The organism is Saccharibacillus alkalitolerans, assembly GCF_011090185.1.
Taxonomy (GTDB): Bacteria; Bacillota; Bacilli; order Paenibacillales; family Paenibacillaceae; genus Saccharibacillus; species Saccharibacillus alkalitolerans.
The window spans coordinates 1-57,671 of record NZ_JAAFGS010000008.1 but is presented as its reverse complement, the minus strand read 5'-3'; the positions used below and the strand labels follow the sequence as shown (position 1 = coordinate 57,671).

Genomic DNA, 57,671 nt, shown 5'->3' with positions numbered 1-57,671 from the left:
GAACCGTCTTCCTCCGTCAGGACGACCCCGACGCCGGGCCCTCCTTTCGATACCGTCGCCTTCCCGTCCTTCGTCACCGTCAGCTTCGCTCCGACCAAGCGGGAGATGTTCTTGTCATTGGCCGCGTCGGAGACGAGAACCAAGTAACCGCGCTGCGGCGTGATGAGCGCCTCCTGGACGCGCAGCAGCTGCCCGTCGACCGTCATCGTCTGCCCGGCGGCCAGTTCCTGCTCAAGCGAGCCGACTGCGCCTCCGTTCGCGGCCGGCTTGAGCGCGACATCCGCCGTCAGCACGGCCAGCTTCTCGCTGTCCTTGTCGTAACCGGGATTGGCCGTCCGGCTGTAGATCGGCGCTTCGAGCTTGAACGCCTTAAGCTCCTCTCCTTCCGCTCCGTTCAACGCGAACGTTGCGTATCCGTACAAACGACCGTCCACATAAAAGTCCCGGCGCTCTTCCTGCTTCCCGAGCTCCCGTCCCGATGCGTCCGTCAGCCGTCCCAGACTGACGGCGGTCGAACGCACCCCTTCTCCGCCGATCGCGTACAGCAGCGTAAGTTTTCGGCTGTCGCGCACCGTACCGAACAGCTCCAGCGTGTATCCGTCTCCTTCGGCCGTCACGTCCAGCGGCTGCACTTCCCCTTTGTCCAGCGCGGCTTTGAGAACCGGATCGGCCGACGCGCTGGCCCGGAATTGTTCGTACTCGCCCCAACTTCCGCCCTCATCCGCCGTCTGTTCGGGTGCGGGCGCCTGAACGACAGCCGCTCGGTTCCACAGTTCCGGCCCGTCGGCAGCCAAAAACAGGCCTGCGGCCAATGCCGCGCCCGCAGCCCCGGCTCCAACGTAACGATAGGTCCGTCTTCGGCTCTGAGCTCCGCCCCTTTTTACGCCGCTGCGGATGGCGCGCATCAGCTTTTCATCGTTGATGCCGGCCGTCTCCCTTGCTTCCCTCTCCGCTTCCTGCCGGAACAACTGCTCTTCGCGTTTGCTTTCCATGCCTTTTCCTCCTTTTCGCCTCGCTCCCGCCGTTAGAGCAGTTCCCGCATTTGCTTAAGCGCCTTATGCAGCCAGGTTTTGACCGTGCCTTCGGGCTTGTTCAAGACGCGGGCGACCTCAGTGAGCGTCATGTCGTGATAGTATTTCAAGATGATGACGTGCCGGTATTTGGGCTGCATCTGCGCCAGCGCCCGGTCCAGGTCGATCCGATGCGAGCTGATCATCTCCGCGGTGCGGTCCTCGCCCGCACGTTCCGACGGCGAAACCCGTTTGCGCCTTCTCAATTCGTCCATGCAGCAGTTGATCAGGATTCGGATCATCCACGGCAGAAAGGCCGCGCCGTCCTTCAGCGACCGGCGCTTGACCCAGGCTTTGCAGGACGCTTCCTGCAGCACTTCGAGCGCGTCCGCTTCGTTGTGCAGATAACTGAAGGCGATGCCGTACAGCTTCCGCCGATGCTCCGCGATTTTGCCGATAAACTTTTCTTCGTTTTCTTCCGCTGCGCGCGCGCTGCCTTGCTTCACTTCCAGCGGTGTATCCACCTGCAGGCCCCCTCTGCTTCAATCACGCGTGTTTCTTTTCTAATCGATTATGTATAGTAGACGGCGCGGAGACGGCGAACGGTTTTCGGATTCGGCAAAAAAGACAAGAAAAACCGGACGACAGCGTCGTCCGGTCCGGCACTTGCGTCTTTTGCCCTTATTTCAGCGTAATCTCCTGCTCGTCTTTCGTCCAGCCCGGCGCGCCGGCGACTTTGAAGGTCAGCGGCTGCGGATAATCGAGCTTTTCCAGATAGACGTAGGCGGAGGCGGTTCCGTCGGCATTGCTCATGCCTCCGCCGAACGATCCGTTCGCATCTTCCCGCAGCTTGTGCGTCTTCCCGTCTCCGTCCGTGAAAGTCAGGTCAAGCAGCAGGGAACGGTTCTCGGCCCAATCTTTGGACGAGATCGGGTAGGTCACCGTCAGTTGGGACAGGTCGGTCGACGCCGCTGCCGTCAAGCTTGCCGCGTAATCTTCTCCGGGCGCCCGCAGCACTTCGGACTTTTCCGTGTCCACGACGAAGACGCTGCCTGCTTCCGGAGCCTTCGCGATGCCTTCCGCGCGGAACGCGATCGAATCGGGACGTCCGGTTCCCGAGGTATTGGCATACACCAGCCGGTAGTTGATTTTTTCCGCGCGGTCCGGATAAGGCCACATTGATTCGCGCGCCAGCGTCTTTCTCTTACCGTCGTGCGTCACGACCAGACGCGGGTTGACCAAGCTGAAGAAGGTCTGCTCCGTTTCTTGGCTCACGGACAAGTAGATCCGCAGCGGCGTGACCAGCATGCGCTCGATTTCGACGGACTGGCCGCCTACCTTAAGCGTTTTGGGCTGCTCGAACACGGTATATTGTTCTTCATCCGCGTTCGAGGCGACAGTCAGCGGAACGTCGAACGTCTGCAGACGATTGCCGTCTGCGCCGACGCGTCCCGACACGGCGTAGGCTTTCAACGCAAACTGCTCCGAACCGCCGAATTCCGGGCGCAGCGGCATCGTGATCACGCCGTATTGAGCCCGTTCGAACACGTCGAACTGTTCGTTCGGAGGCGCGCCGTCTTCTTCCCAGGTCGCCGTTTTCCCGGTCGAAGCATCCACCAGCTTAGGCCGGTTCAGCGACAGTCGGTCCCCGCCGGGGCCTTTCAGCGTATAAAACAGCGTCACGCTGCGGCTGTCGCGTACCGTGCCCCGAATGTTCAGCGCAAAGCCGTCCCGCTCGGAGACGATATCCGTCGGCGTCGCCGCGCCGCGCTTCAGCGCGCTGGCGATCGTCGAATCATTGCGCATGACCAGCGGGTAAAAAGGCTCCAAAGACGGTTCCACCTTCTGCGGATCCGCCGCTTGGGACGAAGACGGTTCCGAAGGCGCCGTCCCTTCTCCCGCGAAGCCGCCGTATCCGATCAGCAGCGCTCCCGCCGCCAGCGCCGCCGCTCCCGCTCCTCCGTAGACGAAGCCCGCCCTCCGGCGCGTCCCGCCGTTCGCCCTCTCCATGCCTCTGCGAATGGCGGCGCTTCGCTGCGCGGCCGAAGGCATATGCCGCTCCCGGCGATCCTCCTCCGCGGCTTCCGCCAGCATCCGTTCTTCCGTACGGTATTTTTCCATGTTCGCTTTCCTCCCCGCTTCTTAGCGTTCCTGCTCAAGCCGGCTGCGCATCTGCTTCAAAGCCCGGTACAGCCTCGTCTTGACGGTGCTTTCCGGCTTGTTCAAAATTCGGGCGATTTCGCCCAGCGTCATGTCGTGATAAAACCTTAACGTCAGCACGTGGCGGTATTTCTCGGGCATATTCGCCATCGCCCGTTCCAGGTCGATCCGGCTGGAACTTCGCATCTCGGCCGCGCCACGTTCCTCGCCGACGCGTTCGACCGGCACCACCCTTTTACGCCGGCGCAGCTCGTCCATGCAGCAGTTGATCAAGATGCGGATCAGCCACGAATCGAACAGCGCTTCGTCTTTCAGCGACTTTTTTTTCGACCAGGCGCGGAACGAGGCTTCCTGCAGCATCTCCAGCGCATCCGCGTCGCTGCGCAGATAGCTGTAAGCGATGCTGTACAGCCTGCCGCTCTGCCTGTCGATCCGTTCGAAAAAGCGTTCTTCCTCATTTTCGATAGCCCGCTCTCCCGTTTGTTCCAATCTCAGCGTCTCGGCCACCCTCTCTCCCCCTCTTGTGAAACTGCACCGCTATGACGGCCGGGACTCCGCGAAAAGTTTCAACCTGCCCAAAAATAAAAAAACCGCGCGGTTCTCCCTTAAGGATACGCCGCGCGGCGAAATTTGCGATACTTATTCGGTTGTCTTACCGAGCATGGAAGTCCGTCAGCCTCTCAGTTCCCGCTTCGGAAATTCGCTCATCCACTCCCGCAGCAGCGCCGGATTCAGCTCCGCCGGCGACGAGACGTGATGATCGGCGTCCGGCAGCGTCTCTTCCGTGCCGATGCCGACGGCCTGCATGCCCGCGCGGTGAATGGCCACGACGCCCGCTTCGGCGTCTTCGATCCCGATGCAGCGCAGCGGATGTACGCCCAGGCCTTCGGCTGCGTTCAGGAAAATTTCCGCGTCCGGCTTCTGCAGCGCGACGGCGCCCGCATCGGCCACGAAATCGAACAGGTCGGTCACGCCGAGACGGTCGAGCACGGTCGCCGCATTGCGGCTGGCGGAAGCCAGAGCGATCCGGATACCGTCGCGGCGCAGCGCCTTCAGCAGCTTGCGCACGCCCGGCAGCAGCGCTTCCGGCGTCAGCGTGAGCAGCAGCTCCCTGTACCGCTCGTTTTTGCGGTCGGCGAGCCTCTGCATATCTTCCAGCGAAAATTTCCGGTCTCCGTTTTGCAGAATCAGCTTCAGCGAAGCCATCCGGTCCACGCCTTTCAGCTTCTCGTTGTATTCGCGGTCGAAGGGGATGCCCAGCTCGTCGGCAAGTTCTTTCCAGGCCTGGTAATGCAGCTCGGCCGTGTCGGTAATGACCCCGTCCAGGTCGAACAGCACGCCGCCCAGAACGCGGTTCGGCAGCGTCAATTCTTCCTCGAGTTCCGTGACGACGCCGAAGTGCTCGATCTTCACCGGATCGCCTTCGAGGATGCGATACGTCGTCGAATCCTGCACGATGCTCACATGCAGCCGGCGTCCCTGCCATTTCAAGGAAAAGGCGCATCGTTCCCACTGGCCGGGCAGTACCGGGCGGAAGCTGAGCCTGTCCGGGTCCTGCTTCATCCCGGCGAAGCCGTGGACGATCGCCAGACGGCTGCCGGCCATCGCGGCGGCGTGAATGCCGTCCTTGACGTTGCCGTGGGTGTCGTCGAGATCCAGGCGGGACGTTTCCATGAAAAATTCGTAAGCCTGATCCATATAGCCCAGCTCCGACGCGACCATCGAGTGCACGCAGGCCGACAGCGACGAGTCGTGCGTGGTCAATCCTTCATAATAGAGATAGCCGCGCGCCTTTTCCGCCCGGGTGAAGCGGTCCGGCTGCACGTGGAAAGCCAGTACGAGATCCGCCTGCTTCAACACCTGGTGACGGTAAATATCCATCGGGTGATAATGCAGCAGCAGCGGATACTTCTCCTTCGGCGTATTGGCGAAGTCCCACGGCGCTTTGTGCAGGAACGAATCGTCCTGGCCGATCATCCCGTGTTCGCGGTAAATAAACATCTCCTCCGCCATCTTGCGCCAGGAGCCGATCTCCGCGTCCGTCACGCTCATCCGGTCGCACAGCTCTTCGCAGCGGCCTTCGTGCAGATGCTTCATCTCCTCCAGCAGTTGAACGGTATATTCGAATTGATCCTGCACCATCACGTTCGTGTAGGCGTTATTGTTTACGAGCGCCGTGTACTCGTCCGGCCCCGTTACGCCGTTGATGCAGAATCCCCGGCCCGGAATGAAACTTCCGTAGGCGGCGAAGAAGCGGCTGGTCTCGATCAGAATCTCCAACCCGTCGCCGTATTTGTAATCGGGATCGTCGACGGCCTCGTTGTACAGCTTGATGGCATGCGCGATATCCGCGTTGATATGAATCTGGGCGGTGCCCGCCGGGAAATAAGCCGACGTCTCTTCGCCGCTGATCGTCCGCCACGGGAACAGCGCGCCTTTGAAATTCAGCTCTTCGGCGTGCTTGCGCGCTTCCGGCAAAATGTAATGCCGGTAATCCAGCAGCTTGCGCGCGATTTCCGGCTCGGTATACAGGAAGAACGGAAAGACGTACATCTCGGTATCCCAGAAGTAGTGGCCTTCGTATCCTTCGCCGGTCAGTCCTTTCGCGCCCATATTGGTCCGCCCGTCGCGGCCCACGGACTGGAAGACGTGATAAGCGCTGAACCGCAGGCCCTGCTGCAGCGCTTCGTCGCCTTCGACCACGATGTCGGCGGACATCCAGAATTCGTCGAGGATGCCTTCCTGGATGGCCGCGTAGCTGTCGTATCCCCGCTCCATCGCTTCGTCCAGTTGGCGGATGCCGTCTTTCCACAGATCGCCGGTGTTCGCTCCTTCCGAAGCATGGTAGACAATGTATTTTTCCAAGACGAATTCGTCGCCCGGCTGCGCGGATACCGTAAAACGCTTCTCCACTTTCCCGCTCGAAGCTTCCGTCGTCAGCTCGTATTCGCCGCCCGTCAGCTTGTGTTCGGCCGCGCAGGCCACGTGGAAGCCGGTCACCCGGGTACGCTGCATAATGCCGGCGTACGTTCCGTTTTCGCGCATCTCGAGCGTCATCAGGACAGGTCCCGAGAACGAAGAACCCGAACGCGGATCGCCCGAAGACGACTGATTGACGACATTGCCGTCGATTTCCGATTCGAAGCGGATTTTCCCTTCGAAATTGATCGGCTTGACCGTGCAGCGCAGCAGCAGCAGATGAGGGTCGTCGAGCGAGGCCATGCGTTCGAACGTAATCTCGACTTCGCGGCCTTCGAGCGAGCGCCACTGAATGGTGCGGGTCACGCAGCCTTTGCGCATGTCGAGCTGGCGCCAGTAGCCGAACAGCGTGCCCTGGAACATGTGCACCGGCTCGTCTTCCAGCCAGATCCGGATGATCTGGGCGTCGGCGACGTTCAGCATCGTTTCGCGGTCGGGCGCCGAACCGAAAGTCTCCTCGCCGTATACGATCGGAGCCGACTCGTAAAATCCGTTGATATACGTACCGCGCAGCGAAGTGCCCAGCGGACCGTAATAGCCTTCCTCGAAATTGCCGCGCATGCCCAAATATCCGTTGGCCACGGCAAAGATCGTCTCGTCGCGCAGATTTTGTTCGGTATCCAGCGTATGCTCGGTTACCGTCCAAGGCTCGTACGCGTAAATCGGTCCCCCGGATGAATGCTTCATATCATTTCCTCCCATTCCCATCGTTTCTCTGTCGCACAGACTCCCCCCTTATTACCCAACCGGCTTCGGGTAAGTAACTTTGTCCGCGCAAAAGGGCCGAATAAATTGCCGGGCATCGTCCAGGCCCGGTTTTTCTGTCCGATCGCCCTTCGAAAATCCCATAAAAAGAGAGCCTCCGCCGAGGCGAAGACTCCAAGTCAGGGTTGTATTGAAAGGGCTTACATCTGCATTATAAAGGCCCTTTGCCTTTTTGTGAATCCCTAATCTGCCAAAATGGGGAAGAAGTTTTTCGGATTCGCCGGCAGGCGAATCCGAAAAGCTTCGAATTTGCGCCGAATTCCCGTTTTTGCCTTCTTTATGTCGTCTTTTCGCGTCCAAAGACGCGTTCTTCCCTCATTCCGAATGACCCGGCTCGACCGATACGTTCACGGAGGACGCTTCTTCCAGAACCTTTTGCATCATCGGCACATAGACGTCCCAGTAAAAAGCTTCTTCGCTGCCGGGCGTATCGAACGTGAACCAGCTCTTGAACGTCGGCCAGCCCGCGTAGCGCCGCCAAAACGGGTATTCGTCGTGGTCGGCATAGTCGCCGGCGAAGTAATAGCTCACCTGCCCCGCGGCGGGAGACGCCGTCGCTCCGAAAGGAATCGCGCCGTCGAATCCTCCCGCCGGGGTTTCCCGCCGAATCACGGCGGGGAAATTTTCGCGGATCCCTCGTTCGGCCAGCAGCGCGCGGCCGTTATCGGTCAGCTGCAAATTGTATTCCGCGAGAACTTCGCTGCCCGCGGCCGCCGTCACTATGTCGAACCAGTAATTGTAGCGGTCGTTCGGGTTCATGCCGAAGCGCTCCTTCCCGGCGGAAGTGAACGAGATCCGGGCCCCGCCGCTCGTCTCTTCGCCTTCACGGAGCACGAACAGGTCCCCGTCGTTCTGCACGAACAAAAATCCCGCGCCCGTATAGGCCCAGTCGCTGCCGGTAATCTCCCGGTAACGGCCCGGTACCCAGGACGGAATCTCGACGCCTTCGGACAAGTCCCGGAAATAACGCGCGGTCCAGCCGGTCCAATTCATGCCGAACAGGGCGCTTGCCCTTTCCCTGACCGCGCCGGTCGTAGGCGTCGCGACGGAATTGAACTCGGCGACCAGCATCGTTCCCCGCGCGGAAGCCGACTCCATGGCATTAACGTCGGCGATCTTCATGCCGCCCTCCTGCCGCTGCGGCGCCTTCCCGCCGGCATTGACCGGTACGCCGGCTTCCGCGTCCCCGCTCTCGAGCGCCTCCGCTTCGGCAAGGCCGTACGTATCGGCCGCGTAGATCAGCTGTACGTCTTCCGGCATATCGGCCAGCGTCCGTTCCCCTTGCCGCACGCCGTTTTCGCCGGGGAAATTGCCGTAATAATCGCGATCGTACAAGTACTTGCCGCCGCCCGGCATCCGGTATTTCTGCTGGTTCAAGATCCAGAACAATCCTTTGTGCTCCCGGTAGCTGTCGTCGACCACCGTCTTGTCCAATACGGCAACCGAGAGGCTTTTCGCCGGGCGGGCCTCCCAAACGATCCAGGGCAGCAGCAGAAGCAGCATCAGTGCGGCGAGTCCGACCCAAAAGCGGGGAAAAGGCTTCTTATTTTTCAACTGCGGCTCACTCCTTTTTCTCCGGCGGAACCGGATTCGCTGCCGGATTCGTGCCCGGAATCGCGTTCGGTTTCTTGTTGGCGCCCAGCACGTTGACCCGCGTCATTTCGCCCCAGCCGTGCTTTTTGCCCCGGATCGCCTGGAACAGCCCCTGGGTCCGCCACCAGGTCATGACCGGACGGTACCAAAACGACTCGGAGAGCGCATAGAAGAACAGCCGGAACGTATCCGAAATCCGATTGTAATTGTGGAATCTCCATTCCTCGAACAGCACGCTCATCGTCGACATCAGCGAACCGAACAGCAGCATGACGAGCGCCAGCAGCAGCGAAATTTCGATGTTGATCCGCCCCAGGAAGAAACCGAATACGACGGTGAAATAGCCCAGAAGCTCGACAAGGGGGCCCAGAAGCTCGATGAACAGAAAGAACGGCATCGACAGCATCCCTACCCGCCCGTACTTGGGATTGAGAATCATCTTTTTGTGCGAGTTGAGGCTTTCGTACAGTCCCCGGTGCCATCTTGTCCGCTGCCGCTTCAAAATGGTAAAGCTTTCCGGGGCTTCCGTCCAGCAGACCGGCTCGGGCACGTACACGATGCGCGCTTTGCTTTTTTTCCGGCGAATCAATTCGTGCAGGCGAACGGTCAGTTCCATGTCTTCCCCGATCGTGCCGGTCTCGTAGCCGCCGACTTCGACGACCCAGCTTTTTTTGAACACGCCGAACGCGCCCGAGACGAGCAGGAGCATGTTATAGCGGCTGAGACCGATTCTTCCCATCAGGAAAGCTCGCAGATATTCCACGACCTGCATGACGACAAGCGGCTTATTCGACAGCCGGACGCTCTCGCTGCTTAGATAACCGCTGTCGACCGTACTGCCGTTCGCGATGCCGACGCTGCCGCCGGTTGCCACGATTTCTTCGCCCGGACGGGCATCCATGATCGGCTTGACCACCTTGATGAACGCGTCCGTGTCGAGCACGGTATCTCCGTCGAGAGAGACGAAGTAAGGATAACGGCATACGTTGATCCCGACGTTCAGCGCATCGGCCTTGCCGCCGTTTTCCTTGTCGACCAGCACCAGATTGGGATGCCGGAGCGAACGGTATACGGCGCGCAGCGGCTTCGTTTCCTTTTTCAAGCCCGAAAACGGCACCCGCCCCTTCACTTCCGTCATATCGAACTCTTCGAGCATCATCTGTACGGTCTTGTCCTTCGAGCCGTCGTTGACGACCACGATTTCGAACTGCTTGTAATTGATGCTCAGCAGGGAGCGCACGCTGCCGACGATGTTGACTTCTTCGTTGTAGGCCGGCACGATAATGCTCAGCGGCGGGACGAGTTCCGTCTCCAGCACGGTGCTGTATTGAATTTCGCTCAAGTCCCGGTCGCGCCACAAGCTGAACGCGGCCGCGGCGGTCAAAAACAAATAAACGGCGGCCGACATCGCCACATAGATGATGATCAGAATGCCGATTATCCGGTGCGCTTCCATAAAGACGTCAACCCACGTTCCGCTCATAAGCCCTCCTTTCCAGCGTCTCCACGGCCATATCCCGGGCAAAGCGGTCCGGGTGCTCCTCCGCGATCTTCCCGATCCGCTCGAGCCCGTTCCGGTATTGCGACAGCGAAGAAGCGGCCTCGCGGCGTACCTCGTAAGACGGGTCCGCCATCATGCGTTCCAAATACGGCACGAAGCGCTCTTCGCGAATGGCGCCGGCCAAACGGGCGTGCATCAGCCGTTCGGGCCACAGGACCGCTTCTCCCTCGGCCATGCGGGCTTCGAGATTATCCGCGGCTTCCGGAGTCATATAACCGAAGTTGGCCAGCGCTTTCAGTGCCCGGATGCGCGTCTCCCTGTCTTCCGAACGCATGGAACGTTCAAGCAGTTCCAGCACTTCGGTCGTACGCGCATTGCCCAGTCTCAGCGTATCCAGCAGGCAGCGCCGAATCCGAAGCGGAAGTTCGTCAAAGCCGCGAATCAGCCGATCCAGCAGCTCGCCGCGCAGCGGACGCAGAACCTGCATCAGCTGCAGTTCCGAAAAACGTTCCGCCGCGACGTCCAAGTAATCGAGCGCTTCCTCGGCCTGAAGGGAAGCCAGCGTGCGAACCAGCAAAAATCGCTCGTCGTCATGCTTGGGCCGCATGTCCAGCCGTTCGATCCGGTCGAGAACGGCTTTTTTCAGACGGCCCATCTTGAACCTTTCGATATGCAGCAGGACGTTCATTCGGTCGCTCCAACGTCTTCTTCCCAGCAGGTACTCGTACTCCTCGCCGAAATGCTGCGCCGCGAAATCATAGATTCGCTCCCGTTCGGTCTGCGAAGCGCTGACCGCCAATCGGCTCAACAGCGCTTCTTCCAGCGCTTCGCGCCGCAGCCCTTCCCCGGAAGCGGACAGCCGGCGGGATCTTTCCCCGCTGCCGAGATACTCGGCGAGCGGAGAATCCGGCGCGGCAAATCTGTCGACCGCTTCCGCCACCTGCTGCCGGTAGCGGGTCCTTCTGATCTTGCGCTCGACCAGATAAAACAGGGTGAGTCCGATCAGCGCGATCAGCAGGGCGACGGCCATCCAGAGCATGCGCAGGATGCTGGCGTCGCTCATAATCCGGTCCCCACCTTTCCGAGCAGGCGGCGGATACGCGCTTCAAGCTCGACCATGCTGAAAGGCTTGGTCATGTAATCGTCCGTTCCCGCCCGGATCGCTTCCGCGATGCCCCGTTCGTCGCCGACGCCGGTCAGCATCAGCACGGTATAGACCGGGTCGTATCCGCCGCCGCGCAGCCGACTCAGCACTTCCATTCCGTTCATCCTCGGCATCATCCGATCAAGAATGAGCAGATAGCGGGACCCGCCGACGTGCCACGGGTCGCTCAGAAATTCTTCGCCGTCGGCGAAACCGCGAATTTCCAGCTCGTATTCTTCTTCGAGGCTTTGAAGCTGCCGCTCCAAAATGGTACGGATCAGCGAATCGTCGTCGATGATGGCAAGCCGGAGCTGCCGGGAGAGCGAACCGGCCGAATCCGATTCCGAGTCTTCCGCCTCCGCGCGGGGCGCCGCGTCGAGCGCGCGCACCGCTCCGGCCAGCGCCTGCTGGCGGGACATTCCCGCGCCGACCTCGGCGATCCCGTAAACGGCGCTCACTTCGTCGGCCCCGAGCAGCTCGGGCAAATTCTCTTTCAGCAACACGTCCTGCAAAAAAGCGGCGCTCTGCGCTTCGCTCAAGCCGGGCTGGAGCAGGAAAAAGCGACTGGCCCGATCCCGCGCCCAGACGTCATGCGGACGCAGGCGCCGCCGAACGGCATCCGAGAAGGCCCGAAGCAGCCGATCGCCTTCGCGGTAGCCCGTCCGTTCGTTAAGGCGGCGCAGCCCTTCCAACTGCACGGCCGTAACGGCAAGCCGCTCCTGCGGATCTTCGAGCAGACCGATCTGACGCGTCAGCTCCCGCTCCAGGAACGGCATGCCGTAAGCGCCGGTCGTCTGATCGAGCAGCAGTTGACCGGTCAGGCGCCGGCGCCGGCGAATCAGACGCCGGATCCGAACGACAAACTCCTCGAGATTCAGCGGCTTGGTCAGGAAGTCGTCGGCCCCGTCTTCGTAAGCTCGAATCCGGGTCGCGTCGTCGGTCTTCGCCGTCATCAGCACGACCGGAATCATGTAACGGTCGCACAGTTCCCGCAGCCGCTCCATCAGGTCGAAACCGCTCTGCTCCGGCATCAGCACGTTAAGCACGGCGCAATCCGGCCGCATCTCGTAAAACCATTCCACGGCCTTATCGAAACGGGGCGTCGCGAACACCGTGAACCCCCGGGCTTCCAATTCGTCCTTCAGCAGCGTCAGCAGTCCCAGATCGTCGTCGAGCAGCAGGACCGTGCCTTCGGCCGCCTCCGCTTCGGACGCGCCGCCTTCGAGCTCCCGCAGCCGGCGCTCTTCGCTTTCTTCCCGCTCCCGCGCGGTCGTGCCCTCCGACGCGGTTCCCGCTTCGACGGCTCCTCCGCCCCGCTTCGTCACCGCGTCCCGCAGGCTTCGCGGCGCAGCCGATTCGGGGACTGAGCCGGCGGCATCCGCGCCTTTGCCGTCAGGTTCCGCGGAAGTCTCGCCTCCGCCGGACTCTTGAAGCAGCCGCCGGAGTTCCGCCAGCCGATGGTTCAATTCTTCGCCCGCGAAAATACGGTCGCCTTCCTCCTGAAATTCTTCGAGCAGGCGAAGGGCCGCTTCGTACCACTCCTGCAGCCCGATGGTGCCGGAGGTGCCTTTGATCGAATGCAGCATCCGGTACACGGTGCGTTCGTCCGTCCGGGCGCCGGGTTCCAGCATCCGGCCCAAATTTTCAGCCGCCTGGTTGGTAAACAGCTTTTGATACTTGTTCATACAGGACCTCCTTCATCTTCGGGCCCGATTTCCGCGATCGCGAATTCCGAGTTCGCTTCGACCTGACGGATATCCAAACCGTGCGTTTCGAGCGAAGCCCGGGCCAGGGAGCCGTCCGGCACCGCAAGAGCCAGCGCCGTTCGGGCAGGCGGACGCTCGATCAGGCGCCGTCCGAGCTCGAGCAGCTCTTTGACGGTGAACGGCTTGCGCAAATACTTCTCCTGTTCGGCTTCCGCGTATCCCGCGGGCGGATCGAGCGCCGAGGAGATGACGATCGGCAGGCGGCTCCGTTCGCCTTCTTCGGTCAATTTCCGGATAAAGTCCCATCCGCTCAACTCCCCGGCCAGGGACAGATCCACGACGCAGAGCACCGGGGGCTTATCCGCCGGAGCCCGGCTCAGCGCGAGAAGCGCCGCTTCCGCTTCCGGGAACAGCGCCGTCCGGAGGCCGTCTTCGCGGAACGCTTCGGTGATCAGGCGGCCCAGGCTGGCGTCGTCCTCCAGCACCAGCACGGCTTCGTCGACGGCCGGAAGATCCAGAGCGGGCAGGGCGAAACGGAAGGTGCTGCCTTCCCCGAGAACGGAATCGAACGAAATTTCGCCGCCCAGATCCTCGATCATTTCTTTCACGATCGCCAGGCCCAAGCCCGTCCCGCCGATCTGGCGGCGATCCGAGTTGTCCACCCGGTAAAACTTGCCGAACATTTTCGGCTTCGCGTCCTCGGGAATGCCGAGCCCGTAATCCCGGACCTCCACGACCCAGCGCCCGTCTTCCGGACGCAGGACGCAGTCGACGACGTCTTTGCCGGGCGAGTACTTCACCGCGTTGCTCAGCAGATTATGCAGCACCTGCTTCAGCCGGTCGCCGTCGCTGCGCACCGCGCAGACGCCTTCCGGCAGGGTCAGGCGCACGGCGTGCCCCGCACGCCCGTCCCATTGGGCGGCTACGTCCTCCGTCAGCGGCTTCAAATCGAGCGGAAGCATCCGATAACTCTGCTTCCCCGCTTCGATCCGCTGCAGATCGAGAAAGTCTCCGATCAGGCCGGACAGCCGGGTCGCTTCCCCGTGAATGGTACTGATATATTTTTGCGCCTTCTCGGGCTTCACGCTGCGGTTCAGCATAATTTCCGAAAAACCGAGAATGCTGGCCAGCGGCGTCCGCAGTTCGTGCGAAACGACGCTGACGAATTCGTCCCGCAGCCGGTTCGTCTCCTCTTCTTTCGTGCGATCGCGGAAAACGAACAACTTGACGCTGCCCCACACGACGTCTTCGATCCGCTGCACATACACTTCGAAATACCGGGCCGGGCGGCCCGGAGGCTCGAAAGCGTATCGGGCGCGCAAATCCCCCGCTTCCGCGTTCAGGGCGTCGCGAAGGCGTTCTCCCGCATCGTCCGGCAGGCCGAGCGTCCCGCGCAGTTCCTCCATCATCCCGATAAAGTTCGTTCCCGGACGCAGGGCCGGATCGAGCAGTTCGGCCGTGATTCGGTTGCACAGCAGAATCTCGCCGTCCGGCGAGCAGACGACCAGCGCCTCGTGAATGGAGTCGATAACCTTCTGCGTGGCGTCGCGCTGATTGCGCAGATTCTGTTTCTCCTGCTCCAGCTCGCGGCTCTTCTGCTCCAATTCCCTGCGCTGACGCTGACGTTCCGCCTGCGTCAATTGCGCAAACAGAGCGCCGATAAACTGCCGGACCATCCCCTCGGCCAGTTCCTCCTCGCCTTCCGCCGCGGAAAGGCCGCCGTACGTCGTCAGCATCAGGAAGCCCGCCGGGCGTTCTTCCCCGTCTCCGTCGTATACCGGATAATACGTATCGACGGCCGTTTCGTAAGCGCCGTGGGCGCCGGCTTCGGCGCCCGACACCGGACGCCGGCGCGTGACGGAGCGATTGATCCGGATCGCCTGCAGCGCCGGACCCGACGGTTCGCCGCCGAAGGACGCGGCCGAAGACGCCGGATAGCCGCTGCTGTACAGCATGTCATAGCGTTCTTCGCCGAAGCGTGCGCGGAAAGCCGCAGCGGCGCTTTCCTCGGCGCCGCTCTCCCGCAGATCGTCCGCGCTCCATCCCGTCGTCGGCGTTTGCGTCAGCCGGTCGCTCCGCATAACCAGCATCGCCGCGTCGCATCCCGTCACGACGATCAGCTGTTCGATCGCCTGATGCAAAAAGTCGTTCAATTCCGTCGAGCCGACCAGCGAACGCTGGTAAGCATTGATCGCTTCCAGCTGAGCTTCCCGGCGCGTCAGCCGGCCCAGCGCCCCTTCAAGCTGGCTTCTCTGCTGGAGAATCTGCTCGTTCTGCGCTTCCAGCTCGTCATTTTGCGCTTCCAGCTCTTCCCGCTGCTCCTCCATCTGGAGCAAATTGTTCTCCAATTCGAGCTGACGATTTCGGATGCCGTCGGCCATACGGCCGATTCCTCCCAAAAGACGGCCGATTTCGTCGCCGCGGGACGATCCGTCGAGCGTGACGATCTCTCCGCGCTCGATGCCCGCCACCGCCTGCTCGGCCTGCATCACCGGTTGGATGAAGGCCTTTCTCAAGTAGCGAATCAGCAAAAGCGCCGCAGCCAGTGCCGCGGCCAGTATGAGCGCCGGCACAATCAGGACGATCCGCGCCAACTCGCGGCTGCGCTCGCTCTGTTCCACGATCCGGCTGCGCTGCATGTCGACGAGCGCCGCGAACTCCGTCTCCATTTGGCCGACGAGCGCACTGCCCTTGGAGCGCGCCAATTCGTTCACGGCCGGATCGTTACCGGCCGCGATCAATTCCAACGCGCGGGTGGAATACGTGTTGAAATTCCCGTTAAGCTCCGTCAAGCCGTCGACGGCGGAAGCGCTGCCCGACTCTTCGTCGTAAGCCCCCCTCAGGTTCGCGAACAGCCGGTCGTAATCCTCATGCGCCGCAACCGTCCGCTCCCGCAAATCCTCCCGGCCGTAAGCGGCGTAGCCTCTCAAATAGGAGACCGATTCCTGAAAGCTTCGCTCCGTATCCTGCAGCAGATTCAACCGGGCAATGGCGTCGTCCATTTCGTTTGAAACGTCCGCATACTGCCTGTGCAGGGCGAATTCGGCCGCGGCAAGCAGCACGCCGAGTACCAGAAAAAGCGCCATCGTGCCGTAAGCGATTCGGCGCGGCAGGCTTCCCGAAGCCGCCCTTTTCATGGCTGCCCGCCTGCGGCCAGCCTGCGTACGGACTCCGCAAGCTCTACCGGACTGAACGGCTTGGAGATGAACATCGACACGCCGGCCTGCATGGCGCGCTGACGATCTTTTTCCTCCGCCTTGGCCGTCAGCAAAATGACGGGCTTTTGCGAGTTCGCTCCCGCTTCGGCGCGCAGCCACTCGCAGACTTCGATCCCCGTGGCCTCCGGCATCATATAGTCGAGGATGATCAGGTCGTATTCGTTATAACGCAGGTTATCCATCGCCAGCTTCCCGTCTTCGGCTTCGTCGATGTCGAACCCTTCCTCTTCAAGCGTTTCCGAAATCAAAAAACGCAGCACCATTTCGTCTTCCGCAATCAATATTTTCCCGCTGCTCATTGGAGTCCCCCGTTCGGCCTCGGCCTCCCGAAAAGGAAGCCTTGGGTATTTGCTGTCTCTCCTATAACTTTACCCTAAAATTGCGTCTCCGCGTTGGCGGCGGTAAAAACCTCCTTATCGGTATGATATAATGGGACTGCGTCTTTTCGGGCGCGCGTTTCGATTCCATCAAGAGAAGAGGCCTATAAATGATAGATTGGATCAACTCCATCTTCGATAAGTTTTTCTCGCTGAATCCGATCCTGCTCAGCGTGCTGTTTACCCTGTTCTTCGCGGGCATGGCGTTTATGGCGCTGTTCATGCGGATGAAGGCCAGCAAGCGTCCGCTCTCGGTCAAAAAAATTATGATGCCTCCGATCGGCATGGCTACCGGTTTCTTCATGTTCGTCATTCGCGATATCCAGATCCCTTGGATGGGCGCGCTGGCGGCGTTTCTCGTCGGCTGGTTCCTGTTCGCGTATCCGCTTATTCTGGGCACCAAATTCGAGCAAATCGGCAGCGATCTGTTCGTGAAGCGTTCCAAGGCGTTCCTGATCATTCTCGTCGTGCTGATCGTAATTCGCCTGGCGCTGCACGGCTACGTCGAGCGGTTCGTGACCCTGCCGCAGACCGGAGGCGTGTTCTTCATCCTCGCGTTCGGCATGATCCTGCACTGGCGCCTGAATATGCTGCTGCGCTTCAAGCGCATGACGGGCGGTTCCGAGGGCGGAACGTCGGCGGGAGCGGCGAAAGCCTGAGGGCCCGCAGGAGCGGCCTCAGCCGGGCGAACGGCGGTGACGCGGAGGAGCCCGAGGGGACCGCGAAAGCCGAAGGGCCTGCTGGGACGGCTTCAGCCCGGGCGAGCGACGGTGACGCGGAGGAGCCCGAGGGGACCGCGAAAGCCGAAGGGCCTGCTGGGGCGGCTTCAGCCCGGGCGAACGGCAGTGACGCGGAGGGGCCCGCGAAGCCGTTAAGACACGGGGCAGGGCGTAAGCGTCGCGGCGGCGAAGCGGGACGGAAGAGCAGCGAAAAGTCGCACCCGGAGCGGATCCGGGCACGAACGGCCCCCGGCTATCGCCGACATTCGTTTTCGAACTTCCGCGAACCGCCCGCCGTCCGAAATAGAGGCTTTTCCGAAATAGCTGCGCTAGAGCACTTATTTCGCTCCAAAATGGCTTTTCCTTAAAAATAACTGCTGGAGAGCAGTTATTTTTCTATTTCGCGCTGTTTTTTTGTCCTTTTTCGTAAAATAGCTGCTCTGGCGCAGTTATTTTGCAAAAAGAGGCGCTTATCTTGCAAATAACTGCTTATATGCAGTTATTTTTCGAGCCATGCCATTTGGATGAGGCGCGGGTCGATCTCCCTTTGCTCCTCAACCCCCTCGAATCTCCCAGGTTTCCGCGCTTATTCAGGTCTGCTCGTTTCCCAGGGTTTCCAGGCTTCTCCGGGCCCGCTCGTTTCCTCAGGTTTCCACGCTTCCCCAGGTCTGCGCGTCTCTCCGGTCTCCCGAATCGCCGTCCCCTCCCACTTCGGGCACAACTTTCTCCCGCAGGCGATGTATTCATAAGCAGAAGCAGACGGGCGTTCCGAACGGCAAGCACACTCGGGCACGCTTAAGGAGGAAAAACATGCAGACTTTGTCTCAGACCGAAAAACAGCTGGGCCTTTTACGCGAAATCGGCGATTTGTTCGACGAGATCGGCGAACCGTTCTGGCTGAGGGGAGGCTGGGCGATCGACTTTCGGGTCGGCCGCGTTTTGCGCGAACACGACGATCTCGATCTGGTCGCCATGCTGAGTGCCGAGCGGCCGATCGCCGGCAGGCTGGAAGCCGCCGGTTTCGAGAGCATTGTCATAAACGACAAACAAATCGATTACCGGAAAAACGGCGTCGACGTGCAAATCCTGTATTTGACGCACGCCGAAGACGGTTCCCTCGTTCCCGACGGCATCCCCGAGTGGATCTGGATGCCGGACTGTCTCGATCCGCGGGTTCGCCGTTTGAACGGAACCTCCGCCCGCTCGCTCACCCCGCGGCAGCTGCTGGCCGAAAAGCTCGATTACGAACGCATCGGCCGCCCGAAAAGGGAAAAAGACGCCGCGAGCAAAGAACTGCTGCGGCGGCTGATCGACGAAGAACGGTAGCGGGATTCGCCGATGCGCAAAAAAGGGCGCCTCCTTCGGGAGGCGCCCTTTTTCTGTCCGCTGCCGGGTCGGACCCGGCAGCGTTCCCTTATCGCTTCAGACTTCTGCCGTTCGTCGCGATCACTTCTTTGTACCAACCGAACGATTTCTTTTTGTAACGTTCCAGCGTGCCGCTGCCGTCGTCGTGACGGTCGACGTAGATGAAGCCGTAACGCTTCTTCAGCTGCGCCGTCGACGCGCTGACCAGGTCGATGCAGCCCCAAGTCGTGTAGCCCATCACTTCGACGCCGTCTTCGATCGCTTCGCCGACCTGCACGAGGTGATCGTTCAGGTAGTTGATGCGGTAATCGTCTTCGACCGTCTTTTCTCCCTTGTCGTTCGTGATCAGCTCGTCGACCGCGCCCAGTCCGTTTTCCACGATGAACAGAGGCTTCTGATATCTGTCCCAGAAAGAGTTCAGCACGTAGCGCAGCCCTTTCGGATCGATCTGCCAGCCCCACTCGCTCGCCTGAAGATGAGGGTTCGGCACGCCGCCGAGCAGGTTGCCTTCGCCTTTGAGCTTTTTCTCCGGGTCGGCCGTCTCGCAGATGCTCATGTAATAGCTGAACGAGATAAAGTCGACCGTATGCTTCAGCGCTTCCTCGTCGCCTTCCTCGAATTTGATCTCGATGCCGTTTTCCCGCAGGTAGCGCTTCATGTAGCCCGGGTATTGACCGCGCACGTGGATGTCGGCAAAGGCCATATTTTTGTGATCGGATTCCATCGCTTGGATCACGTCGTCCGGGTTCGGCGTCAGCGGATAGATCGGCATGCTGAGAACCATGCAGCCGATTTGGAAGTCCGGATTGATCTCGTGGCCGGCTTTGACCGTTTTGGCGCTCGCGACCAGTTCGTGGTGGATCGCCTGGTACAGGTCTTGGTTGCTCAGCTGCTTCTTCGGCGTCGAGATGCCTCCGCTCATGAACGGCGCTTCGAGGATCGAGTTGATCTCGTTGAACGTCAGCCAGTACTTGACTTTGTCCTTGTAGCGTTTGAACACGGTCGTCGCATAGTGCACGTAGAAGTCGACCAGCTTGCGGTTGACCCAGCCGTCGTATTCGCGGGACAGGTGCAGCGGCGTCTCGTAGTGGGAAATGGTGACGAGCGGCTCGATGCCGTATTTGCGGCATTCGTCGAACAGGTCGTCGTAGAACCGCAGGCCCGCTTCGTTCGGCTCGGTCTCGTCGCCTTTCGGGAAAATGCGGGACCAGGCGATCGACGTGCGGAATACTTTGAAGCCCATTTCGGCGAACAGCTTCACGTCTTCCTTGTAGCGGTTGTAGAAGTCGATGCCGATCAGCTTCATATTGTCTTCCGTCGGCGCTTCCGTGATCAGCGGGTCGCCCCCATGACCGGCGAATCCGCCTTTCGGGGTTACGTCTTGGATGGACCAGCCTTTGCCGTCCGTCTCGTATGCGCCTTCAAGCTGGTTCGCCGCTACCGCGCCGCCCCACAAAAAGTTTTCCGGGAACTGCGTGCTCATCTACAATCACTCCTATATGTTAGAATGGAAAGGAAGTTCTTGCGTTCAGCATAAATCGTGAAACGCGTTCCACGTCAACCCCAAGGAGCCGACTTTATGCCCAATCTTGAAGAAATCGCGAAACTTTCGGGCTTTTCCAAGGCGACGGTCTCGCGCGTGCTCAACAAATCCCGCCATGTCAGCCCGGAGACGAGAGAGAAAATTTTGCGGGTCATCCGAGAAATGGACTACGTGCCGAACCGCAATGCCGTCTCCCTGTCGAAAGGCCGGACCATGCAGATCGGCATGATCACGGCCGGCATCACGGAAGTGATCCTGCCCTTTATGACCAGCTTCGTCGAAGCCGCGGCCGAACACGGCTTCCAGACGATCATCTATACGTCGGACTCGGACCGGCAGAGAGAACTGCAGGCATTCGAGGATCTGAAGCAAAAAAGGGTCGACGGCCTGCTGATCATTACCTGCGTCAACGATCTGTCCGTCGTCAGCTCGTACGGCAAGTACGGACCGATCGTGTCGTGGCAGCGGATGGATCGCCCGGACATTCCGTCCGTGGCGATGGACCAGTACGACGGATACAAACTTGCCGTCGAGCATCTGCTGTCGCTCGGCGTGACGAAGATCGCCAATGCGTTCGGCCGTCCGAGCAGCCTGAATACGCAGCGGCGGATTCAGGCATACGAGGACCTGATGGAGGAGCGCGGCCTGGAAATCCGCCGCGATTGGTATTTCAAGTCCGTCTATCATCTGGAAGACGGGCAGGCGGTCGTGCGCCGGCTGCTCGGCGCGCCCGAGGAGAATTCCGGGGCTTCGCGCCCCCGGCGCGAAGCTGCCGCGGGCGAACCGGGGCTGCTGGAGGCGGCCGGGCGGGCGGACGGCGAAGAAGCGAGAGAAGGCGGCGCACGATCCGCGGACGAGCGGGCATTCAGGCCGCGTCTGGACCGGGCGGCCTCTCCGCCTTCGGCGGAGCGCGCCCGCGTCAGCGCAGCCTCCGGCGGCGGCCCCGGCGATGCAGCCTACGGCGGCGGAGACTCGGCCCGGCTCCGTGAGGCGGCGGCCGACGCCGGCGATAGGCGAAGCGAATTCTCCGAACCGCCCCAGGCCATCGTATGCGCCAACGACTACGTCGCGGCGGGCGTGCTCAGCGAAGCCCGGCGGCTCCGCTGGAGCGTGCCCGAACGGCTGCGCATCGTCAGTTTCGACAATATGCAGATCGCCGGCACGCTGGGTCTGACCAGCGTGCAGAATCCGATCCGCGATCAAGCTTACAACGCTTTCGCGCTGCTCTCGCCGAGACTGCTCGGCCGGCAGATTCCGCTGAAGCCGCTGGCGTTCGGTCTGAACGTTCGCGAGACGACCTGATCCTCCCGAATATAAGCAACGTCACAGAAAGGAGCTTATCCGTCCATGCCCCGTAAGACCCGGAGCTCCGCTCCTTTATGGAAATTGATTTCCGCCGTGCTGCTGATGCTGGCCATCGCGGGCGGCGGCATGCTGCTGCTCAGAGAGCAGGACGATTCCCCGCGGCAGACCGCCGCTCAGACTCCCGCTCGCGATGCCGCCGGACCGACAGGCGGCACTGAAGAAAGCGGCGCTCAGGCAGATCCCTCCGCCGGCTCCGAAGCTGCCGGACTCATCGCCGAACTCGTCTCCTTGGCGAGAGAAGGCCGCATCCCGGACGCGAATTTCGTCGTCGGCAAAACCAGCTCGGAAGAAGTGGAAGCCGCCTGGCAGGCGCCGGAACGGATTTCGCAGAGCGGACAGGCGGTCTACGCCGATTATCCCGATCGCTTCGCGACCGTCGGCTACCGGGACGGCATCGTGACCGACCTTCGTTCGGACGATGCGGGCCTCCGCGGGATTCGCTATCTCGACATCCTGTCCGAGCTCGGACAAGCCGACAGCGTCAAAATGTACAAGGACGAAAAAGTCGATCAGATAATTCTCGGATACGGCCTGCCAGGCGGTTATACGCTTCGCTGGGTGCTGCCCAAGCCATGGAGCGCCGAAGCCTCCCAGGCGGACGGCTCGGGCGGCGAAGACGCCGAAAATCCCGCGCTCGATCATATTTCGCTGATCGGACCGGCACGGGCCGGGAATGACGGAGCGAAAAAGGCCGCGGCGGACGAAAAGGCCGCAGCACCGGCGGAACTGCCGGCGGCGGCCGTGCCGGACGGCGCCGCTCCTTCCCCCGAAGAAGCGGCGGACTCTCCGCTTGCCGATATGACGCTGGACGAAAAAATCGGCCAGATGATCGTCGCGGGCGTCGAAGGCCGGTCGCTGCGCCAAACGGATAAGGCTCTTATTCGGGAACGCCGTATAGGCGGCGTGATCTTCTATGCGGACAACATAGAGTCCGCGCCGCAGACCAAGGCGTTTGCGGAAAGCATCCAGGCCGCCAACCCGAACGACAAGCTCCCCCTTTTCGTCAGCGTCGATCAGGAAGGCGGCCGCGTCGCCAGGTTGAAGGGCGTCGACAAGGTACCGACGGCCGCGGCGATCGGCAGACAGGGCGATGCCGCTTATGCGCGCTCCGTCGGAGAACTGCTGGGCGAGCAGCTTCTGTCCCAGGGGTTCAACTTGGACTACGCGCCGGTTCTCGACGTCAACAGCAACCCGGACAACCCTGTGATCGGCGACCGGTCCTTCGGCGCAAGCGCAGCGCTCGTATCCAAACTGGGCATTCCGGTCATGCAGGGGCTCGAATCCAAAAAGGTCATTCCGGTCGTCAAACACTTCCCCGGGCACGGCGACACCTCCGTCGACTCGCATGTCTCGCTTCCCGTCGTGAACAAGAGCACGGCCCAGTTGGACAAACTGGAGCTGGTTCCGTTCAAAAAAGCGATCGCCGAAGGCGCCGATGTCGTCATGATCGCCCATATTCTGCTCCCCAAGCTGGACAAGCAGTATCCTTCGTCCATGTCGAAAGCCGTCATCACCGACCTGCTGCGCGAGAAGCTCGGCTTCGAAGGCGTCGTGATGACCGACGATATGACGATGGGGGCCATCGCGGAAAATTACGGTCTGGGCGAGGCTGCCGTGCAGTCGGTGCTGGCCGGCAGCGATATCATTCTCGTCGCGCACGAAGCGGAAAACGCGGTCCAAGCCATCGACGCGATCAAGAAGGCCGTACGTTCCGGCAAAATTTCCGAAGAGCGAATCGACGAGAGCGTCGCCAGAATCATCGAATTGAAGCAGAAGTATCTGCAGTGACGTCAAATCCGGATTCCGTTCGGCGGCCTGCTCGTTCCCCGAATGCACCGGCCCAGAACGAAGGTCGGGAAGCGGAAATCCATGCAAAAAAACCGGCGTTCCGTAACGGAACGCCGGTTTGCCAGGCACGTTATGGCCCGGGAATTTCTCCCGGGCTTTTCTTCGCGTTCATTCGTTCCGCCAGGTTTCGGCATGCGGGAAGTCCGCGGCGGCTTTTTCGTCCCGTCGCCGCCCGGACGCCGCCTTCGGCCTTTTTCGACGGCAAACTCTTTTTTAGACTTTCACCAACTGCTTGCCCAGGTTTTCTCCGGTAAACAGTCCGAAAAAGGCTTCCGGCGCATTATCGAATCCTTCGATGATGTTCTCCCGGTATTTGAGCTTGCCTTCCCGCATCCAGCCGGCCATCTCGGGGATTGCTTCGCCGAAGCGCTGCTGATACTGCCCGACCAGGAAGCCTTTGACGAGCGCCGTCCGGGTCAGCAGAAGCGGAAGGAAACGCGGTCCCGGCTCGGGATCGCTCACGTTGTACTGCGAAATCTGCCCGCACAGCGGAATCCGCGCATTGCTGTTCAGCAGCAGGAACACGGCATCGCTCACTTCGCCGCCCACATTGTCGAAATACACGTCCACGCCGTCCGGGCATGCCCGTTCCAGCGCCTCGCCCAGCGATTCCGTCTTGTAGTTGACGACCGCGTCGAAGCCCAGTTCTTCGGACAAATAGCGGTTTTTCTCTTCCGAACCGGAAATGCCGACAACCCGTGCGCCTTTGATCTTCGCGATCTGACCGACGATCATGCCGACCGCCCCGCCCGCGCCGGAGACGACCACCGTCTCACCCTCTTTCGGCTGACCGATATCCAGCAGACCGAAATAAGCGGTCAGTCCGGGCATCCCCAGCGCGCCGATCGAAGACTGAACAGGCGCCAGGTCGGGATCGACCGGAACGACGTGATCGCCGTTCACGGCCGCATGCGTCTGCCAGCCCCATCCGCCCTGTACGATATCGCCTTCTTTGTGGGAAGCATGCCGGCTCTCGATCACGCGTCCGACCGCTCCGCCTCCGAACGTGCCGCCGATTTCATAAGGTTTGGCATAAGACTTGGTGTCGTTCATCCGGCCTCTCATATAAGGATCGACCGACAAGTACAGCGTCTCGACCGTAATCTCGCCGTCTTTCGGCGCTTCCAGCTCTTCCGTCTTCAATTCGAAATTCTCCCTTGTCGGCATACCGTCGGGACGGCTTGCCAGCACAAAGCGCTTTTTCTCGGACACGATTTGCTCACCTCCGTTTGTATTGGCCTTCCCCGCTTTTTCCGATTTTCCGAAAAGGCAAGCGGCAGCAAGGCAACATTAGGTATATACCCTTTTGCGCCCCAGGCCGTCCCTTTCGTCTCTTCATCCCCGTTCCCGTCTCCTTTTCTTCCATTTGTGTTCTTTTTATTCGCTTTTCCGTCAAACATGTCATGTATCGTAACATATTCATGCATTTTGTGGCTGACAACCGACTTTTTATCCGTTAAAATGAAAAAGACGAGCCGTTTTGGAATTTTTCATGTAAAGAAGTAAACAAGAAAACCTTTCACTTATAAATTTTCGATACAAATCATTAATAACTAGGGAGTGACAACATGGGCAGAAAAAATCGCAAAGTTGCCATTATCGGATCGGGTCTAGTGGGCTCAAGCTGCGCTTACGCCATGATCAACCAGTCGATCTGCGACGAAATCGTCCTGATCAGCCGCAACCATGAACATGCGCTCGCGCAGGCGCTCGACCTGTCCCACTGCGCGGACTTCACTTCGACGCGCACCCGCGTGCGCGCGGGCGGCTATGCCGACTGCGGCGACGCGGACATCGTGGTGCTGACGGCCGGCGCCAACGTCAAAGCGGGACAGAAGCGCATGGACATTGTCGCCGAAGCCGCTTCGATCACCCGCGAAATCGTGACTGCGGTCATGAGCAGCGGCTTCGACGGCATCTTCGTCGCGGCCGCCAACCCGGTCGATATCGTCACCCAGATCACGGCCCAGGTATCGGGACTGCCGCGCCATCGGGTGATCGGGACCGGCACGTCGATCGATTCGGCGCGCCTTAAGACGCTACTGGCCGACGTGTTCCAAGTGGACCCTCGCAGCGTGCACGGCTACGCCATGGGCGAGCACGGCGAATCGCAGTTCGTCGCCTGGTCGCATGTTACGATCGGCGGCAAGCCGATTCTGCACATCGTCGAAGAGCACAAGCTGCGCTTCCCCGATCTCGATCTGAACGACATCGCGCGCAAGACCAAAGACGCCGGTTGGGAAATCTTCACCCGCAAAGGCTCGACCCAGTTCGGCATCGGCAGCGCCATCGCGTATATCACCCGCTCCATCCTGAACGACGACCACCGCATCATCGCGGTATCGGCGATCCTGGACGGCGAATACGGCCAGAAGGACGTCTGCGTCGGCGTACCCGCGATCATCGGCGACGGCGGCATCGAAGAGTTGATCGAATTCAATCTCAGTGACGAGGAAAAAATTCTCTTTGAACGTTCCTGCGAGATCATCCGAGCGGGAATGGAGAGCCTGGCGCAGCCTTCTTGAGTGCTGACGCTAAAAAAACGGTCCGGAGCACAGCTCCGGACCGTTTTTTGTCATGGATATTTTAACTTTCCGCCTTAAATTGCAGGGCATTTCCCGCCGTCAGCGGTGCCCGGATCTTCCTCGGCGAACGAACAACCCGAAAATGCCGAACATCAGCGCCAACGACACGACCAGGGATACGCAAAATACGGAAAAGGCTTTTCCGTGCGATCCTTGGGCCGCTTCGTAGAACTCGACTCCGGTGTCGAGCATGGCCTGCTCGGAACCGTTTTTCGCTTCGTATCCCGCGGCCTCTTCCCGGTGCAGCATCGTCAGCGAAGCTTCCGGGCTGCCGATAAACGATGTTTGCGCCGCCGAAGCGGCAGCGTTTGCTTCCGGAACGGCCGCCTCGGCGCCAACCGGATGAGCCCATGCCGCCAGCGAAATCGCGGCGGCCATGCAGGCGGCCGGGATGAACTTTCTTTTGCCCATCATGAAATTGTACCTCCTTCCGCAGCGGGGCGCCGGCCGTCTCGCCGGGCCCTCTCGCGCTTCGAAAATTCGCCTTTTCTCCTATAAACGTCATAAACGGACGATTCGTGAACACTCGGCGGCACTTTTCTCGAATTTTTCTTTTGTCTTTTTCAGCGGTGCGGGTTTATACGGGTTTCCGGCCGAAATACGCCAGCCCCGCCGCCGCAAACACCGCGAAACTTCCTCCGACCGTTATCATCAAGTTCAGCAGCGGCAGCGTAAACCCGCCGAAGTCGTATTCCCCGCCCGCCTGCATCATCACCAGCATCGGCTGCACCCAAGGATAATACGGAGCAAAGTCCGCAGAGTTTGCAACCAAAATATTCGGCACGGTGAAAATCATGTTCAGCACGAGCGGAGCGGCGAAGCTGCTCCACATCGCGGACACGAACAGCTGCAATGCGGCCAGCGGCAGGCAGGCTGCGAAGCCGCCCAGCATTCTGACGGCGAACAGGTTCCACGGTACCTGGGAGAGGTCGAAGCCTTTGAGCAGGCCGACGCCCAGCACCGCGGCAAAAAACAGCAGCTGGCTCAGCGCCAGCGCGCCGGTTACGACCAGCAGCTTCGACAGATACAGCGCACTACGCGAAACGGGGAGGGACATCATCTGCTTCCAGCCGCCTCCCGCATGTTCGTAGCGGCAGACGAATGCCGAGAAAATGCCCGCCATCATCGGAAGGAAAAACATGGCGTGCAGCAGCGTCATCACAAGCAGAAGCCCGAACCATGCCCCTTCTCCGTTATCGACGGTCGACAGCAGCCCGACCCCTGCGCACAATACGGGATCGATAATCGTCAGCAGCATAATCTGGGAGCGTCCGAGCTTGATTCGTTCGCTCCGCAGCGCCGCGATCCATGTCGTCATTCAAGCCACGTCCTTTCTCGAAAAATGCGCCGAACCGAGCAAATACAGGACGGCGAACAGCCCGACGCCCAACCCCATGAAGGTCAGCGCTCTCTGGCCGCTTACGACCAGCGCCGGCCAGGCCAGCGGGACGACTTCCGGCATGGAAGCGCCGAAGACGGACATCAGCGATGCCGCGATGCCGAGCGAGATCGGAATCGCTTGGTTGCGGAACGTCAGCGTCAGCCACAGCGTGAAGCCCAGCATCGGCAGCGACGCGAGCATCGGATACACCCCGAACGTCAGCAGGTCGGCGTAAGGAATCGGCCCGGAGAAATTCAGCGCCAACCCGACGGCCGCCGTCGAAACGCTCAGCAGCGCGCAGGCGGCCAGCAGTTGGATCAGGCAGCAGAGGAATTTGGAGGCGAATACCTGGGAGCGGCGGACCGGCAGCGCCAGCATCTGTTTCCAGGAATTCTGCTTGTTCTCGATATTCGCGATCATGGCCATCAGCAGCGTCATCGCGAGATAGACCGCGATCGGCACGAACATCGCCGTCTCGTTCAGCAGCCCGGACCACGGATCGGCCGCATAGCGGCCTCGCACCAAGTAGTCGTAACGAAGCCCGAAGTTGAGCGCCTGCATGGCCGCCAATCCGACGGGACCGATCAGCACGACCCACCAGATGCCGGTGCGGCGCATTTTGAGCAGATCGGTGCTCAGCAGTTTGCCGATCATTGCGCCGCCTCCCTCCGCAGTCCGGCCGCTCGGGGCGCGCCGGAAGCGATCGTGTCGTCGGCGCTTGCGGCGTCCGAAGAACCACCGCCCGTCATCGTCAGGAACAGGTCTTCCAGCGACTTGCGGCGCTCCTCGACCCGGTAAATGCTGTGGCGCGCGTCGACCAGCGCCGTCACCAGCCGGGCGATCTGATCGTTGTCGATGCCTTTGAATACCAGCTTGCCCTGATCCAGACGCGGGAAGCAGCCCAGTTCGCGCGCCGTAATCATCGCCGTTTCCGCGTCGGACAGGGCGATATGAATCTCGCTGCCCGCTTTGCGCTGCAGATTCGGGATCGTGTCCTGGAAGATCATCCGGCCCTGATTGACGATGCCCACGCTGCTCGCCATCTGTTCCACTTCGCTCAGCAGGTGGCTGGAGACGAGCACCGTGATGCCCTGCTCCTGCGGCATTCTTTTGATCAGTTCGCGAATCTCGAGGATACCCGAAGGGTCCAGCCCGTTCGTCGGTTCGTCCAGAATCAGCAGCTCCGGGCTGCCCAGCAGCGCCGACGCGATGCCGAGCCGCTGCTTCATGCCGAGCGAATAGCCTTTGACGTGGCGCTTGGCGTCCTTGGTCAGGCCGACCGTGTGCAGCACCTCGTCGATCCGGCTCTTCGGCACGTTCAGGATGCGGCGGCTCGTTTCCAGATTCTCGATCGCGTTCAGGTGCCCGTAATACGACGGATATTCGACCAGCGAGCCGACGCGGCGCAGAATCCGGAGCCGGTCCTTTCTCAGATCCTGCCCGAAGATCTGCACGACGCCGCTGTCCGGCTTGATCAGGCCGAGCAGCATGCGGATCGTCGTCGTTTTGCCCGCGCCGTTCGGCCCCAGGAAGCCGTAAATTTCGCCTCGCGGAATCGCCAGATTGAGCGCGTCCACCGCGCGGGTGCCCCGGTACTTTTTCGTCAAGTTGCGGGTCTCGATCATCATTTCGGTCATGTCCCTCACCTCTCGTTTTCTTATCGTTGTTTCTTATGATAAGGAGGCAAGGTTAAACGGAGGGCGACCTCAAGTTTAAATTTGGTTTAAAAAAAGCTATCCCCTTAAAAAGAAGGATAGCTTTTCGACAAAAAACATTGGCTCGAGATGAATGTCGCCGAGCTGCGTACAAAGCCTAATAGGATTGGGCTTTTTTGTTGATAAAATCGATGGCGTTTTTCCGGTTGTTCAGCACGAACTTATATTCCTGACCGGATTTAAGACGCAGAAGCATTCCGTTCGGAATAATCTTCCACGTTTTCCGTTCCTGCGCGTATTCGATTTCGTCCATCCCGATACTCAGCTCTTTTTTTTGGATATTGAGACTGTGCGGTTTAAAAAAACATGGGTGTCCGTGACCGCCAGATATCCGCCTACCCCTTCCAAGCCTCGGAATAGATTCGCGGGAACTTGCATGTCGTGATACGGGTTCATCGTTACCTCTCCTTCGCGATCAATGATAGGGTCGGTTTCTATTTCCCTTTATACGATAAAATCGTTAAAGTGTTTCAAAGCGTCTTTTTCGAACCTTTACGGCCGATGTCGCGCAATCTTATCTCGACGATCCGATCAAAGTCCGATATCCCGCGATTTTGCGTTCCAGCATCTCGTCCGCGGCGGTGAGCGTCTCAAGCTGGGCCCGGATCGATCGTTTGTGCTCGGCCAGCAGCTTCACCCGGGCTTCCGCGGTATGCTCGCCTTCCCGTACCAGCGAAGCGTACTTCTGAATAGCCGCGATCGGCATCTGCGTTTCTTTGAGCTTGATGACGAACTTCAGCCAGCTGATATGCGATTCGTCGTATCTTCGGTCTCCGCCCGCATCCCGCAGCGGCAAGACGATCCTTTCCTTTTCGTAGTACCGCAAAGTATGGGCACTGATTCCGAGCACTTCCGCCGTTTCGCCGATTGTAAGCATGTTCGACTCCTTCTTCTTTTTCCGACTTGACTTAGAGTAAACTCTAATCAATATAATCGACTTAAGGACCGATCGCAATGTCTCAATCGATCGGGCAAGGGAGGAATCATGATGAACTATACCGTCATTACCGGAGCAAGCTCGGGGATCGGCTACGAAGCGGCTCTTGCTTTTGCGTCTAGAGGAAAAAACTTGATCCTGGCGGCGCGGCGTACCGAAGAATTGGAACGTTTGAAGGCGAACATCGCGGAGATCGACGGCAGCCTGGACGTTGTCGTCCGCACGGTCGATTTGTCCGCCGCCGAACGCGTCTACGGGTTCTACGACAGCCTGCGGGATTATTCGATCGAAACCTTGATCAATAACGCGGGCTTCGGCAACTACGATCCCGTCGGGGAGCAGCATCTGCCGAAGATCGAGCAGATGCTGCATCTCAACATCGAAGCGCTGACGATTCTCTCTTCCCTCTACGTTCGCGATTATGCCGACAAGGAAGGCACGCAGCTCATCAACATCTCGTCGCGCGGAGGCTATTCGATCGTGGCGGAGGCGGTGACCTACTGCGCGACCAAGTTCTACGTGAGCGCCTTTACCGAAGGACTCGCCCAGGAACTCCGAAGCAAAAATCTGCCGATGCGTGCCAAAGTGCTTGCGCCGGCCGCGACGGAAACCGAGTTCGCCAAACGCGCTTTGGATGTGGAACGCTTCGAATACGGGACCTCCGTTCGCAAGTTCCACACCGCGGAGCAAATGGCGGGCTTCCTGCTGGAGCTGTTCGACAGCGACAAGACGGTCGGCATCGTGGAAGGAGCGACGTACGAATTCAAGCTGCAGGACCCGATCTTCCCTTATATCGACCGGACGAGAAACTAGCGCCGCATGCGGAACGCGCGAAACCAGCGCGCCTCGACCCGATACAGGCGAACGACGGCGCAGCGAGATTCGCGCAGCCGATACGGCAAAAGAAGCCCGCGATGCCGATACGACATTGCGGGCTTCTTTCGGTTTTGCGCGGTTCGTTGAATGCCGAGCTTTTCTCGAGATGTCTGGCCGTTTCCGGTCCGCCCGGAATTTTAAGCTTGGATTTCGCGTTCGAAATACAGCTCCATGAACGTCGCCGTTCCGTATCCCACAGACGGCGGAGCGAACAGCTGGACCAGTCGCCAGCCTTCGCGGGCATGGGCATGAATGATCGCGTGATGATCTTCTTTCGGTTTGCCTTTCAAAGCTCCCATTTCGATCCGGACAATATCGTATTCGTACATCAGTAATCGCTCCTTTTGTTATGAATAATAGTGAAAGAATGATAATGAAAAGATAAGTTGCTGCCAGAACCACGAAAGATACGGATCTCGGATTTGATTTGGATTTGATTCAGATTCAGCTTTGCGCTTGGATTAGACTGTCGGCAGGCCCGCACGCCGCAGACGGCGCTCCTCATATTCGTAAAAGGCGCCAAACGATGCAATATCGCTTTGCATCGAACGAACCGATGCCATGTACTCGTCGACTGCGGGCCCAGTTCCTTCTATATAAGCTTTTGCCTTAAGCAGCAGCGGCGAGAGCTTGTTCTCCCGGCCGCCGATCTGTTCATACAGTGTTACAGCTTTATCCCGCTCGCCCGCTTCGCACAGCCGGACAATTTCTTCACCCAAAATCATCATCGTGACATCGCGGCGCATTTTATTCATTTTGATCTTCGAACCCTCCGCTTGAGACCAGTTCGTCTCTGCCTCACGGGTCAGTTGGCTTATCGCCGCCTGATCGATCTCCATCAGCTTCGCGTCGTACAGCAGATATAAATCGTACAAGTTTCGTCCCTTGGGGGAAAGCGGAGAGTCCGCTATTTTCTGCAGGTAGTGCATGCTGTCTTTTTCCAGAACGTCCCTTTTCTCCGCATCCATCCGCTTATCCTGAACGAGGAGCGTCCAACCCGTCATCAGTGCAAAATTCCGACGGCCGAGCATAACTGCGCTTACGCCGTCGCTGAACAGTGTAGCAAGTCCGATTGCGATAGAGAACACCCCGTATCCGCCGGGCAGACTCCATAAGGAAGGTGCCAAACTCAGAGCAATCATCCCAGTTACCAGACTGAAAGCAGGTCCTCCCACATAGACGATCTGCTGTCGACGAATCGCTCTGTCAAATGAAGCTTTGTCTCTATAAGCTCCGATCTCATTCTGCATGGCACCGAAGAAATGTTTATTTCTGAAAGTAAAACGCAGCCGGCGTTCCGGGAACAAGAGGATAAAAGGTCCCCAATACAGGCGAGTAATCCGGTTTCCGACCAACAAGGCAGACAGGATATGACCAAATTCATGCACCAGAATCGTGAACATAGCCAAAGCAGCCAGCACGATCACCAAAGCGGTTGTCGGCCAAAACCCAGCGAACCGAGAGGCTCCCGCTCCGATTTCTTCGAACAGCGGCGATCCGCCCATCTCCAGCAAATTCTTGAGCGCGAGAAAGCCGAACCAGCCGGCTAACGCACCGATCAAGGGTGGCGCAAGCTTTTTGAATAGGCCCATTGTTATCCCTCCCTAGCAGATATCAGGCCGCGTCGCTTGGTTTACCTGTTTTGTCGGCTTGTACAGAAGACACAGCCTGCGGACGAACCGGTTTGTTGGACACGCCCAGCATCTTCAGCATCGTGCCGATCGACGGCTTCTGTCCGTACAGCAGCACGCCGCCGCGGTAAATCTTGGCCGACAGCAGTCCGACAAGCAGCGTCGAGACGGCGAGAATCAGGATTGGCAGCAGGATCTCCATCAGTGCCGGCTCGCCTGCACCGACCCGGACCAGCAGCACCATCGGTGTCAGTAAAGGAATGTATGAGGAGGCGACGGCCAGCGTTCCATTCGGATCTTTAAGTGCAATCAGAGCGAGAAAGAATCCTACCATAAACACCATCGAAATAGGCAGAATCGCTTGGTTTACCTCTTCACTGCGGCTGACGATCGAACCGGCTGCGGCAAACAGGGTCGCATAGAAGAAGTAACCGAGGATGAACATTGCAGCGGCTACAGCCAACGTCTGCACACCGAGAATCGACAAGTCAACAGAGAGTCCGCCCAGCGATAGACTTTCTCCGGCGCCGCTAAATGTCATGAGCAGAACGCCTGAGCCGACAATGATCGCAAACTGCAGAATACCCGCCAGACCTACGCCCACGACTTTGCCTGCCAGCAGCTGAACCGGGCTGACTTTGGTAATCAGAATTTCCTGAATACGCGATCCTTTCTCCTCAGCAACCGAAGTCGCCACATTGCCGGCAAAGAAATAGATCATGAAGAACATCAGCGTCAACAGCGTATAAATCGGCAGATAAGTTTCAGCAAACGATTTGGCTCCGGCATTTAACTCATTGAGTTCCAAGCTCGGCTGTATAGTCAGCGACGCAGCCTGTTCATTCGTCAAACCCAGCGACTCTACACGATCGTTCAGGTTCAGACGCTCCACGTAAGCCGACAGATTCGGAGCAAAGCTCACATCATCTTTCCGGTTCACCGAGAGTGCGATCTGCGGAGCTGCAGCAGCGTCGGCACTGCGCTCAATCACGACAATCGCCGCCAGGTCTTCGCTTTGCAGCAGCTGCTGCTCCGCCGCCAATTCGCTCTCCGGTACCATTTTCCATTCATAGATCGGCGAGACGGTCGAAGTCAATTCGCTTGCTTCAATCGGCAGCGGCGATTTGTTGACGACCGCGACCGTGCCTTCCGTCAGTGCCTGTCCGCCGAAGAATCTCGGGATCAATATGATCGCCGCAATTGCTGCCACTATTAAAAGCGTCATCCATGTAAACGACTTGGAGCGAACGCGCCCTTTAAACGAGTGTCCGAATACGATTCCGAATGTTTTCATACCGCTTCTCCCACCTTTTCAATAAAGATTTCATGCAGCGACGGTTCTCTAAGTTCGAACTTGAGCATCGGCACGCCGGCTTGACCGAGATCCCGCATCAGTTCGTGCGCCTGCGACTCGCCTTGTACCTTGATCGTCCATTCCTGCGCATCGCGGCGAATATCCGATAATCCTTTCCGTTCCAGGAACGGAGCCAGATCCGCTTCGCTTCGCAGGATCAGATTATTGCGTCCGTACGCGCTCTTGATATCAGACAGCTTGCCGTTAAGCTGCATCCGGCCTTTTTTCATAATGCAGATGTTCTCGCAGAACTGTTCGACCTGCATCATCTGGTGGCTGCAGAAGACGACCGCTTTGCCGACTGCAATCTGCTCTTTGACGACCGAAGCCAGCATGTCCGCATTGACGGGATCAAGTCCGCTGAACGGTTCGTCCAGGATAACCAGTTCCGGATTATGAATCAGAGCCGAGATGATCTGCACCTTCTGCTGATTGCCTTTCGACAGCTGTTCGAGCCGCTTGTTTTCGTGTTCGCCGATGCCGAGACGTTCAAGCCATGTCTTGAGCGCTTTCTGCGCTTCGCCGCGTTTCATGCCTTCCAGGCGGGCCAGGTAGACGAGCTGTTCGCTCACCGTCTCCTTCGGATACAAACCTCGTTCTTCCGGCAGATAGCCGACGCTCGGCCGGTTCGCGAGGAACGGCCTGCCGTTCCACAGCACGTCGCCCCGGTCGTATTCCAGCAGTCCCAGCACCGAGCGGATCGTCGTCGTTTTGCCCGCGCCGTTGCCTCCCAGCAGTCCGAACGCTTCGCCCGCTTTGACCTCCAGCGTGATGTCGTCCACGACGTATTTGCCTCCGTATTGTTTGCCGAGACGGTTGATCGAAAGTGTCATGCCGTTCGCTCCCTTCGTTTGCTTTTTATAGGTGCACTTCGGTGTGTATGTACAGTGATTAGTGTGTATGTCTATATGCACACTATATTACAGGCAGGAGATTTTTGTCAAACGTTTTTGAAAAAAAGAGTAGCCGAAGTTCTGAACAAATGACTTTGAAATCAGCGAAACCCGCACGGCTGCGCGGTTCGTCGAAGAGAAGCCGAACTGAAAATCGGAAGGAGAGCGGGAAAGAAACGAGGATGGAAGGTGTGTATATCGAGGCACGGTGTGTATATAGAGACTATGTATGGATAAGGTGGGTGTGCATAGGCCGAGGCGGCGTGCTCGGAGCCGCATCGACATCGTTAAAAAGACGGAAGTTCGCCTCGCCGGGCCGAGAAAACGACAAAAAGGGCGAGTCCCCATGACTCGCCCTTATCGCGCACGATCTACGGCCCCCGGCTCCCCATAAGCCCTCAGCCTCAGCTTCATTCCGGCAGCCGCTCGGGCGCAGGCGAAGGCCTGATCGTCACGAGCGTTCCGCCGTCTCCGCTCTCGATCGTCCAGCTCATTCCCATTTCGCGGATCATCAGATCCACGATCGACAGGCCGATCCCCGCTCCGAGCGCCGGATTGAAAGGCTTCCGCCGTTCCTCCGAACCGTCGGTCGCTGTGTCCGCCGCCTGTACCGCTTCGGCGATCCGGGCCGATCCTCCTGCAGCATCAGCGGCCGGCGCTGCCGCCGTCCGTTTGATCCCCGGTCCTTTATCCCGAATTTGCAGCGTCCGCAGCCCGCCCTCTTCCTCGGGCCCGAGCGAAAGACCGATATACCGTCCCTCTTTTGCATGACGTACCGCGTTCTGGAACAGATTGTCCAAGATGCGGACGAACCATTCCCGGTCGACTCGCCAGACGAGCGCCTCTTCCGGCAGGTCGGCATCGACCTCCATGCCTTCCTTCTCGAACACCGGATACCACTGCGCCGCCGCCGTGCGCACGAGGCGGAGCACGTCCGTCTCTTCCAGCCGCATCGGATAGCGACCGGCTGCGATCAGCGTATACGAGAGCAGATTGTCGATCAATCCGCCGAGGTCGTCCAGCTTGCGCGCCATCAGGTTCAGCGACTCGCGTCCGCGCTCGCCGAGCGGTTCGCTCTCCAACGAATAGGCATGGCTGCGGATAACCGTCAGAGGCGTCCGCAGGTCATGCGACAAATTGGCGATCAGCTTCTTGCGCAGCTCTTCCTCCTCCCTCTCCCGGTCGCGTCCTTCCCGCAGCTTGCGCACCATTGCGTTGAACGTCTGCTCCAGGTCGGCGATTTCGTCCTGCCGCCTGCCGGGTCCCACCGGCAGCGGAATGCCCGCTTCGTCGTAAGCGGTCATCGCTTCCTGCAGGCGGACGAGCCGTTTGCGGATACGGTAGAAGAACGCCCACGACATGAAGGCGAACAGCAAAAACAGCAGCACGAACAGCGATACGGCGACGATCTGCGGCAGCCTGGCGTTCTGGTTCGGTACCGACGAGACGGTCAGCGTCCGGGGCACTTCCGCCACGATAAATCCCTGCCGGGTGTCCCGCATCCCGTCCTCTCCTTCTCCGACGAAGGCGACGACGGCGAAATTCGGCGCGTTGTACGCCGCGGCCCGCTTCATATATTCCGCCGTCCGGCCCGGCGTCCAGGTATCCGGCATGTCTGTCCGCCGAGGCGCTTCGAACAGCGTTCGTCCCTTCGCGTCGACGGCCGCGACGGAAACGAGCGGGTTGCTTTCCCGGAACGATTCCACCGCCCGAACGATCTCCTCCGCGGACGCGCCGTCCAGCGACGCCGCCAAATCATGCCAATCTTGTTCCAGGTCCGCAGCCGACACGAAGGAGACGGAATCGATATCGGCCTTCTCCGGCTGCCAGACCAGATAGATGTAGCCCAGATACAAAAACATGACTACGATCAGGATGAGGGGAAGCAGAAAAATGGCGAATCCCACCAGCATCAGATAACGGGCCATCAGCGTATGCCGAAACTTGGCCGCCGTCCCCGCCTTTTTGCCGTTCTTCCTCATCCCCGCGCCCGATAGCCGATGCCGCGGATCGTCTCCACGATCTCCGGGCTTCCGGGATCGCGCTCGATCTTCTCGCGAAGATAGCGGATGTGCACCATCAGCGTCTTGTCGCCGTCTATGTAAGGCTCGCCCCATACCGCTTCGTAGATCTGCTCTTTCGTCAAGATCTGGCCCAGATGGCGCAAAAAGTACATGAAGATATGAAACTGCTTGCCCGTCAGCGCGATTTCCTCGCCGCTGTCCGCGTCCACGACCCGATTCTCGCGTTCGTACACGAGCAGATGCCCGATTCGGCGGGCTTCCGGTTCGGCCGGCGCGCTGCGCCGCAGCATCACTTCGATACGAGCGGCCAATTCGTCGGGGTGGAACGGCTTGGTCAGGTAATCGTCGGCAAAACGCAGCGCTTCGAGCTTGTCGTCGATCGCCGTGCGCGCCGAGAGCATCATGACCGGCAGATCGGGATGATCGCGCTTCAGCCGCTGGCCGACCGTGAAGCCGTCGAGCCCCGGAAGCATGATGTCCAGCACGGCGGCGTCGCATGTCTCGGCCGCCTCCGACGCTCCGTCCCCGCTTTCCAGCCAGATTACGCCGTAGCCCCGCTCCTCCAGATTCCGAACGACCCACTCGCCGATCTGCCGCTCGTCTTCGATATACAGCACCGTTTTTTTCGTCACTTGTCGAATCCTCCCACTTCGGGCAGCCCCGCAATCCGGTCTCCGCCGAACCGGCGCCCGTCCTGCATTCATGATATCAGCATTTGCGCTTTCCGGCACATGCTCCCTCCTTTTCCGATTCCATTTTTCCTTAAAAAGTCCCGTTTCTTCCCTCCCGGCGCAAGGGTAATAAGAGTTACAAATTCCGCACACTACCTATTCGGTCGTATCCTCTTTTTCTCACCGTTACGTCCATTGACCATAGCAAGCCCAAGACAGCAAGTTCAAACCATCACCGAGGAGGGAACCCGTTATGATGCCTGTCGAACTGACGTGGATGCTGGGCGCGGCCGTGTTGGCCTGCGCGCTGACCGCGGTTCTTGTGATCCGTTCGAGAAGAAACCGCCGGGCGGCGAGCAACATCGTCGACCTGACCGCCGCCCGCCGCCGCAAACTCAAGCTGCAGGAAGCTGCGGGAAGTACCGCCGGCCCGGAGACGCTCAAGTTCAAACGCAAAGCCGCGTCGCCCGCAGGAGCGGAAATCCGCAGGTTCGTGCCCAAGGCCGGCGAAGGCCTGCTGCAGTCCTGCTCCCACTGCCGCAAAAAAAGCGATTCGGTCGGCTTCTTCGCCGACGAATACGGCAATCTGGTCGGAATCTGCAAGGAATGCCGCAAGTCGGCCAAAAACCGCGATCTGATGCCGCTGTAGCGAACCGGCAAACGCGCATGCATCCAAGCATTCCACGTGGAACTTTTTTGAAGACGATTTGACGGCCCGCCTCCCCTGCACCTTCGGGGAAGCGGGCTTTTGCCGTTTCGGCGGGCATTTTCGCGTCTCCTTCGGGCATGGATATTTCGATTTTCCCGCTCTGTTTCCCGCTTGCCTTTTGATGGTAATATCATCTTGTCGGTTCACCGGCAAAACGTTTGCACTATTCAACATTCCAATACTCAAGGGGGATTTCATTCGATGATGCTTGAAGCGATTGAACACCGGCCGAAGCTGAACTGGGCTTACACGGCGGACAAAGAGACCGTCCATCTGCGCATCCGCACCAAGAAAAACGACGTGGAACGCGTATTCGTGATCGGCGGCGACAAATACGCCTGGGACCGGACCAAAGAAGAAACGGCGATGCGCATTTTCGCATCCGACGCTTTGTTCGACTACTGGGAGTGCGAAGTCAAACCGCCTTACCGCCGCCTGAAGTACGGCTTCCGGCTGGAAAGCGGCAGCGAGAAAGTCTGGATGAACGAGGACGGCTTCCACCATACGGAACGCGAAACGTTCGACGACTTTTACGAAATCGCCTACATTAACCGGGAAGATATCCTGCAGACGCCGGACTGGGCGAAGAATGCCGTCTTTTATCAGATTTTCCCGGAACGCTTCGCAAACGGCGACAAATCCCGCGATCCCGAAAACGTGCAGCCTTGGGGCGGCAAGCCGGAAACGGACAGCTTCTTCGGCGGAGACCTGGAAGGCGTGCGGCAGCATCTCGACTACATCGCCGACCTCGGCGTCAACGCGATCTACTTCACCCCGATGTTCAAAGCGCCGAGCAACCATAAATACGATACGGAAGACTACATGCAGCTCGATCCGCACTTCGGCGATATCGAGACGCTGAAGAAGCTGATCGCGGAATGCCACGGGCGCGGCATCCGCGTCCTGCTGGACGCCGTATTCAACCATTCCGGCAAAACGTTCAAACCGTTCGTCGACGTGAAGGAAAAAGGCGAAAAATCGCAGTATAAGGATTGGTTCCACGTTCGCGAATTCCCGATCGACGTCAAAGACGGCATCCCGACGTACGAAACGTTCAGCTTCGAGCCGAATATGCCGAAGTTCAACACCGGCCATCCGGAAGTCAAAAAATACCTGCTCGAAGCGGCACGCTATTGGATCGGCGAGATCGGCTTCGACGGCTGGCGGCTGGACGTGGCGGACGAGGTGGATCACCGCTTCTGGCGCGAATTCCGCACGGTCGTCAAGGAAGCGAATCCGGAAGCGTACATCCTGGGCGAGCTGTGGCACGAAGCGACGCCGTGGCTGCAGGGCGACCAGTTCGATTCCGCGATGAACTATCCGTTCACGTACGCGGCGCTGGACTTTTTCGCCAAAAACAAGACGGACGCGCAGAAATTCTCGCACTCGATCGCCGCGCAGCTGGCCCGCTACCCGCTGCCGGTCATGCAGGCCGCGTTCAACCTGCTGGACAGCCACGATACGCCGCGCGCGCTCACGATCGCCGAAGGCGACAAGAACAAGCTGAAGCTCGCCGCGGCGTTCCAGCTGACGTATCCCGGCACGCCGTGCGTTTACTACGGCGACGAGATCGGCATCGACGGAGGCCCGGACCCGGACTGCCGCAAATGCATGGAATGGGACGAAGAGAAGCAGGACCGCGATCTGCATGCCTTTTATAAAAAGATGATCGCCCTGCGCCTGGAGCACAGCGCGCTGCGCACGGGAAGCTTCGACTTCCTGCACGCCGAAGAAGGCGGCAGCGTCGTCGTTTACCGGCGCCAGGACGAAGACGGGACGTTCATCGTCGCCCTGAACGCTTCGGACGAGGCGCAGAGCGCGGGCGTCGAAGCGGGCGAACGCGCGGCGTGGAGCGTGCTGTACGCGGGCGGCGCGGAAGCGGAAGCTTCCGAAGAAGGCAGCCTGAGCGCGGACGGCGGCAAGCTGACGATCGAACTGCCGGCGTACGGATATACCGTGCTGCGCGCTGAGTAACGAATCTCCGCAGAAGCGGGCTATCATACGAAAAAGGACGGGGAGCCGCAAGGCTTCCCGTCCTTTTTAAGTCGCGTCATCCTGTTCCGCCCACGATCCGTTCGCTCCGGTGCCGGGCCTGAGAACGCGCTTTACGGCGTCCGCCTTGTCCGGCTCCAAGCCCAAGCGCGTTCACTTCGTCTCGAACAGTTGGAACCGCCGGTCCTCCTCCATCTGTTCCAGCAGCGGAGGCGCGCCGGTCACGTCCAGAATGACCTTATCCCAGAACTTCTGCGCCGGGAAGTTGTTCGCCAGCTGATGCAGGCCCCAGCGCCCTTTTTTCGTGCCGAATACAAGCCTCGCCGCACGCTGTCCCACGCCGGATCGGCGGTATTTGCGCATGACGAAAAACTGCGACAGATAGGCCGCTTCGTTTTCCCAAAATTCGTGCACCATCGCGAACCCGGCAATTTGTCCGTCCGCCATAATCAGGTACGCGCAGTTCCCGCCCCACTTTTGCCAATACAATTCGAACTCCGGAAAATACGGATACGTTCCGTCGGAACGCACGTCCATTCCCGTAAATTCGCTGAAGTCGTACAAATAAAGCTGCCACAGCCGCTCGAACAGCTGCCTGTCGGCGCTTCTCGCCTTCCTGATGTCCACGCTGCCGATGTTCATTGCAAGTCTCCTAATCGATATATATGGTGTATCCTCTAATCTACCAAACGCTCCCGCAAAAATCCATCGAAGGCGAAAGCGGTCTCCGCCTCGAGACGGTTGCCCGGGCGGCCCCGGCGGACTATGATAGGAAAAACAACGAAGACTGGGGCCTGCGCCCATTTCCTCCAAGGAGTGAAGAATCCATGATCCAGAGCGGCGAACAAGATCCCTCGATCCGCCTGATTGAAGAGACCCTGCTGCCGGAAGTGCGGCTGGAAAGCGTCGATCCGTTCAACCCGATCGTCGTGCATCATACACCCGCGGGCTGGAAGCTGCTCGGCACGGGCAATTACGCCTCGGTGTTCGAGCACCCTTCGCTGCCCGGCAAAGTCGTCAAAGTCTACGCCCCGGGGCGCCCCGGTTGGCAGGAAGAATGCGACGTGTACGAAAAGCTCGGGACCCATCCCGCCTATTCGACGCTCCACGCGGCGGGCGTGCTGGACGACCGCTATTATCTCGTGCTGAAGAAGCTCGAGGGGAAGACCTTCTATAACTGCCTGCGCGACGGCACCTACATTCCGGAAAAGGCGGTGCGCGACGTCGACAAAGCGCTCGACTACGCACGCTCGCGGGGCCTTAACCCCAAAGACGTGCACGGCAAAAACGTGATGCTCAAAGACGGCCGCGGCCTGGTCGTGGACATCTCCGATTTTCTGCAGGCCGGACCGTGCGTGATGTGGAAAGATCTTCGAAAAGCTTACTTCAAGCTTTATAAACCTTTGATGCCCAAGCGTCCCTTCCCGATGCCCGACTGGACAATGGACAGCATCCGCTACCTATACCGCCGCCTGCGCAAAAAAGCCCGGCTCGACGGGCGCCATCCGCAGGGCAGGCGGTTCAAAGCGAAGCCCGGGAAGCCGGGCTGACGCAGGGCGCGGAGCGGAATTATCGGACAGCAAAAAGCCGGCTCGACAGCGAGCCGGCTTTCACTTTTATTACAACACTTTCTCCAGGAAGCTGATCGTCCGCTCATGCTGCGGATTGCCGAACACTTCTTCCGGCGTGCCTTCTTCCACGATGTAGCCGCCGTCCATGAAGATGACGCGGTGGCCGACTTCGCGGGCGAAGCCCATTTCGTGCGTGACGATGACCATCGTCATGCCTTCGCGTGCCAAGTCCTGCATGACGCCGAGCACTTCGCCGACCATCTCCGGATCGAGCGCCGAGGTCGGTTCGTCGAACAGCATAACGTCCGGGTTCATCGCCAGCGCGCGGGCGATCGCCACGCGCTGCTTCTGACCGCCGGAGAGCGACGCGGGGTACGCGTTCGCTTTGTCGGCCAGGCCGACGCGTTCCAGCAGGCTCAATGCCTGTTTGCGAGCTTCTTCTTTGGTCTGCTTTTTCAATTCGGTAGGAGCGAACATAATATTTTGCAGCACGCTCATATGCGGAAAGAGATTGAAATGCTGGAATACCATGCCGATATTCTCACGAATTTTATTGATATCGGAGTTCTTGTCGCTCAGATCGTAATCGTCCACGATCACTCGGCCTCCGTTAATTTCCTCCAGCAGATTCAGACAGCGCAGGAACGTGCTTTTGCCGGAGCCGGACGGGCCGATTACGCAGACCACTTCGCCTTCTCGGACTTCCATGTCGATGCCTTTAAGCACTTCGTTGCTGCCGAAGCTTTTCTTAAGGCCGGTAACTTTGATCTTATCCACGGCTTACTCTCCTTTCCAGACGATCGGCAATCTTCGTGAGGATGGTAATGACGATCAGGTACATGATGGCGAGCGTCAGATATACGGTGAACGTATCGTATGTCCGCGCGATGACTAGCTTGCCGGATTGCGTGAGTTCGACCAGACCGATAACGGACATGATCGATGTATCCTTCAGCGTGATGACCATCTGGTTGATGAACGAAGGCACCATGACCTTGATCGCCTGCGGGAGGATGATTTTGCGCATCGCGGTGCGATAAGGAACGCCCAGGGAACGCGCCGCCTCCATCTGCCCTTTGTCGATCGACTGGATGCCGCCCCGGATGATCTCCGTTACGTAAGCGCCCGCGTTGAGCGACAGCGCGATGATCGCGGCGGCCCATACTTCCATCGTGAATCCGAATGCCTGCGGAATCGCAAAATAGACGAAGAAAGCCAGGATTAGCAGCGGAATGCCGCGGAACAGATCGACGAACACCGTACCGACGCCGCGCAGGAACTTATTGTGGCTGACCTTCATGGAACCGAAGATCAAACCCAGAATAAATGCGAAGAACAGCGAGATGATCGTGTAGTAGAGCGTATAGCCCATACCTTTGAGAAAGGCCGGCATGGAAGTCCAGACCAGATCCAGCGGGCTCATCTTCGGAGTCGTGCCCGCGCCGATTTCGCCTCCCTCGGCTGCATCGCCTTCGCCCAGATAATTTGCGACGATCTTGTCATACTCGCCGCTGCTCTTGAGGTTCGCCAAGCCTTCGTTGAACATCTGCAGCAGTTCCTGGTTTTGGCCTTTGTTGACCGCGAAACCGTAAGAACCGCCTTTTTCCTTGTCCGTCACGATCTTCAGCCCGTTGCCCTGCTGGATACCGTAAGCGAGTACCGGATAATCCTCGAAGCAGGCGACCGAACCGCCGGCTTTGACTTCGTCGACCATCTGACTCGAGTCGTCGAAGGTGGCAAGCGTGAATCCGTATTGGTCCTTAATCGATTCGGCGAACGTCGCGCCTTCGGTTCCGACCTTGACCGCCACGCGCTTGCCGCGCAGGTCTTCATAACTCTTGATCGTATCGTTGTTCGCCGCCACGCCCATGATCGGGCCGGCTTCGAAATACGGATCCGAAAAGTCGAACGTCTGCTTGCGCTCGTCCGTGATGCTCATCCCGGCGATAACGCCGTCCACGTTGCCCGACTGCAGCGCCTGCACCGCCGCGTTGAAGCCGAGCGATTGAATCTTGACCTTGAACCCTTGATCCTCGGCGATCGCTTGGATCAGATCGATGTCGATCCCGACAAAGTCGCCGTTAACATCCTGAAACTCGAACGGAGCGAACGTGGTGTCGGTTCCGATCGTGTACGTCTTTTTTGCCTCTGCGGCATTCGCCGATGGCACCAAACTTCCCACAAAAGAGAAGAAGAAAATCAATAAAGCCAATAACCCCGTAACCTTTTTCTGTATGCGCATAATTTCCTCCAGTCGCTTTGCGCGGCTTTTGAATTTTCTCTTCATTTTACATGACCTGTGAGCTATTGACTACGCTTATTCATTAAAATTTTTGATTAACCGCATAAAAACCATTTATGAAGATAGGATGCCGTACAATGTTACACGTTATGTAAGTTGGATAGTAAGCGGCAGAATTAGGCGGATATTCATGAACGTTTAGGATCGAAAGATTGAAAGCTCGTTTGAGCTCCGCCTTTTCCTCCGGCACTCCTGCCTTTAATACGCATCCCGACGGATTTCGAAAGGCTGCACGTTCGGTCTTCGAAAATGATAGATTTCGATTGGGTTATTTTTCATCTGATGGAAAACGAAGCGGCCGAGAGCGAAAAAGCTCCCAACATTTCATTTTAAATTTTGTATAATTTAATAGCTAAAAATTTTGTTCGCCCGAAAGATTGAAAATCCGATACCTTGTTACTATAATATACCTATGTGTTTTTGATAAACGTTCACCACCCACTTTGAGGAGGAACTTTCCATATGACTAACGCCAAATTCGCCAAGCTGTTCGATCAGGTTGAACTGCACGACGGAATCAAACTGCAAAACCGCATCGTGCTCGCGCCGATGACGCATTCTTCGTCCAACCCCGACCTGAGCGTATCCGACGCCGAGCTGAGCTACTACGAGCGCCGCACGGGCAAGCTGGGTCTCGCGATCACCGCGGTTGCCCATGTCATGCCGGGCGGCATCGGATTCCAGAACCAATTCGCCGCTTTCGGCGAAGAGAACCTGCCGGGCTTGACCAAGCTGGCCGCTTCCCTGAAAAAAGGCGGAGCCAAAGCCGTGCTGCAGATTTTCCACGCCGGCATTCAGGGACCGCGCAATCTCGTGCCGAACGGCGACGTCGTCGGACCGAGCGAGATCGAGCTGAAGGGCGGCTCGAAGTCCCGCGAGCTGACGAATGAAGAGATCGAATCGATCGTGTCGGACTTCGGCCGCGCGACTTCCCTTGCGATCCGCGCCGGATTCGACGGCGTGGAAATCCACGGCGCCAACGGCTACCTGATCCAGCAGTTCTTCTCCGGCTGGTCCAACCGCCGCGAAGACAAGTGGGGCGGCAGCGTCGAGAAACGCCTGACGTTCCCGCTGGCCGTCGTCGACGAAGTGCAGCGCGTCGCTGCCGAACAAGCCAAAACTCCGTTCATCGTGGGCTACCGCTTCTCGCCGGAAGAACCGGAGGAAGAAGGCCTGACGATGGACCACACGTTCGCGCTGCTGAAGGCGCTCGCCGCCAAGAACCTCAGCTATCTGCACGTCTCGCTGATGGAATACAATTCCAAACCGCGCCGCGGCGGCGACCTGAATCGTACCCGCCTGGAGCAGATCGTCGAAGTTTCCGGCAGCGTGCCGGTAATCGGCGTCGGTTCCGTTCACACGCCGGAGCAGGCCGTCGAAGCGATCGAGCTCGGCGCGGCCATGGTTGCCCTGGGCCGCGAATTGATCGTCGAGCCGGACTGGGTCGAAAAAGTCGAAGCCGGCCAAGAAGCCGACATCGCTCGCACGATCAGCAAAGACGACCAAGAGCGCCTCGTCATTCCGGCTCCGCTGTGGGGCATGATCCTCGGCGTTCCGGGCTGGTTCCCGGTCGTTGAAGCGGAAACGGCCGAGTAAGACGGAGCGTATCCGGCCGTGAGCGACTCGATAATAGCAGCGCAAAAAGAACCTCGTATCCGCCCGAACGGCGGGTGCGCGGTTCTTTCTTTGCGTTTGCGGGAGGCCGGCCGTTTCGGTGCGTGAACAGAGAGGCAGGCGCAGCGGCGGGATCGGAAGCGCGAACACGCCCCGAAGCAGCAGCCGGCGGACCTTGAGCCGGAGCCTCCCATTCACCGTCCTGTCAACCTCGGCTCGGCTCGGCTCGGCTCGGCTCGGCTCGGCTCGGCTCGGCTAACGGATTCTATGTCCCTTAGACCGGCAAATCAAGTCCTTCCGCGAGTTTAACGGATCGTATATCCGTTAGCCGCTCGCCGAGCTCCTTTCTTCGCCAAAAATCAGCTGATTTTCGCGCTAAGCGTCGCCTGGTTCCGTTAGAATTTCAAATCAGTCGAAAATGCCTGCTAAGCGTCATCTCGTTCCGTTAGAATTCCGCTCATTTCGTCGTTCTATTCATTATTCGTTCTATTACTTTTTTGCCCGTGATACTCCGGCTGCTCGCAGCCGTCGGCGATGCGCCTGATTTTGCGATTCCCTATCCAATCCCGGAAATTTATTCTGGAATTTTTGCGTGGTATCCTCCCTTTTTCTCATTGATTTCCTTCACGGAATCCCCTAACGTTATCTTTATCGGGAACTATGCCTCCCGAAGCCGGCAGAACGCCGTTTCGCTTGGCGCATTCCGGGGAAAGGACGGCCCTCTTTGAACATTTTATTCGATAACGGCTCGCAGGACGATCAGCTGTTCAGCATAAGCCCCCGCCAGCGTCGTATCGCCCTCGCTCTTTCGCTGGCGCTGATCCTGTTTACGCTTGGCGTCGTTTTTTACGCGCATTTGTATTTGCCCGAATACGCCGCCTTTTTCCCCGCTCTCGGCGGATGGGGAATTCTGGGCGATTTCCTTACGGCTTTTATTTTGTTCAATCAATTCCGTGCTTCGCGTATCAGACCTCTGCTGGTTTTAGGCTGTACATATTTGTTTACGGGATTGATCAGCCTGTTTTATCTTCTGACTTTGACGGGCTTGCTGCCGGAATCCGGACCGTTTGCTCCGTCTCCGCAGACGTCCATCTGGTTCTGGTGTTTTTGGCATCTCGCGTTTCCCTGCGGCATTCTGATCTTCTCCTGGTCGCTTCGCCACCGGACCGGCCCCGTTTCCCTCGAGCGGCTGCGGATCGACCTGACTGCCGGCACCTTGATCGTACTGCTCGGCGCGGCGGGAGTGTTCCTCATCGGAACGCTTGCCGAGCCGCTGCTGCCTCCCTTGATCGAAAACGGCGATTATCGGAAGCTTATCACCTCGGGAATCGGCCCTTTGATCTGGATTTTGAACGCCGCCGCTTTTCTCTCCGTCCTGCTTCCTTATAAAAAACGCGGCGCCGGCGTGCTACAGATTTGGATTATCGTGGCGATGCTCGCCTTCATTCTCGGACTGACGCTCAGCCTGACGGCCGGGCAGCGGTATACGCTCGGCTGGTACGGCTCCCGAGTGGATTCCTTGATCGCATCGGTCGTCGTGCTGCTGGCGCTGATTACGGAGGTTAATAAATTGTTCGTTCGTCTGACGCGCCAGCACGAGGAGCTCGAAGAGTCGAAGCAGGCGCTGGAAGAAGCCAATAAGCGGCTTCAACAGCTGTCGTCGGCGGACAGCCTGACCCGGATCGCCAACCGACGTAAGTTCGACGAAGTCCTGAAGCAGGAACTTGAGGCGCCTCAGCGGGAAAACGACTATTTGTCTCTGCTGATGGTGGACATCGATTATTTCAAGGCTTACAACGATCATTACGGCCATCTGGGCGGAGACATGGTGCTGCGCAGCGTCGCGTCCAAGCTCGAATCGGAGGCGCTGGCCCATTTCGGCTTTACGGCCCGCTACGGCGGCGAGGAATTTGCCGTCATCCTGCCCGGCCACAGCATGCGGGAGGCCGAGCAGATCGCGGAACTTCTGCTCGAGAGCGTCCGTTCGCTGGCGATTCCCCATCATTACTCGGACGTCTCGGATCAGATCACGATCAGCGTAGGCGGCTTCACCATGAAGCCCGGCGATCACTTCGGCGCGAACGAACTGATCGGCAAAGCCGATGCGGCGCTGTACCAGGCCAAGGCCGAAGGACGGGCGCGTTACGTCTTTGCCGGATCGGAGCGTCCCCGAAGCTTGAGCGGCCGTTCCTAAAGCGAAGCCGAGCATCAAACAAAGAGCAGCTCCTGCTGCCGCTTCCCGGAAGGGACGGTGCGGGGGCTGCTCTTTTGGTCGTTCGGCGGACGGCCCGTCTCGATTTCTAACGTCCCAGCACGGCGCTGGCATAAGGCGGAAGCGTCAGCAGGCCGCTCCCCGCGTCCAGATTCGTCTCCGGAACGGTCGATCGCAGAACGCGTCCGAATTCAGCTTCGCCGGACGCGGATTCCGCATTCTTCTCCGGCGCTTCGACGGAAGCCTCTCCGATTTTCAGTTCCAGCGGTTCCCCGGACAGATTGTGCAGAACCAACACCCTCTCTCCTTGCACCGCGCGAATCCAGCCGGCCGCGCGGTCGTCGCCGGGATCGTACGCTTCCAGGCCGCCGCGCCGCAGCGCGGGAATCTCGCTTCGCCAGCGGATCAGCGTCCGATAGCGCGACAGCAGCGAATCCGGCTTGGCCGTCTGCGCGGCGACGTTCGCCGCGTGTTCCGATCCTCCCTCATCCGCCGCGGATGCGCCGCCCGCCGCGTTCGCGATCAGCGGCTCCCAGGTCGTCTGACCCCGGTCGCGACCGGGCTCCGCCCACAGCATCGGCTCGCGTATCCGCTCGTCGGGTTTGGCGCCGAGCATGCCGATCTCTTCGCCGTAATAAATGAAGGGATTGCCCGGCAGCGTCAGCAGCATGGCGGCGGCCGTCTTCATATGATTGCCGTCTCCGCCCAGCTGCGTCATCACCCGATCCTGATCGTGGTTCGTCAGGAAGCCGGCGTCGACGAACTGTCCGCCGGACGCTTCCCCGAACAGCTTGTAATAGTCCGGCAGACGGCTGAACGCGCTGCCCGCGCGTTCGCTTTTGGCCGCGCTTAACACCCCTTCGGCCAGGCCGAAGTTGAAGCCGGAATCGAAAGCCTTGTCCAGATAAGGCGCGACCGCCGCCGGGGAATTCTCCCAGATCTCGCCGACCAGGTAGACGTCCGGATTCGATTCTTCCATGGCGGCGCGGAACTGCTGCCACCACTTGACGTTCTTCTTCGTCGTCTCCGGACCGCGGTCTTCCGTCGTATCTTCATAGATATGCTTGGCGGCATCCAGGCGGAAGCCGTCGAGGCCCAGGTCGAGCCAGTGCCGGCCGATGCGGATCATCTCTTCGCGGACGGCCGGATTGTCGAAATTCAGATCGGGCATGCCGTCCCAGAACGTGCCCATATAATGGCTTCCGTTCATCTCGTGCCACGGACTGCCGCTGCCCGCTGCGCTCTGGCCGACAGGCCGACGGCCTTCGTCCTCCGCCCAGACATACCAGTCCCGATGCTCCGCTTCCTTGCCGGAAGCCGAATCCCGGAACCAGGGATGCCCGCTGCCGGTATGATTGACGACCAGGTCCATGATGACCTTGATCCCGCGCTTATGCGCTTCGTCCAGCAGCTTTTGCAGATCGGCTTCCGTTCCGTAGTCGGGATTGACCCGATCGTAATCGGTCACGTCGTAGCCGTGGTAGCTCGGCGATTCCAGAATCGGCATCAGCCAGATGCCTTCGACGCCCAGATCGTCCGTCGTCGCCGGATCGCCGTCGTTGAGGTAATCCAGCTTCTCCGTCAACCCGTTCAGGTCGCCGATTCCGTCGCCGTCCGAGTCGTAGAACGAACGGACGAACACTTCGTAATACACCGCCCCAGGCTGCTCGTCGGGCTTCGCCGAGACCGGCTGCGCGGCGGCCGCTTCGCCGCCTTCCGCGTTCCCCGCCCGGGCATCGGCATCGTCCTCCCGGCCGGACGCGCCTCCCGCATCCGCCGGGGACGCCGCGCTGCCGCCTTTCGCGCTGTCGGCCGTCCCGCCCTCTATATCGGACGCCGCGCCCGAGCAGCCCGCGACCAGCGCCGCCAGCATCAGAGCGGCCGCGGCCGCGGGAAAGCGCCGAACGCTCCGCCGAACGTTCCGCTCAACGTTCTCCGCCACTCTCCCGTCTTTTCTTTTCCCCCTATCGAACCGCTTCATCCCTTCGTCGCTCCCGCCGTCAATCCTTGAACGAGGAAACGCTGCAGGAACATGTACAGAATCGTGATCGGAATCGCCACCAGCACGGAGCCGGCCGCGAACAGGGTGAACTCGGTACTCGAATACGTGTTGACCATCTCGTACAAGCCGACGGCCAGCGTCCAGTTCTCGCGCGAACGCAGGATCAGTCGGGCGAAGATGAAGTCTACCCAGGCGCCGGTAAACGTCGTCAGGCCGATGTACGTGATGATCGGACGCGACAGCGGCAGGATGATGGCGGTGAAAATTTTCCAGTGTCCCGCCCCGTCGAGCAGCGCCGATTCTTCCAGCGCTCTCGGAATGGTGTCGAAGAAGCCTTTGGCCACGAACATGCCCAGCGCCGCTCCCGCCGTATACACGAGCACGAGCGCCCACGGCGAATCGAGCAGGTTGAGCTGGAGCAGCATCAGGTAGATGGCGATCATGCTCATGAAGCCCGGGAACATGCCCAGAATCAGCACGGTCGTCATCGCGGTCTGCCGGCCTTTGAAGCGAAAACGCGACATGGCGTACGCCGTCAGCACCTGAATGATTGTGCCCAGCACCATGCTGGTGACGGCGATCTTCAGCGTGTTCCAGTACCAGCGCAGATAAGGCAGGTCTTTGTCGGAATGTCCGCTGAACAGGTCTTTATAATGCTGGAACGTCAATTGTCTCGGAATAAACGTTTCGCTGTACAGCGAGTCGCCGGCCTTGAACGAGGACATGACGATCCAGATCGCCGGGTACACGGAAGCGACGGCGATCAAAGCGAGCAGAATGTAGCTGAACGTGAGTTTGACTTTGCGTTTGCTCTTCATTGAATCATATCCTCCTCTTTGAACGACCGGCTTCTGCGGTAGTTATAGATCGAGAACGAGGCGATAATGATGAAAATGATAATGCCGACCGCGGACGCGAAGTTGTAGCGCTGGTTGTCCAACGTCAGCTTGTACAGCCACGTGACGAGCAGATCGGTGCTGCCCGCGAAAGAATACTCCCCGTTGGCCGGCTGTCCGCCCGTCAGCAGGTAGATGACGTTGAAGTTGTTGATGTTGCCCGCGAACTGCATGATCAGCACCGGCGTCGTCTGGAACAGCACGAACGGCAGCGTGATCGCCCGGAACTTGCGGAACGACGATGCGCCGTCGATATCGGCCGCTTCGTACAGATCGCGCGGGATCGAAGTCAGCACGCCGAGCACGAGGATCATCGAGACCGGAATCCCGATCCACATATTGACCATGAGCACGGTGACTTTGGCCCAGAACGGATCGTTCAGCCACGGCAGACCGCCCAGCCCCATCCAGCGCAAATACTGGTTGATCGGACCGAACTGGTCGTTCAGCAGGTTCTTCATGACGAGCAGCGAGATAAACTGCGGAATGGCGTAAGGAATGATGAAGACGGTGCGCCAGAACGCTTTGAAGCGGATGCCGTGCTGCTCGATCAGCAGCGCGACGAAGATGCCGCCGAAGTAAGTCGTCACCGTCGCCAGAATCGCCCAGATGACCGTCCAGGTCAGCACGCCGAAGAACGTCCGGCTCCAGGCTTTGAGCGTCAGCAGGTTGGTGAACGTGTCGAAGCCGACCCAATCCACCAGGTTTTTCGGCGGGATGTGATCGGGCGCCGCGTAGTTCGTGAAGGCGATCAGAATCATGAACAAAATCGGCAGTACCGTGAAAAAGAGCACCCCGACCGTCGGCAGCGACAGCAGCACGTACGGAAATCCTTTATCCGAAGCGTAGCGCAGCGTCTCCCGGAAATTCGGCGCCTCGCGCCCTTCCTCGCGCAGACGGCCCACCGTATACGCGTCGCGCACGTTCAGCACGTAAAATACGAGGAACAGCGCCAGGAACAGAAAGGCTACCAGGCCGTAAATCATCATAAAAATCGAGTGGTCGCCCGGTACGTTCTGATACAGCCGTCCGACCTTTTCCATCCGCGTCGGCGTGTCGCCGAGCGTAATCAATCCCATCAGGTTCCGTATCAGCGTCGTGGCGATGAAATAGACGCCGAGCGCCTCCGCCAGCAGGAACAGCGCCGCCTTGACGTACTGCCGGTTATAGAGCTGGCCGAGTCCCATGCAGAGCACCGACAGCCATGCCGCCGTCTTGGCCCTGCCGGAAGACCCGTGCAGCGCCGCCGTTTTTGCCTTTCCCATCCGTGTCCCTTCCTTTCCCTGCCCAAAATCCGGCAGACCACCGGCAGCCGCGGAAAGCGGCCGCGCGGTGGTCTTCGGATCTGCCGGCAGTTTGCGTCAAACGTTTATTGTCCCGTCGTGATGTTGCTCTTCATCTGGCTGACCATGTTGTCCATCGCGGCTTTCGGATCTTTGCCGTCGTTCCAGATCGTGGAAATCGCCGCTTCCATCGGAGACCAATACTGCGCGATCGCCGGAATGGAAGGCATCGGCACGGATTTCTCGAACTGCTGCAGGAACACCGTCGCAATCGGATCGTTTTTCACCGCGTCGGATTCGGCAGCCGATTTATTGGACGGCAGCGAGCCCGTCATTTCGAAGTTTTTCTGCTGGCTTTCTGCCGACGACGCGAAGTGCGCCCACAGCTTGGCCGCGTTCGGGTACTTCGTATAAGCGCTGACGTAGTACGATTTCACGCCGGAGAACGGCGTCATGTCTTTACCGTTCGGCAGCTTCGGATACAGCGCGACGCCGAGGTTAGGCGTCGATTCCTTCAGCGAAGCCACGTCCCACGGTCCGCTGATGTTCATCGCCAGCTTCTTGTCGCCGAACAGGGACTTCTTGATATCCCCGTTGATGTCCGATGTCTTGAGCGGCAGAATATCGTGCAGGCTCTGAATGAACTTCGCCGCTTCGATGCCCTGTTCGTTGTTCAGGCCGATGTCGGTCGGGTCGGTGCCGTCCTGTCCGAAAATGTACGAACCGTATCCGCCGAAGAACGGGAAAGCATAGTAACCGTTGGCCACTTCCCACATGATGGCGTATTTGTTCGCGGCCGCGTCGTTAAACGTGTCCGCGAATTTTCTTACGCCGTCCCAGTCGGCCGGAACTTCAGGCAGCAGGTCTTTATTATAGAAAACGGCGGTCGTTTCGACCGATTTCGGATACCCGTACAGAATGCCGTCGTAAGTCAGCGCGTTCACGGCCAGTTCGCTGTTGTCCGCGCGCGTTTCTTCCTCGAACCAATCGTTCGGCATCAGGATGCCGGCCGAAGCGCCTTGACCCACCTGGTCATGAAGTCCGGTAAAGACGTCGGCGCCCACGCCCGCGGGGCCGTCGGTTACCATTTGGCTCATCGTCTTGTCGGCGCCCAATTCGCTGAATTCGATCTTGACGCCGTATTCTTTTTCGAAAGCGGCCGCTTGTTCTTCGATGAATGCTTTCTGGTCTCCGCTGTCCCAGACTTTCAGGACCGCGCCTTCTTCCGGCACAAGCTCTTCATCCTCTGCCGGCTGCGCCGCCGGATCGGCCGCCGTACCCGTATCCGTGGAAGCCGTACCTTTGTCCGTCGAAGCTCCGTTGGTGCTCGAGCCGCCTCCTCCTCCGCATGCCGTGACCATCAGCGCCATAATCAACGCCACAATCAAAATCCCCCATTTTCTCGTACCCCGCATCTTTGCTGCCACCTTTCCGTTTTGTTTCGGCACCGAAGCGCCAAGCCTGCCGACCCGAGCGGAACGAAGAACGTCCTTGCGATTGCGCAAACGTTTGTTCAAAAGAGCGCGATTCTTCCTGCGATTTTAGCTATGTATATCGAACCGCGTGCAAATCCCATTCGTTTATGTTCTTCTTTCCGCTCGCCGCACCTCTAAAAATTGAAGTAAGCGCTTTATCCCTCCCACATCATAGCCGAAACTTCCCGTTTGTTAAAACGTTTGCACAAACCGTATTCTTTCGCTTTGGTCGCTTTCTTCTGCGTAATCTCGATTAACCTCCTTTTTTCTTCCGTTTGCTAACTTTCTCATATCCCCCTTTGGAAAAAACTTCAATTGCGTGAAAACAAGGATTCCCGCTTCCAATTCTATTTCTCTCCTTCTCCGCCCGGCTGTGATTTCGAAACTGCGCATTTACAAAGGCCTGCCGTTTGAATTAACATGAAGGCGAACCGAAACGCCTTATGCCCCGGAAAATGCGGCAAGGGTCACGAAGAGGAGGCCGTTTATGTCCGTTACCATCAAGGACGTCGCCAAAAAAGCCGGCGTTTCGCCGTCCACCGTGTCCCGGGTGCTCTCCAATCATCCGCGCATCAGCGCCGCCACGTCGCGCAAGGTGCGGGAGATCATGGAGGAACTGGGCTACCATCCGAACATGATGGCGAAAAGTCTCGTTTCCAAAACGACAAAGAGTATTTGCGTGATTCTGCCCAAACCGGCGGAAGAACTGTTTTTGAACTTGTTTTTTATGGAATTGATCCGGGGCATCGTAGCCCAGGCTGCCCGCTCGGGCTACGATGTGCTGATCAGCTCCGGCGCGAGCGAAGCCGAAGAAGTCGAAGCGGTCGCCCGCCTCGTCAACGGACGCCGCGTCGACGGCGCGGTTCTGCTCTATTCCCGCAAAGACGACCCGGTCGTCGAATTTCTCAAAGAGCGGAACTTCCCCTTCGTGCTGGTAGGCCGCAGCGAACGTCATCCCGACATTCTGTCCGTCGATACGGATAACGTTCAAGCCGCTTACGACGCGGCGCGCCATCTGATTTCGCTCGGCCACGAGCGGATCGGCTTCGTCGGCGGACCGCCGAACATGGTCGTCTCCATCGACCGGATGCACGGCTACCGGAAAGCGCTCGAAGAAGCGGGACTTCCGCTGCGCAGCGACTGGATCGTCGAAGGCGAGTTTCTTCAGGACAGCGGCTACCGGGCCATGTCCCTGCTGATGAACCTGCCGGAACGTCCGAGCGGCATGCTCGTCGTGGACGACTTCGTCACTTTCGGCGTGATCCGCGGGCTGAACGAGCTGGGCTACCGCATTCCGCAGGACCTGAGCATCGTCAGCTTCAACAATCTGGCGCTGGCCGAACTGTCCAGCCCTCCGATCAGCAGCGTCGATATCGGCAGTTATCATCTCGGCTACACGGCGTCGCAGACGTTGATTCGCGCGGTCGAGACGGCTCCGGAAGAGCGGATGCCGGTCCGGCATATCATTCCCCATCGGCTGATCGTGCGCGAATCGTCGCTGTACGCTCCGCTCAACAAAGCATGAACCGGCTGTCCGCCAGACCGGGAAACGTCGACTGCTCGCTTGGCAGCCGCGTTTTCCGGTCAGGCTTTATTTTATAATTCAAACGTTTGCACAAAAGGACGGAAATCAGCTTTCTCAGCGGCGCCCCCGCTTCCGTCCCCGGGCAGACCAATACCCGACGAGGAGAGATCCAGCGATGAAACCGTACTTAAAAGTCAACGAATGGCGCATTATCGAAGAAGGCTTCGATCCCGAACGCAACGAAGTCTCCGAAAGCGTGTTCAGCATCGGCAACGGCTACATGGGGCAGCGGGCGAATTTCGAGGAGCAATACGGCGGCCCTTCGCTGCAGGGCAGCTACATGGCGGGCGTGTATTACCCCGACAAAACGCGGGTCGGCTGGTGGAAAAACGGCTATCCCGAATATTTTGCCAAGGTGCTGAACTCCGTCAATTGGATCGGCATCGACGTCGAGATCGACGGCGAAACGCTTGACCTTGCCCGGTGCAAAACGGAAGATTTCGTTCGCACGCTGGACATGCGGGAAGGCACGCTGAGCCGTTCGTTCACGGCGGTGCTCCCGGATGGCAAACGCGTGCGCGTCGAGTCGCTGCGCTTCGTCAGCGTCCCGTATAAGGAAGTCGGCGCGATCCGCTATTCCGTGACTCCGCTGGACGAACCGGCCGAGCTCAAGCTGACCCCTTATCTGGATGCGGACGTCGTGAACAAGGACTCCAATTACGAAGAGAAATTCTGGGACGCGATCGCGCAGAACGCGGGGCTGGATTACGCCAGCGTCGAAGTGCGCACGAAAAAGCTCGATTTCCGCGTCGCCTCGCATATGGTCTACGAGTTGGCCGCGACCGGCGACGAGGATCAAGAGTTCCACGTGGAAGCGGACACGCACAAGCGCGAAAAGTTCGCGGGCGTAACGCTGTCCCTGCGGGCCGAAGCCGGACAGAGCATTACGCTGTACAAATATGCCGCCAACGTCACTTCCCGCGACCATCTTCCGGAAGCGCTCGCCGATACGGCGCGGGATCTGGCGGAAGACGCGCGCGAACGGGGCTTCGACGCCCTGCTGGAAGCGCAGCGCGAAGCATGGGCGGAAAAATGGCGCGACGGGGACATCGCCATCGAAGGCGACGACAAGGCGCAGCAGGCGATCCGCTTCAACATTTTCCAACTGCACCAGACGTACACGGGCGAAGACGACCGGCTTAACATCGGACCCAAAGGCTTTACGGGCGAAAAATACGGCGGCAGCACGTACTGGGATACCGAAGCTTACTGCCTGCCCTTCTATCTCAGCACCGCCGATCAGCATGTCGCGCGCAACCTGCTGATCTACCGCTACAAGCATCTGGAAAAAGCGAAAGAGAACGCCGCCAAGCTGGGCTTCTCCAAAGGCGCGCTGTACCCGATGGTGACGATGAACGGCGAGGAATGCCACAACGAATGGGAGATCACGTTCGAGGAGATCCACCGCAACGGCGCGATCGCTTATGCCATTTACAACTATGTGGAATATACCGGCGACACCGCTTATCTCGGCGAATACGGCTTCGAGGTGCTGGCGGAGCTTTCCCGGTTCTGGGAGGAGCGCGTGACCTACTCGGAGCGCCGCGGCGCTTATCTGATTCTGGGTGTCACCGGCCCGAACGAATACGAGAACAACGTCAACAACAACTGGTACACCAACCGCATGGCCGCCTGGACGCTGGAGTATACGCTGGAAGCCGCGAACATTCTGAAAGCCGAAAATCCGGAGGCGCTGGAAGCCGTCGCCGAACGGATCGGATTGACAAAGGCGGAAACGGACAAATGGGCCGACATCTCGGCGCGCATGCTGTTGGCGGAAGATCCGGAGACCGGATTGTTCCTGCAGCAGGACGGCTTCCTGGACAAGGAGATTCTGCCGGTGGCGCAGCTGGATCGCTCGAATCTGCCGCTGAATCAAAAGTGGTCGTGGGACCGCATTCTGCGTTCCTGCTATATCAAGCAGGCCGACGTGCTGCAGGGACTGTTCTTCCTCGGCGACCGCTACGATCTGGAGACGAAGCGCCGCAATTTCGACTTCTACGAGCCGATCACGGTGCACGAATCGTCGCTGTCGCCGTGCGTCCACTCCATCCTCGCGGGCGAGCTCGGCTACACCGACAAAGCGTACGAGATGTACCTGCGCACTTCGCGCCTCGATCTGGACAACTACAACAACGATACGGAAGACGGCTGCCACACGACGAGCATGGCCGGCACCTGGATGTCCGTCGTCCACGGCTTCGGCGGTCTGCGCGTCCGCGGCGGAAGACTCGTGCTGAATCCGTTCAGCCCGGACAGCTGGACGTCGCTGTCGTTCAAGGTCGGCTTCCGCGGCGCGCGCCTCAAAGTCACGGTCTCGGGAGGGCATACGACGGTCGAGAACGAAGGCCCGGAAGCGGCTTCGCTGACGCTGTACGGCCGCGAAATCGATCTTCCGGCGGGCGAAAGCGTCTCCGGCGAGCGGAATCCGCAGGCCGGCGCGCCGGACGAAGCGGTGGAAGCTTAAGTGTAGGGCCGCCTACCAGGCATCACGCAAAACATCCAAAACCCTCGTATTCGCCGATCGGCGAGTACGAGGGTTTTTCATTTCGAAAACAAACAAATCCGGCCTCCGCCGGGCAGCGGCTCGGCTCGGCTCGGCTCGGCTCGGCTCGGCTCGGCTCGGCTCGGCTCGGCTCGGCTCGGCTCGGCTCGGCTCGGCTCGGCTCG

General features: G+C 59.2%; 46 protein-coding genes (1 of these 46 running past the window's edge). 13 read left to right on the top strand and 33 right to left on the bottom strand.

All coding sequences use genetic code 11. From position 1 onward, the window contains the following. The 12 genes from GYN08_RS18930 to GYN08_RS18875 all read right to left on the bottom strand — a co-directional run. On the bottom strand, positions 1-992 hold the 5' portion of the coding sequence (locus tag GYN08_RS18930) for a hypothetical protein (RefSeq protein WP_166277599.1). Its footprint begins 481 nt before the window's first position; only the first 992 of its 1,473 coding nucleotides appear in the window; its start codon is at positions 990-992; the stop codon falls past the left edge of the window. 32 nt (positions 993-1,024) lie between these two features. Beyond that, on the bottom strand, positions 1,025-1,534 hold the full coding sequence (locus GYN08_RS18925; RefSeq protein ID WP_328802978.1) for a sigma-70 family RNA polymerase sigma factor: 510 nt from the start codon (positions 1,532-1,534) through the stop codon (positions 1,025-1,027). 157 nt (positions 1,535-1,691) lie between these two features. Further along, positions 1,692-3,131, bottom strand: a complete 1,440-nt coding sequence (locus tag GYN08_RS18920) for a hypothetical protein (protein WP_166277596.1) — start codon at positions 3,129-3,131, stop codon at positions 1,692-1,694. A 21-nt stretch (positions 3,132-3,152) separates the two neighbouring features. Beyond that, on the bottom strand, positions 3,153-3,677 hold the full coding sequence (locus GYN08_RS18915; RefSeq protein ID WP_166277593.1) for a sigma-70 family RNA polymerase sigma factor: 525 nt from the start codon (positions 3,675-3,677) through the stop codon (positions 3,153-3,155). Positions 3,678-3,842: 165 nt separating this feature from the next. Continuing rightward, on the bottom strand, positions 3,843-6,836 hold the full coding sequence (gene pgmB / locus GYN08_RS18910; RefSeq protein ID WP_166277590.1) for a beta-phosphoglucomutase: 2,994 nt from the start codon (positions 6,834-6,836) through the stop codon (positions 3,843-3,845). Positions 6,837-6,887: 51 nt separating this feature from the next. Beyond that, the gene (locus tag GYN08_RS18905; RefSeq protein WP_166277587.1) at positions 6,888-7,214 is read right to left on the bottom strand and encodes a hypothetical protein; all 327 of its coding nucleotides are present in this window, start codon (positions 7,212-7,214) and stop codon (positions 6,888-6,890) included. Between the two features lie 15 nt (positions 7,215-7,229). Continuing rightward, a complete protein-coding gene (locus GYN08_RS18900; RefSeq protein WP_166277584.1) occupies positions 7,230-8,468 on the bottom strand; it encodes a hypothetical protein in 1,239 nt (412 codons plus the stop codon). A gap of 7 nt (positions 8,469-8,475) precedes the next feature. Beyond that, entirely contained in the window at positions 8,476-9,990 is a 1,515-nt protein-coding gene (locus GYN08_RS18895) for a glycosyltransferase family 2 protein (RefSeq protein WP_166277582.1), read from the bottom strand. Next, the gene (locus GYN08_RS18890; RefSeq protein WP_166277580.1) at positions 9,971-11,071 is read right to left on the bottom strand and encodes a HEAT repeat domain-containing protein; all 1,101 of its coding nucleotides are present in this window, start codon (positions 11,069-11,071) and stop codon (positions 9,971-9,973) included. Before GYN08_RS18890 ends, GYN08_RS18895 begins: the two co-directional genes overlap by 20 nt. Beyond that, positions 11,068-12,837, bottom strand: coding sequence for a response regulator (locus GYN08_RS18885; protein WP_166277578.1), 1,770 nt, complete (start codon positions 12,835-12,837; stop codon positions 11,068-11,070). Before GYN08_RS18885 ends, GYN08_RS18890 begins: the two co-directional genes overlap by 4 nt. Further along, positions 12,834-15,995, bottom strand: a complete 3,162-nt coding sequence (locus tag GYN08_RS18880; RefSeq protein ID WP_166277576.1) for an ATP-binding protein — start codon at positions 15,993-15,995, stop codon at positions 12,834-12,836. Before GYN08_RS18880 ends, GYN08_RS18885 begins: the two co-directional genes overlap by 4 nt. Then, on the bottom strand, positions 15,992-16,375 hold the full coding sequence (locus GYN08_RS18875) for a response regulator transcription factor (RefSeq protein ID WP_166277574.1): 384 nt from the start codon (positions 16,373-16,375) through the stop codon (positions 15,992-15,994). The genes GYN08_RS18880 and GYN08_RS18875 overlap by 4 nt, the downstream gene beginning before the upstream one ends. Before the next feature lie 188 nt (positions 16,376-16,563). Here GYN08_RS18875 and GYN08_RS18870 point away from each other — a divergent pair, with 188 nt between their 5' ends. Together GYN08_RS18870 and GYN08_RS18865 are read left to right on the top strand one after the other, a co-directional pair. Beyond that, positions 16,564-17,112: a CcdC family protein gene (locus tag GYN08_RS18870; protein ID WP_166277572.1), complete on the top strand. Its 549-nt coding sequence runs from the start codon at positions 16,564-16,566 to the stop codon at positions 17,110-17,112. Positions 17,113-17,982: 870 nt separating this feature from the next. Next, positions 17,983-18,498, top strand: coding sequence for a nucleotidyltransferase domain-containing protein (locus GYN08_RS18865; protein ID WP_166277570.1), 516 nt, complete (start codon positions 17,983-17,985; stop codon positions 18,496-18,498). A gap of 88 nt (positions 18,499-18,586) precedes the next feature. Here the strand turns inward: GYN08_RS18865 and GYN08_RS18860 are convergent, their stop codons facing one another. Continuing rightward, positions 18,587-20,020 carry a glycoside hydrolase family 1 protein gene (locus tag GYN08_RS18860; RefSeq protein WP_166277569.1) on the bottom strand — a complete coding sequence of 478 codons (1,434 nt, stop codon included), beginning with the start codon at positions 20,018-20,020 and terminating at the stop codon, positions 18,587-18,589. 96 nt (positions 20,021-20,116) lie between these two features. Between GYN08_RS18860 and GYN08_RS23845 the strand changes: the two genes are divergently transcribed. Together GYN08_RS23845 and nagZ are read left to right on the top strand one after the other, a co-directional pair. Next, positions 20,117-21,382 carry a LacI family DNA-binding transcriptional regulator gene (locus GYN08_RS23845; protein WP_235946390.1) on the top strand — a complete coding sequence of 422 codons (1,266 nt, stop codon included), beginning with the start codon at positions 20,117-20,119 and terminating at the stop codon, positions 21,380-21,382. A gap of 45 nt (positions 21,383-21,427) precedes the next feature. Continuing rightward, on the top strand, positions 21,428-23,233 hold the full coding sequence (gene nagZ / locus GYN08_RS18845) for a beta-N-acetylhexosaminidase (protein ID WP_166277567.1): 1,806 nt from the start codon (positions 21,428-21,430) through the stop codon (positions 23,231-23,233). Positions 23,234-23,506: 273 nt separating this feature from the next. Here the strand turns inward: nagZ and GYN08_RS18840 are convergent, their stop codons facing one another. Continuing rightward, positions 23,507-24,505, bottom strand: a complete 999-nt coding sequence (locus GYN08_RS18840; protein WP_166277565.1) for an NADP-dependent oxidoreductase — start codon at positions 24,503-24,505, stop codon at positions 23,507-23,509. A 356-nt stretch (positions 24,506-24,861) separates the two neighbouring features. Between GYN08_RS18840 and GYN08_RS18835 the strand changes: the two genes are divergently transcribed. Continuing rightward, a complete protein-coding gene (locus GYN08_RS18835; RefSeq protein ID WP_166277563.1) occupies positions 24,862-25,818 on the top strand; it encodes an L-lactate dehydrogenase in 957 nt (318 codons plus the stop codon). A gap of 99 nt (positions 25,819-25,917) precedes the next feature. On the opposite strand, the gene GYN08_RS18830 is transcribed toward GYN08_RS18835, so the two are convergent. The 6 genes from GYN08_RS18830 to GYN08_RS18805 form a co-directional block, all read right to left on the bottom strand. Then, positions 25,918-26,292 (bottom strand): hypothetical protein, encoded by a 375-nt coding sequence (locus GYN08_RS18830; protein WP_166277561.1) that lies wholly within the window; start codon positions 26,290-26,292, stop codon positions 25,918-25,920. A gap of 163 nt (positions 26,293-26,455) precedes the next feature. Next, entirely contained in the window at positions 26,456-27,196 is a 741-nt protein-coding gene (locus GYN08_RS18825) for an ABC transporter permease (RefSeq protein ID WP_166277559.1), read from the bottom strand. Further along, entirely contained in the window at positions 27,197-27,913 is a 717-nt protein-coding gene (locus GYN08_RS18820; RefSeq protein ID WP_166277557.1) for an ABC transporter permease, read from the bottom strand. It abuts the gene before it with no gap. Then, positions 27,910-28,896 carry an ABC transporter ATP-binding protein gene (locus tag GYN08_RS18815; protein WP_166277555.1) on the bottom strand — a complete coding sequence of 329 codons (987 nt, stop codon included), beginning with the start codon at positions 28,894-28,896 and terminating at the stop codon, positions 27,910-27,912. Before GYN08_RS18815 ends, GYN08_RS18820 begins: the two co-directional genes overlap by 4 nt. Before the next feature lie 175 nt (positions 28,897-29,071). Further along, complete coding sequence (locus GYN08_RS18810; RefSeq protein ID WP_166277553.1) at positions 29,072-29,227, bottom strand: hypothetical protein; 156 nt, start codon at positions 29,225-29,227, stop codon at positions 29,072-29,074. 261 nt (positions 29,228-29,488) lie between these two features. Next, a complete protein-coding gene (locus GYN08_RS18805) occupies positions 29,489-29,851 on the bottom strand; it encodes a MerR family transcriptional regulator (RefSeq protein WP_166277551.1) in 363 nt (120 codons plus the stop codon). Positions 29,852-29,962: 111 nt separating this feature from the next. Between GYN08_RS18805 and GYN08_RS18800 the strand changes: the two genes are divergently transcribed. Beyond that, positions 29,963-30,724: an SDR family NAD(P)-dependent oxidoreductase gene (locus GYN08_RS18800; RefSeq protein WP_166277982.1), complete on the top strand. Its 762-nt coding sequence runs from the start codon at positions 29,963-29,965 to the stop codon at positions 30,722-30,724. Between the two features lie 200 nt (positions 30,725-30,924). Here GYN08_RS18800 and GYN08_RS18795 read toward each other — a convergent pair whose 3' ends face one another. The 6 genes from GYN08_RS18795 to GYN08_RS18770 form a co-directional block, all read right to left on the bottom strand. Continuing rightward, positions 30,925-31,116, bottom strand: coding sequence for a DUF4177 domain-containing protein (locus GYN08_RS18795; RefSeq protein ID WP_166277548.1), 192 nt, complete (start codon positions 31,114-31,116; stop codon positions 30,925-30,927). 132 nt (positions 31,117-31,248) lie between these two features. Further along, positions 31,249-32,379: a site-2 protease family protein gene (locus GYN08_RS18790; protein WP_166277546.1), complete on the bottom strand. Its 1,131-nt coding sequence runs from the start codon at positions 32,377-32,379 to the stop codon at positions 31,249-31,251. A gap of 22 nt (positions 32,380-32,401) precedes the next feature. After that, the gene (locus GYN08_RS18785; protein WP_166277543.1) at positions 32,402-33,712 is read right to left on the bottom strand and encodes an ABC transporter permease; all 1,311 of its coding nucleotides are present in this window, start codon (positions 33,710-33,712) and stop codon (positions 32,402-32,404) included. Beyond that, positions 33,709-34,605, bottom strand: a complete 897-nt coding sequence (locus tag GYN08_RS18780) for an ABC transporter ATP-binding protein (RefSeq protein ID WP_166277540.1) — start codon at positions 34,603-34,605, stop codon at positions 33,709-33,711. Before GYN08_RS18780 ends, GYN08_RS18785 begins: the two co-directional genes overlap by 4 nt. A gap of 470 nt (positions 34,606-35,075) precedes the next feature. Next, positions 35,076-36,647: a sensor histidine kinase gene (locus tag GYN08_RS18775; protein WP_166277537.1), complete on the bottom strand. Its 1,572-nt coding sequence runs from the start codon at positions 36,645-36,647 to the stop codon at positions 35,076-35,078. Then, positions 36,644-37,321: a response regulator transcription factor gene (locus GYN08_RS18770; RefSeq protein ID WP_166277534.1), complete on the bottom strand. Its 678-nt coding sequence runs from the start codon at positions 37,319-37,321 to the stop codon at positions 36,644-36,646. The genes GYN08_RS18775 and GYN08_RS18770 overlap by 4 nt, the downstream gene beginning before the upstream one ends. Positions 37,322-37,613: 292 nt before the next feature. Here GYN08_RS18770 and GYN08_RS18765 point away from each other — a divergent pair, with 292 nt between their 5' ends. Next, positions 37,614-38,009: a hypothetical protein gene (locus tag GYN08_RS18765; protein ID WP_166277531.1), complete on the top strand. Its 396-nt coding sequence runs from the start codon at positions 37,614-37,616 to the stop codon at positions 38,007-38,009. Positions 38,010-38,270: 261 nt separating this feature from the next. Then, the gene (locus GYN08_RS18760) at positions 38,271-40,043 is read left to right on the top strand and encodes an alpha-glycosidase (RefSeq protein ID WP_166277528.1); all 1,773 of its coding nucleotides are present in this window, start codon (positions 38,271-38,273) and stop codon (positions 40,041-40,043) included. 171 nt (positions 40,044-40,214) lie between these two features. Here GYN08_RS18760 and GYN08_RS18755 read toward each other — a convergent pair whose 3' ends face one another. After that, positions 40,215-40,703, bottom strand: coding sequence for a GNAT family N-acetyltransferase (locus tag GYN08_RS18755; RefSeq protein ID WP_166277525.1), 489 nt, complete (start codon positions 40,701-40,703; stop codon positions 40,215-40,217). A 185-nt stretch (positions 40,704-40,888) separates the two neighbouring features. Here GYN08_RS18755 and GYN08_RS18750 point away from each other — a divergent pair, with 185 nt between their 5' ends. Further along, positions 40,889-41,611, top strand: coding sequence for a serine/threonine-protein kinase (locus GYN08_RS18750; protein WP_166277522.1), 723 nt, complete (start codon positions 40,889-40,891; stop codon positions 41,609-41,611). A 69-nt stretch (positions 41,612-41,680) separates the two neighbouring features. Here the strand turns inward: GYN08_RS18750 and GYN08_RS18745 are convergent, their stop codons facing one another. Both GYN08_RS18745 and GYN08_RS18740 read right to left on the bottom strand, forming a co-directional pair. Continuing rightward, entirely contained in the window at positions 41,681-42,409 is a 729-nt protein-coding gene (locus GYN08_RS18745) for an amino acid ABC transporter ATP-binding protein (RefSeq protein WP_166277520.1), read from the bottom strand. Beyond that, positions 42,402-43,874 carry an amino acid ABC transporter substrate-binding protein/permease gene (locus GYN08_RS18740; protein WP_166277517.1) on the bottom strand — a complete coding sequence of 491 codons (1,473 nt, stop codon included), beginning with the start codon at positions 43,872-43,874 and terminating at the stop codon, positions 42,402-42,404. The genes GYN08_RS18745 and GYN08_RS18740 overlap by 8 nt, the downstream gene beginning before the upstream one ends. Before the next feature lie 522 nt (positions 43,875-44,396). On the opposite strand from GYN08_RS18740, the gene GYN08_RS18735 reads away from it, so the two are divergent. Both GYN08_RS18735 and GYN08_RS18730 read left to right on the top strand, forming a co-directional pair. Continuing rightward, positions 44,397-45,530, top strand: a complete 1,134-nt coding sequence (locus GYN08_RS18735) for an NADH-dependent flavin oxidoreductase (protein WP_166277514.1) — start codon at positions 44,397-44,399, stop codon at positions 45,528-45,530. 742 nt (positions 45,531-46,272) lie between these two features. Further along, the gene (locus GYN08_RS18730) at positions 46,273-47,742 is read left to right on the top strand and encodes a sensor domain-containing diguanylate cyclase (RefSeq protein ID WP_166277511.1); all 1,470 of its coding nucleotides are present in this window, start codon (positions 46,273-46,275) and stop codon (positions 47,740-47,742) included. Positions 47,743-47,848: 106 nt separating this feature from the next. On the opposite strand, the gene GYN08_RS18725 is transcribed toward GYN08_RS18730, so the two are convergent. From GYN08_RS18725 to GYN08_RS18710, 4 genes are all read right to left on the bottom strand, one after another. Beyond that, on the bottom strand, positions 47,849-49,741 hold the full coding sequence (locus GYN08_RS18725; RefSeq protein ID WP_235946389.1) for an alpha-amylase family glycosyl hydrolase: 1,893 nt from the start codon (positions 49,739-49,741) through the stop codon (positions 47,849-47,851). Next, positions 49,738-50,580 (bottom strand): sugar ABC transporter permease, encoded by an 843-nt coding sequence (locus GYN08_RS18720; protein WP_166277508.1) that lies wholly within the window; start codon positions 50,578-50,580, stop codon positions 49,738-49,740. Before GYN08_RS18720 ends, GYN08_RS18725 begins: the two co-directional genes overlap by 4 nt. After that, complete coding sequence (locus GYN08_RS18715; protein ID WP_166277505.1) at positions 50,577-51,923, bottom strand: carbohydrate ABC transporter permease; 1,347 nt, start codon at positions 51,921-51,923, stop codon at positions 50,577-50,579. The genes GYN08_RS18720 and GYN08_RS18715 overlap by 4 nt, the downstream gene beginning before the upstream one ends. A 104-nt stretch (positions 51,924-52,027) precedes the next feature. Next, the gene (locus GYN08_RS18710) at positions 52,028-53,356 is read right to left on the bottom strand and encodes a sugar ABC transporter substrate-binding protein (protein ID WP_166277502.1); all 1,329 of its coding nucleotides are present in this window, start codon (positions 53,354-53,356) and stop codon (positions 52,028-52,030) included. 547 nt (positions 53,357-53,903) lie between these two features. Here GYN08_RS18710 and GYN08_RS18705 point away from each other — a divergent pair. Further along, positions 53,904-54,941, top strand: coding sequence for a LacI family DNA-binding transcriptional regulator (locus tag GYN08_RS18705; protein ID WP_166277497.1), 1,038 nt, complete (start codon positions 53,904-53,906; stop codon positions 54,939-54,941). A gap of 175 nt (positions 54,942-55,116) precedes the next feature. After that, positions 55,117-57,468 carry a glycoside hydrolase family 65 protein gene (locus GYN08_RS18700; protein WP_166277494.1) on the top strand — a complete coding sequence of 784 codons (2,352 nt, stop codon included), beginning with the start codon at positions 55,117-55,119 and terminating at the stop codon, positions 57,466-57,468. The last annotated feature ends 203 nt before the right edge of the window (positions 57,469-57,671 follow it).

What these genes read in the sequence shown, in the direction of transcription:
- GYN08_RS18750 (WP_166277522.1), top strand. Translation starts at nt 40,889, where the DNA reads ATGATCCAGAGCGGCGAACAAGATCCCTCGATCCGCCTGATTGAAGAG.
- GYN08_RS18870 (WP_166277572.1), top strand. Translation starts at nt 16,564, where the DNA reads ATGATAGATTGGATCAACTCCATCTTCGATAAGTTTTTCTCGCTGAAT.
- GYN08_RS18875 (WP_166277574.1), bottom strand. Translation starts at nt 16,375, where the DNA reads ATGAGCAGCGGGAAAATATTGATTGCGGAAGACGAAATGGTGCTGCGT.
- GYN08_RS18880 (WP_166277576.1), bottom strand. Translation starts at nt 15,995, where the DNA reads ATGAAAAGGGCGGCTTCGGGAAGCCTGCCGCGCCGAATCGCTTACGGC.
- GYN08_RS18835 (WP_166277563.1), top strand. Translation starts at nt 24,862, where the DNA reads ATGGGCAGAAAAAATCGCAAAGTTGCCATTATCGGATCGGGTCTAGTG.
- GYN08_RS18790 (WP_166277546.1), bottom strand. Translation starts at nt 32,379, where the DNA reads ATGGGCCTATTCAAAAAGCTTGCGCCACCCTTGATCGGTGCGTTAGCC.
- GYN08_RS18890 (WP_166277580.1), bottom strand. Translation starts at nt 11,071, where the DNA reads ATGAGCGACGCCAGCATCCTGCGCATGCTCTGGATGGCCGTCGCCCTG.
- GYN08_RS18800 (WP_166277982.1), top strand. Translation starts at nt 29,963, where the DNA reads ATGAACTATACCGTCATTACCGGAGCAAGCTCGGGGATCGGCTACGAA.
- GYN08_RS18760 (WP_166277528.1), top strand. Translation starts at nt 38,271, where the DNA reads ATGATGCTTGAAGCGATTGAACACCGGCCGAAGCTGAACTGGGCTTAC.
- GYN08_RS18705 (WP_166277497.1), top strand. Translation starts at nt 53,904, where the DNA reads ATGTCCGTTACCATCAAGGACGTCGCCAAAAAAGCCGGCGTTTCGCCG.
- GYN08_RS18755 (WP_166277525.1), bottom strand. Translation starts at nt 40,703, where the DNA reads ATGAACATCGGCAGCGTGGACATCAGGAAGGCGAGAAGCGCCGACAGG.
- GYN08_RS18720 (WP_166277508.1), bottom strand. Translation starts at nt 50,580, where the DNA reads ATGAAGAGCAAACGCAAAGTCAAACTCACGTTCAGCTACATTCTGCTC.
- GYN08_RS18920 (WP_166277596.1), bottom strand. Translation starts at nt 3,131, where the DNA reads ATGGAAAAATACCGTACGGAAGAACGGATGCTGGCGGAAGCCGCGGAG.
- GYN08_RS18780 (WP_166277540.1), bottom strand. Translation starts at nt 34,605, where the DNA reads ATGACACTTTCGATCAACCGTCTCGGCAAACAATACGGAGGCAAATAC.
- GYN08_RS18715 (WP_166277505.1), bottom strand. Translation starts at nt 51,923, where the DNA reads ATGGGAAAGGCAAAAACGGCGGCGCTGCACGGGTCTTCCGGCAGGGCC.
- GYN08_RS18830 (WP_166277561.1), bottom strand. Translation starts at nt 26,292, where the DNA reads ATGATGGGCAAAAGAAAGTTCATCCCGGCCGCCTGCATGGCCGCCGCG.
- GYN08_RS23845 (WP_235946390.1), top strand. Translation starts at nt 20,117, where the DNA reads ATGCCCAATCTTGAAGAAATCGCGAAACTTTCGGGCTTTTCCAAGGCG.
- GYN08_RS18815 (WP_166277555.1), bottom strand. Translation starts at nt 28,896, where the DNA reads ATGACCGAAATGATGATCGAGACCCGCAACTTGACGAAAAAGTACCGG.
- GYN08_RS18740 (WP_166277517.1), bottom strand. Translation starts at nt 43,874, where the DNA reads ATGCGCATACAGAAAAAGGTTACGGGGTTATTGGCTTTATTGATTTTC.
- pgmB (WP_166277590.1), bottom strand. Translation starts at nt 6,836, where the DNA reads ATGAAGCATTCATCCGGGGGACCGATTTACGCGTACGAGCCTTGGACG.
- GYN08_RS18825 (WP_166277559.1), bottom strand. Translation starts at nt 27,196, where the DNA reads ATGACGACATGGATCGCGGCGCTGCGGAGCGAACGAATCAAGCTCGGA.
- nagZ (WP_166277567.1), top strand. Translation starts at nt 21,428, where the DNA reads ATGCCCCGTAAGACCCGGAGCTCCGCTCCTTTATGGAAATTGATTTCC.
- GYN08_RS18820 (WP_166277557.1), bottom strand. Translation starts at nt 27,913, where the DNA reads ATGATCGGCAAACTGCTGAGCACCGATCTGCTCAAAATGCGCCGCACC.
- GYN08_RS18710 (WP_166277502.1), bottom strand. Translation starts at nt 53,356, where the DNA reads ATGCGGGGTACGAGAAAATGGGGGATTTTGATTGTGGCGTTGATTATG.
- GYN08_RS18700 (WP_166277494.1), top strand. Translation starts at nt 55,117, where the DNA reads ATGAAACCGTACTTAAAAGTCAACGAATGGCGCATTATCGAAGAAGGC.
- GYN08_RS18735 (WP_166277514.1), top strand. Translation starts at nt 44,397, where the DNA reads ATGACTAACGCCAAATTCGCCAAGCTGTTCGATCAGGTTGAACTGCAC.
- GYN08_RS18785 (WP_166277543.1), bottom strand. Translation starts at nt 33,712, where the DNA reads ATGAAAACATTCGGAATCGTATTCGGACACTCGTTTAAAGGGCGCGTT.
- GYN08_RS18810 (WP_166277553.1), bottom strand. Translation starts at nt 29,227, where the DNA reads ATGGACGAAATCGAATACGCGCAGGAACGGAAAACGTGGAAGATTATT.
- GYN08_RS18795 (WP_166277548.1), bottom strand. Translation starts at nt 31,116, where the DNA reads ATGTACGAATACGATATTGTCCGGATCGAAATGGGAGCTTTGAAAGGC.
- GYN08_RS18765 (WP_166277531.1), top strand. Translation starts at nt 37,614, where the DNA reads ATGATGCCTGTCGAACTGACGTGGATGCTGGGCGCGGCCGTGTTGGCC.
- GYN08_RS18885 (WP_166277578.1), bottom strand. Translation starts at nt 12,837, where the DNA reads ATGAACAAGTATCAAAAGCTGTTTACCAACCAGGCGGCTGAAAATTTG.
- GYN08_RS18725 (WP_235946389.1), bottom strand. Translation starts at nt 49,741, where the DNA reads ATGAAGCGGTTCGATAGGGGGAAAAGAAAAGACGGGAGAGTGGCGGAG.
- GYN08_RS18860 (WP_166277569.1), bottom strand. Translation starts at nt 20,020, where the DNA reads ATGAGCACGCAGTTCCCGGAAAACTTTTTGTGGGGCGGCGCGGTAGCG.
- GYN08_RS18775 (WP_166277537.1), bottom strand. Translation starts at nt 36,647, where the DNA reads ATGAGGAAGAACGGCAAAAAGGCGGGGACGGCGGCCAAGTTTCGGCAT.
- GYN08_RS18895 (WP_166277582.1), bottom strand. Translation starts at nt 9,990, where the DNA reads ATGAGCGGAACGTGGGTTGACGTCTTTATGGAAGCGCACCGGATAATC.
- GYN08_RS18805 (WP_166277551.1), bottom strand. Translation starts at nt 29,851, where the DNA reads ATGCTTACAATCGGCGAAACGGCGGAAGTGCTCGGAATCAGTGCCCAT.
- GYN08_RS18865 (WP_166277570.1), top strand. Translation starts at nt 17,983, where the DNA reads ATGCAGACTTTGTCTCAGACCGAAAAACAGCTGGGCCTTTTACGCGAA.